Annotated in this window: 50 protein-coding genes, 1 rRNA gene and 1 pseudogene (2 of these 52 only partly in view); 27 read left to right on the plus strand and 25 right to left on the minus strand. The window is 41.9% G+C overall.

Annotation, left to right across the window (positions count from 1 at the left end):
- Window positions 1–150 carry the 5' portion of a hypothetical protein gene (locus A0128_RS21980; protein ID WP_156781745.1) on the minus strand. 27 nt of this gene lie to the left of the window's left edge, so the window shows 150 of its 177 coding nt (coding positions 1–150); it begins with the start codon at window positions 148–150; its stop codon lies off the left edge, out of view.
- Complete coding sequence (locus A0128_RS01425) at window positions 140–778, minus strand: DUF2889 domain-containing protein (RefSeq protein WP_069605896.1); 639 nt, start codon at window positions 776–778, stop codon at window positions 140–142. Before A0128_RS01425 ends, A0128_RS21980 begins: the two co-directional genes overlap by 11 nt.
- A gap of 159 nt (window positions 779–937) precedes the next feature.
- Between A0128_RS01425 and A0128_RS01430 the strand changes: the two genes are divergently transcribed.
- The gene (locus A0128_RS01430; RefSeq protein ID WP_069605897.1) at window positions 938–1735 is read left to right on the plus strand and encodes an SDR family NAD(P)-dependent oxidoreductase; all 798 of its coding nucleotides are present in this window, start codon (window positions 938–940) and stop codon (window positions 1733–1735) included.
- Window positions 1736–1737: 2 nt separating this feature from the next.
- Here A0128_RS01430 and A0128_RS01435 read toward each other — a convergent pair whose 3' ends face one another.
- Both A0128_RS01435 and A0128_RS01445 read right to left on the minus strand, forming a co-directional pair.
- On the minus strand, window positions 1738–2994 hold the full coding sequence (locus A0128_RS01435; protein WP_245667220.1) for a formylglycine-generating enzyme family protein: 1257 nt from the start codon (window positions 2992–2994) through the stop codon (window positions 1738–1740).
- Window positions 2995–3419: 425 nt separating this feature from the next.
- The gene (locus A0128_RS01445) at window positions 3420–4961 is read right to left on the minus strand and encodes a DEAD/DEAH box helicase (RefSeq protein WP_069605899.1); all 1542 of its coding nucleotides are present in this window, start codon (window positions 4959–4961) and stop codon (window positions 3420–3422) included.
- Between A0128_RS01445 and A0128_RS22305 the strand changes: the two are divergent.
- Window positions 4948–5137: pseudogene (locus A0128_RS22305) on the plus strand (hypothetical protein). The gene A0128_RS01445 and the pseudogene A0128_RS22305 sit on opposite strands and share 14 nt — an antisense overlap.
- A gap of 243 nt (window positions 5138–5380) precedes the next feature.
- Here the strand turns inward: A0128_RS22305 and A0128_RS01450 are convergent.
- Window positions 5381–7027, minus strand: a complete 1647-nt coding sequence (locus A0128_RS01450) for an alginate export family protein (protein ID WP_245667221.1) — start codon at window positions 7025–7027, stop codon at window positions 5381–5383.
- A gap of 153 nt (window positions 7028–7180) precedes the next feature.
- Window positions 7181–10711, minus strand: coding sequence for a nitrate reductase (locus A0128_RS01455; protein ID WP_069609036.1), 3531 nt, complete (start codon window positions 10709–10711; stop codon window positions 7181–7183).
- 426 nt (window positions 10712–11137) lie between these two features.
- Between A0128_RS01455 and A0128_RS01460 the strand changes: the two genes are divergently transcribed.
- Genes A0128_RS01460 through A0128_RS01505 form a run of 10 tightly spaced genes read left to right on the plus strand, consistent with a single transcriptional unit; the run spans window position 11138 to window position 20452 of the window.
- Complete coding sequence (locus A0128_RS01460; protein ID WP_069605901.1) at window positions 11138–12352, plus strand: nitrate/nitrite transporter; 1215 nt, start codon at window positions 11138–11140, stop codon at window positions 12350–12352.
- A 26-nt stretch (window positions 12353–12378) separates the two neighbouring features.
- Entirely contained in the window at window positions 12379–14901 is a 2523-nt protein-coding gene (gene nirB, locus A0128_RS01465) for a nitrite reductase large subunit NirB (protein WP_069605902.1), read from the plus strand.
- A 20-nt stretch (window positions 14902–14921) separates the two neighbouring features.
- Entirely contained in the window at window positions 14922–15290 is a 369-nt protein-coding gene (gene nirD, locus A0128_RS01470; RefSeq protein WP_069609037.1) for a nitrite reductase small subunit NirD, read from the plus strand.
- A gap of 17 nt (window positions 15291–15307) precedes the next feature.
- Complete coding sequence (locus A0128_RS01475; protein ID WP_069605903.1) at window positions 15308–16255, plus strand: GTP 3',8-cyclase MoaA; 948 nt, start codon at window positions 15308–15310, stop codon at window positions 16253–16255.
- A 2-nt stretch (window positions 16256–16257) separates the two neighbouring features.
- Window positions 16258–16500: a MoaD/ThiS family protein gene (locus tag A0128_RS01480; protein ID WP_069605904.1), complete on the plus strand. Its 243-nt coding sequence runs from the start codon at window positions 16258–16260 to the stop codon at window positions 16498–16500.
- Window position 16501: 1 nt separating this feature from the next.
- Window positions 16502–16972: a molybdenum cofactor biosynthesis protein MoaE gene (locus A0128_RS01485; protein WP_069605905.1), complete on the plus strand. Its 471-nt coding sequence runs from the start codon at window positions 16502–16504 to the stop codon at window positions 16970–16972.
- Window positions 16969–17571, plus strand: coding sequence for a molybdenum cofactor guanylyltransferase (locus tag A0128_RS01490; RefSeq protein WP_069605906.1), 603 nt, complete (start codon window positions 16969–16971; stop codon window positions 17569–17571). Before A0128_RS01485 ends, A0128_RS01490 begins: the two co-directional genes overlap by 4 nt.
- Window positions 17568–18344: a uroporphyrinogen-III C-methyltransferase gene (cobA, locus tag A0128_RS01495; RefSeq protein WP_069605907.1), complete on the plus strand. Its 777-nt coding sequence runs from the start codon at window positions 17568–17570 to the stop codon at window positions 18342–18344. Before A0128_RS01490 ends, cobA begins: the two co-directional genes overlap by 4 nt.
- Before the next feature lie 9 nt (window positions 18345–18353).
- Window positions 18354–19262: a bifunctional molybdenum cofactor biosynthesis protein MoaC/MoaB gene (gene moaCB, locus A0128_RS01500; RefSeq protein WP_069605908.1), complete on the plus strand. Its 909-nt coding sequence runs from the start codon at window positions 18354–18356 to the stop codon at window positions 19260–19262.
- Entirely contained in the window at window positions 19259–20452 is a 1194-nt protein-coding gene (locus tag A0128_RS01505) for a molybdopterin molybdotransferase MoeA (protein WP_069605909.1), read from the plus strand. Before moaCB ends, A0128_RS01505 begins: the two co-directional genes overlap by 4 nt.
- 22 nt (window positions 20453–20474) lie before the next feature.
- Here A0128_RS01505 and A0128_RS01510 read toward each other — a convergent pair whose 3' ends face one another.
- Entirely contained in the window at window positions 20475–21146 is a 672-nt protein-coding gene (locus A0128_RS01510; protein ID WP_069605910.1) for a YdeI/OmpD-associated family protein, read from the minus strand.
- A gap of 103 nt (window positions 21147–21249) precedes the next feature.
- The gene (locus tag A0128_RS01515; RefSeq protein WP_083244024.1) at window positions 21250–23082 is read right to left on the minus strand and encodes a hybrid sensor histidine kinase/response regulator; all 1833 of its coding nucleotides are present in this window, start codon (window positions 23080–23082) and stop codon (window positions 21250–21252) included.
- 317 nt (window positions 23083–23399) lie between these two features.
- On the opposite strand from A0128_RS01515, the gene A0128_RS01525 reads away from it, so the two are divergent.
- The gene (locus A0128_RS01525) at window positions 23400–24731 is read left to right on the plus strand and encodes an MFS transporter (RefSeq protein ID WP_069605913.1); all 1332 of its coding nucleotides are present in this window, start codon (window positions 23400–23402) and stop codon (window positions 24729–24731) included.
- A gap of 49 nt (window positions 24732–24780) precedes the next feature.
- Here the strand turns inward: A0128_RS01525 and A0128_RS01530 are convergent, their stop codons facing one another.
- Window positions 24781–26022, minus strand: coding sequence for a DUF1554 domain-containing protein (locus A0128_RS01530; RefSeq protein WP_162274084.1), 1242 nt, complete (start codon window positions 26020–26022; stop codon window positions 24781–24783).
- 344 nt (window positions 26023–26366) lie between these two features.
- Here A0128_RS01530 and A0128_RS01535 point away from each other — a divergent pair, with 344 nt between their 5' ends.
- Window positions 26367–26903 carry an inorganic diphosphatase gene (locus A0128_RS01535; RefSeq protein ID WP_069605915.1) on the plus strand — a complete coding sequence of 179 codons (537 nt, stop codon included), beginning with the start codon at window positions 26367–26369 and terminating at the stop codon, window positions 26901–26903.
- A gap of 3 nt (window positions 26904–26906) precedes the next feature.
- Here the strand turns inward: A0128_RS01535 and A0128_RS01540 are convergent, their stop codons facing one another.
- A complete protein-coding gene (locus A0128_RS01540) occupies window positions 26907–27809 on the minus strand; it encodes a lysophospholipid acyltransferase family protein (RefSeq protein WP_069605916.1) in 903 nt (300 codons plus the stop codon).
- 342 nt (window positions 27810–28151) lie between these two features.
- On the opposite strand from A0128_RS01540, the gene A0128_RS01545 reads away from it, so the two are divergent.
- The 4 genes from A0128_RS01545 to A0128_RS01560 all read left to right on the plus strand — a co-directional run bounded on the left by A0128_RS01545 (window position 28152) and on the right by A0128_RS01560 (window position 34765).
- Window positions 28152–28865 (plus strand): 7-carboxy-7-deazaguanine synthase QueE, encoded by a 714-nt coding sequence (locus tag A0128_RS01545; protein ID WP_069605917.1) that lies wholly within the window; start codon window positions 28152–28154, stop codon window positions 28863–28865.
- The gene (locus A0128_RS01550; RefSeq protein WP_069605918.1) at window positions 28866–31706 is read left to right on the plus strand and encodes a DEAD/DEAH box helicase; all 2841 of its coding nucleotides are present in this window, start codon (window positions 28866–28868) and stop codon (window positions 31704–31706) included.
- A 79-nt stretch (window positions 31707–31785) separates the two neighbouring features.
- The gene (gene pheT / locus A0128_RS01555) at window positions 31786–34194 is read left to right on the plus strand and encodes a phenylalanine--tRNA ligase subunit beta (protein WP_069609038.1); all 2409 of its coding nucleotides are present in this window, start codon (window positions 31786–31788) and stop codon (window positions 34192–34194) included.
- A 1-nt stretch (window position 34195) separates the two neighbouring features.
- Window positions 34196–34765, plus strand: coding sequence for a gamma carbonic anhydrase family protein (locus A0128_RS01560; protein ID WP_069605919.1), 570 nt, complete (start codon window positions 34196–34198; stop codon window positions 34763–34765).
- Window positions 34766–34816: 51 nt separating this feature from the next.
- Here A0128_RS01560 and A0128_RS01565 read toward each other — a convergent pair whose 3' ends face one another.
- From A0128_RS01565 to A0128_RS01575, 3 genes are all read right to left on the minus strand, one after another.
- The gene (locus A0128_RS01565) at window positions 34817–35461 is read right to left on the minus strand and encodes an LIC_13215 family putative lipoprotein (protein WP_069605920.1); all 645 of its coding nucleotides are present in this window, start codon (window positions 35459–35461) and stop codon (window positions 34817–34819) included.
- A 192-nt stretch (window positions 35462–35653) separates the two neighbouring features.
- Entirely contained in the window at window positions 35654–36238 is a 585-nt protein-coding gene (locus A0128_RS01570; protein WP_069605921.1) for a cytochrome C oxidase subunit IV family protein, read from the minus strand.
- Window positions 36239–36343: 105 nt separating this feature from the next.
- Window positions 36344–37576 carry a hypothetical protein gene (locus A0128_RS01575; protein WP_069605922.1) on the minus strand — a complete coding sequence of 411 codons (1233 nt, stop codon included), beginning with the start codon at window positions 37574–37576 and terminating at the stop codon, window positions 36344–36346.
- 77 nt (window positions 37577–37653) lie between these two features.
- Here A0128_RS01575 and A0128_RS01580 point away from each other — a divergent pair, with 77 nt between their 5' ends.
- Window positions 37654–38448, plus strand: coding sequence for an LIC13212 family protein (locus tag A0128_RS01580; protein WP_069605923.1), 795 nt, complete (start codon window positions 37654–37656; stop codon window positions 38446–38448).
- Window positions 38449–38722: 274 nt separating this feature from the next.
- Here A0128_RS01580 and A0128_RS01585 read toward each other — a convergent pair whose 3' ends face one another.
- Window positions 38723–38932, minus strand: a complete 210-nt coding sequence (locus tag A0128_RS01585) for a hypothetical protein (RefSeq protein ID WP_069605924.1) — start codon at window positions 38930–38932, stop codon at window positions 38723–38725.
- A gap of 74 nt (window positions 38933–39006) precedes the next feature.
- Window positions 39007–40344, minus strand: a complete 1338-nt coding sequence (locus A0128_RS01590) for an MFS transporter (protein ID WP_069605925.1) — start codon at window positions 40342–40344, stop codon at window positions 39007–39009.
- A gap of 157 nt (window positions 40345–40501) precedes the next feature.
- Between A0128_RS01590 and A0128_RS01595 the strand changes: the two genes are divergently transcribed.
- Genes A0128_RS01595 through A0128_RS01605 form a run of 3 tightly spaced genes read left to right on the plus strand, consistent with a single transcriptional unit; the run spans window position 40502 to window position 42038 of the window.
- Window positions 40502–40729 (plus strand): (2Fe-2S)-binding protein, encoded by a 228-nt coding sequence (locus tag A0128_RS01595; RefSeq protein ID WP_069605926.1) that lies wholly within the window; start codon window positions 40502–40504, stop codon window positions 40727–40729.
- The gene (locus A0128_RS01600) at window positions 40726–41382 is read left to right on the plus strand and encodes a RibD family protein (RefSeq protein WP_069605927.1); all 657 of its coding nucleotides are present in this window, start codon (window positions 40726–40728) and stop codon (window positions 41380–41382) included. Before A0128_RS01595 ends, A0128_RS01600 begins: the two co-directional genes overlap by 4 nt.
- A 23-nt stretch (window positions 41383–41405) precedes the next feature.
- On the plus strand, window positions 41406–42038 hold the full coding sequence (locus A0128_RS01605) for a biosynthetic peptidoglycan transglycosylase (protein ID WP_069605928.1): 633 nt from the start codon (window positions 41406–41408) through the stop codon (window positions 42036–42038).
- Window positions 42039–42210: 172 nt separating this feature from the next.
- Here A0128_RS01605 and A0128_RS01615 read toward each other — a convergent pair whose 3' ends face one another.
- The 4 genes from A0128_RS01615 to A0128_RS01630 all read right to left on the minus strand — a co-directional run bounded on the left by A0128_RS01615 (window position 42211) and on the right by A0128_RS01630 (window position 45139).
- Window positions 42211–42501 carry a c-type cytochrome gene (locus A0128_RS01615; protein WP_083244190.1) on the minus strand — a complete coding sequence of 97 codons (291 nt, stop codon included), beginning with the start codon at window positions 42499–42501 and terminating at the stop codon, window positions 42211–42213.
- Between the two features lie 127 nt (window positions 42502–42628).
- A complete protein-coding gene (locus tag A0128_RS01620; RefSeq protein ID WP_245667186.1) occupies window positions 42629–43471 on the minus strand; it encodes a lysophospholipid acyltransferase family protein in 843 nt (280 codons plus the stop codon).
- Window positions 43472–43689: 218 nt separating this feature from the next.
- A 5S ribosomal RNA gene (rrf, locus tag A0128_RS01625) occupies window positions 43690–43806 on the minus strand.
- Window positions 43807–43885: 79 nt separating this feature from the next.
- Entirely contained in the window at window positions 43886–45139 is a 1254-nt protein-coding gene (locus A0128_RS01630; protein ID WP_069605930.1) for a hypothetical protein, read from the minus strand.
- 339 nt (window positions 45140–45478) lie between these two features.
- Between A0128_RS01630 and ppnP the strand changes: the two genes are divergently transcribed.
- Window positions 45479–45793, plus strand: coding sequence for a pyrimidine/purine nucleoside phosphorylase (gene ppnP / locus A0128_RS01640; protein WP_069605932.1), 315 nt, complete (start codon window positions 45479–45481; stop codon window positions 45791–45793).
- A gap of 132 nt (window positions 45794–45925) precedes the next feature.
- Here ppnP and gcvP read toward each other — a convergent pair whose 3' ends face one another.
- From gcvP to gcvT, 3 genes are read right to left on the minus strand one after another with little or no spacing between them, the layout of a single operon-like run.
- Window positions 45926–48820, minus strand: coding sequence for an aminomethyl-transferring glycine dehydrogenase (gcvP, locus tag A0128_RS01645; protein ID WP_069605933.1), 2895 nt, complete (start codon window positions 48818–48820; stop codon window positions 45926–45928).
- Window positions 48821–48858: 38 nt separating this feature from the next.
- Complete coding sequence (gene gcvH / locus A0128_RS01650) at window positions 48859–49251, minus strand: glycine cleavage system protein GcvH (RefSeq protein ID WP_069605934.1); 393 nt, start codon at window positions 49249–49251, stop codon at window positions 48859–48861.
- A gap of 14 nt (window positions 49252–49265) precedes the next feature.
- Window positions 49266–50381, minus strand: coding sequence for a glycine cleavage system aminomethyltransferase GcvT (gene gcvT, locus A0128_RS01655; protein WP_069605935.1), 1116 nt, complete (start codon window positions 50379–50381; stop codon window positions 49266–49268).
- Window positions 50382–50994: 613 nt separating this feature from the next.
- Between gcvT and A0128_RS22240 the strand changes: the two genes are divergently transcribed.
- Entirely contained in the window at window positions 50995–51291 is a 297-nt protein-coding gene (locus tag A0128_RS22240) for an LA_0364 family Cys-rich lipoprotein (protein WP_083244025.1), read from the plus strand.
- 87 nt (window positions 51292–51378) lie between these two features.
- On the opposite strand, the gene A0128_RS01660 is transcribed toward A0128_RS22240, so the two are convergent.
- Entirely contained in the window at window positions 51379–53508 is a 2130-nt protein-coding gene (locus tag A0128_RS01660; protein WP_245667187.1) for a hybrid sensor histidine kinase/response regulator, read from the minus strand.
- A 568-nt stretch (window positions 53509–54076) separates the two neighbouring features.
- Entirely contained in the window at window positions 54077–54883 is an 807-nt protein-coding gene (locus A0128_RS22310) for a helix-turn-helix domain-containing protein (protein ID WP_069609041.1), read from the minus strand.
- A 262-nt stretch (window positions 54884–55145) separates the two neighbouring features.
- Here A0128_RS22310 and A0128_RS01675 point away from each other — a divergent pair, with 262 nt between their 5' ends.
- On the plus strand, window positions 55146–55553 hold the full coding sequence (locus tag A0128_RS01675; RefSeq protein ID WP_069605938.1) for a GFA family protein: 408 nt from the start codon (window positions 55146–55148) through the stop codon (window positions 55551–55553).
- 134 nt (window positions 55554–55687) lie between these two features.
- Here the strand turns inward: A0128_RS01675 and A0128_RS01680 are convergent, their stop codons facing one another.
- Window positions 55688–56185, minus strand: a complete 498-nt coding sequence (locus A0128_RS01680) for a GlcG/HbpS family heme-binding protein (protein ID WP_069605939.1) — start codon at window positions 56183–56185, stop codon at window positions 55688–55690.
- Window positions 56186–56527: 342 nt separating this feature from the next.
- On the opposite strand from A0128_RS01680, the gene A0128_RS01685 reads away from it, so the two are divergent.
- Together A0128_RS01685 and A0128_RS01690 are read left to right on the plus strand one after the other, a co-directional pair.
- Window positions 56528–57076 carry a DinB family protein gene (locus A0128_RS01685; RefSeq protein WP_245667188.1) on the plus strand — a complete coding sequence of 183 codons (549 nt, stop codon included), beginning with the start codon at window positions 56528–56530 and terminating at the stop codon, window positions 57074–57076.
- Window positions 57077–57155: 79 nt separating this feature from the next.
- A protein-coding gene (locus A0128_RS01690) for a glycerophosphodiester phosphodiesterase (RefSeq protein WP_069605941.1) crosses the window boundary here: on the plus strand, window positions 57156–57671 show its 5' portion. 477 nt of this gene lie beyond the right edge of the window; the window shows 516 of its 993 coding nt (coding positions 1–516); its start codon is at window positions 57156–57158; the stop codon falls past the right edge of the window.

Raw genomic sequence — 57671 nt, forward strand, 5'->3', positions numbered from 1 at the left:
ATTCCATTCGAGAAAAGAAAGATCTTCGCTACAATCTCCGGAACAACAGGGTTCGATGTTCGTTTTGCAAAAACCGCACTGACCGTGTCCGTGGACGTAAACTACTTCAGAAGATAGATGACAAACGGGACATTCTTTCTTAAGATCCATCTTTTCTCGACTTCTTGAATTCTTTTACCATCATTGCTGTGATGCTGTCAAGAGGTTTCACTTGTTCTTTGAGTTCCGGTTTTTCGTGACGGGAAGAAAACGAATAACAGGAATTCTTAACTCCTCTGTCTTTCATCCACCAGTGACGCCCGATTTCCCTTCTTTCTCGAGCGGGAAGATCGCCTTCATACATTTTATATTCGTCGAATTGTGCGGGAAAGTTTCTTTCTTTTAGATAGAAAGCGTAGGCTGAATGAAAATTCATCGCGGCATTTTGAATCAACTCGTTGATATGAAGACAGCCTAAGGTTTTATCCGCTGGAAAATGATTCATCAGTTTTGTATAAGACATTTCTTCGCCGACTAAGTAATCGTAATTTCGAATCGCGACCGGACAGGTTTCGTAAGGAACCCGTTTTTCTTCCACTCCGGACTTTACGATTTTCATCGTAGTCAAATCCACTTCGAGATAAAGAGTCATATCGTGGTAAGGATCGTATTGGTTTACTTCTATGATACAAAATGGAGGAGATTCTTCCGGAAACCAATAGTATCGACTTTCGTAGTTTCTTTGAAAATCCGTATTCCTAAAACGAATTCTATCTTTGATTTCCTGTAACATATTTATCCAAACCTTGCAATATTCGAAAGAATCCTTTCTAGAAAAAGTATGCTCTAAATTCTTATTGGTTCATCTTTTTAAAACACTCGATTCCCTAAAGAATTTTTTAGGCTTATTTTCAATTGCTTTTTTTACGTTTCCTATTATCTTCAGTCCGGCTTAGATATGACATCCTTCTTTTTAGAAAAATCGTTTATGGTAACCGGCGCCAGTTCGGGAATCGGAAAGGCGCTCGTTTTGGAACTTAACAGAAAGGGAGCCATTGTCGGCGCTCTCGCACGTAGAAAAGAACTTTTAAAAGAGTTAAAAAATGAAGCCGCTTATCCGGATAAAATCATTCCTCTTCCGGGCGACGTTTCCGATTCTTCTCAACTCAAAAAGATTACGGAAGATTTTAGAAAGAAAGTTCGACGCATCGACGGGATCATCCATAGCGCCGGAATCAGCATGAGGGCCCTCGCAAGAGAGACCGAGATGAAAGTTTATGAAAGTCTAATGGACGTAAACTTCTATCCTCTTGTACATCTTTTCAAACTCTGTGAAACGGAACTCAGACAAAATCAAGGTCATTTTGTTGCAGTCTCTTCGCTTCAAGGAAGATTCGCTACGCAATATCGCTCCGGTTATGCGGCGAGCAAACACGCGGTGCAGGCTTTTATGGACAGCGTTCGACTGGAAACTTTCGACAGTGGGATGCACGTTATGACAGTATCTCCGGGTTATGTTAAAACGGACATTTCAGTCAAGGCGTTGTCTTCAGACGGTTCTGCTTATGGAATTATGGATGAAGGAATTAAGAACGGACTTTCAACGGAAGTGGTTGCCGAAAGAATTTTAAAAGCGATCGAGTCCGGTAAAAGAGATTGTTATCCTTCTCAATTTAGAGAATTGTTCGCGTTTTGGGTCAGTAGATTTTCGCCTTCTCTTTTAGATAAACTTTTGAGAAGAGCGAGAGTAACTTAATCTTATCTTCCCGGAAGATCCCAGACAAGACGGATGCCGGCTCTTCGGTCCGTTTTTAAATTGGGAATTCCGCCGAAGGATCTGTGGTAGGACGTTGATTCTTCTTTGTTGGAAGAAAAAGAACCGCCGCGAATTACCTTGTGCATTTTTCCGAACGCGCTTCTTTTGAGAGAATGTCCTTTGTAAGGAAGATAATCCGAGCTCGTCCATTCCGCGACGTTTCCACACATTCCGATCACTCCGTAAGGGCTCGCCGATTTTTTTGCGAGTTCGTAAACTCCGATCGTATCCATACGTTTGCTTTCGATCGTATTACAAAGAACGGGGTCAAAATCGTTTCCAAAAGGATATTCGAGAGGATTGGGATAAAAAGAATACGACTCATCCCGATTGATCATCCAAGTAATTCCGGTTCCTCTTGCGGCCTTTTCCCATTCCATTTCAGTGGGAAGTCGTTTGCCGGACCAACGCGCGTACGATTCCGCCTCTCTGTAAGTAAGTCCGTTCACCGGATGATGCTCTTTTCCGGAGGGATAGATTCCGTTCGGCCAATGCGGAGGCGGCGGGTTATTCGTCTCTTTTAAGAATTTTGAATATTCTTGATTTGTAACTTCGTATTTATCTATGTAAAACGAGGAGACGTCCTGGAGATTTCCACGATCCGGTTTAAAATAGAACGGATTGTAAGTGTCTTCGGATGCGTCGTTACCTTGTCCGTGTAAGAAAAATCCCATAGACTCATAAAACAATTCTCCGTTTTGTTCGTAACCGCCGGAAACGAGAACCATTTCTTTTCCATCTTTCGGATGTCTGAGTTGTTTTATCGGCCTCGTCCTTCTTCTTTCATCCGTAAAAAACGCTCCGGGTTCCACATAGGCAACTTCTTGTTTGTAGTCTTGGATAAAGGTTCCTGCGGCAAGGAGACTTTCCGGAACGCCTGCGTTTGCGGTAAAAGATCCAAAGAGTTCTACTTCGTTTGCTTTTCTTCCGCGAGAAGTGGATTGATAAGCGACAGAGATTTGGCGGATCGAGAACAAGCCGATTTCCTTTTCGGGATTGGTTTGTAAAACGGGATACTCTTGTTTTCTCGCGAGAATGGCTTTGATTTCCTCTTCTTCCTTTCCGTAAAAAACCGATCCTCTGCGAATTCGAATTTTTACTTTTCCTTTTCCTCGGTAGACGGCTTCGACTTCACCTTTCCAGAAAGGCACCATTCTCAAATTGAGAGATTGGTCTTCTTGGTCTTGAGGGAAGAGCATTGCCGATTCCGTTCCGATCCAAAAAATAAAAAGAAGAATGAGCAATTTTGAAAATGTAAGAATGCGTTGTCGGATCATATTCTCGAATCGTTCCGGAAAGATTTGGATTCTTCTTAAATCTTCGGCAAAAATCGTACGCTTCAAAGGAGAATTTTAGGGGGAAAGTGGATTTTGAGAATTTCGTCTTTAGAGACGGATTTAGGATTGCAAGAGGATTTTTGGTCGATCCACTTGTTCCGACAAACTAATAGGCTTCTGAAAAACACTTGATTACGGACTTTAAGTCCGTTGCTCATAGGATTTCGAAGATTCTTATCTTGATTCAATCGGAAATCAAAGAATTTTTTTGTAGGAACTCCTAAAAAGAAAAACCCCGTCTTTGTAAGGACGAGGTTTTGAAAGTTTCTTTTTGGTTTAAGAAGTTCTTATTTCTTCTTTGCTTTGTAAGGAGGAGGACCTGATTTTTTATTTCGATCCCCGCCACCGGCTCCTCCGGCGCTTCTTCCGCTGCCGCCACTTCCCCCGAACTTGGAACGTGAACCTCCGCCCGCGCCACCTCCACTCGGTCTTCCGGAATAGCTTCGATCACGATTGTAACCGCCGGATTTACGTGAAGGTTTTCTATCGTCGAAACGTTGCTCGGCTTCGAACTTAACACTCGCGTCAAAGGTTCCGCTATCCTTGTGAATCGTAAGTTTGAAAAGGGCAGCTGCGATATCAAGAGCTGTGTATTCGGTTCCCATCAATCTTTCGATCTGATTTACGTATTCGCTTAAGTGACCGCCGTCTACGAGACCTCTGATCTTGGTTGTATAAGAATGGATTTTTGTTTCTTCAAGATCGTCTAACGTTGGAATTTTTCCAGGTTCGATTTTTACGCCGTTTGCACGTTCGATTTTCTTGAGATTGTAGATTTGTTTTCCAACGATAAAAGAGAATGCGATTCCTTTTTTACCGGCTCTTCCCGTTCTTCCGATTCTATGGACGTAGTCTTCTCCATCTCTTGGAAGGTCGTAATTAAAAACCGCTTCGACGTTGTTTACGTCGATTCCTCTTCCCGCCACGTCGGTTGCTACGAGGATCTCGACGGTTCCGTTTCGAAAACCGTTCATCACTTTGTCTCTTTGTTTTTGGTTGAGATCTCCATGGAGACCTTCCGCAAAGTAGCCGCGCGATTTTAATAATTCGACTAACGTGTCGACTTGCGCTTTTGTATTACAAAAAACGAGAGCGAGTTTGATGTTTCTGTGTTCGATCAATCTTGCGAGGGCTTCGCCTTTTGCGCTTTCTTGAATTTCAAAATAGATTTGTTCGATTTTTGGAGCGCTTAGTTTTTGATGAGTAACGTCGATGATCTGAGGACTTTTTTGAAAACGTTTCATCATATTCAAAATGTCGTCGGTCATAGTTGCGGAAAACATGATTGTCTGACGTTCCGCAGGAGTGTCTTTCAGGATGATTTCCATATCATCTCTAAACCCCATGTCCAACATTTCGTCAGCTTCGTCTAAAACTACAATTTTGATTTCGTCGAGACGTAGAGAACCGCGTCTCATGTGATCCATCATTCTTCCCGGCGTTGCGATTACGATCTGAGGATTCTTTCTTAGAGCTCTTAACTGTCTGTCGATTTCTTGACCGCCATAAATCGGAACGACTTCGAAGTTTCCTTTGTATTTCATCAGCTTTCTAAATTGTTCACTGACTTGAATTACAAGTTCTCTAGTCGGACAGAGGATCAATGCTTGGAGGCTTTTAGAATTTACTTCCAACATTTCGATCGTTGGAATTGCAAATGCGGCCGTTTTACCGGTACCAGTTTGCGCGTGTCCGATGATGTCTTTTCCTTTTAGGATGACCGGGATTGCATCCGATTGAATCGGAGAGGCTTCTTCAAAACCCATTTCTGCAATTGCATTTTGGATTTCGGTGGATAAGTTTAGTTCGCTAAACTTGAGTTTCTTCATAGATGTTCCTTTCAAAGTATTGAATCATCCCATATTCCGGGAACCTCTAATACTTTGAATTTTCAAGATGAACTATCCGGAAGATCAAAAAGCCAATTAAAACGAGAGGAAGGCTGGAATCAGGAGATATTTTGTGTCTCTGCGTAGATAAGACACGCTGTATTACTACAGTTTAAAAATGGCCTATTTTTACAAGGACAAAAGAACGGATAGAATTTCGTTTTGATTCCATTTTTCGAATTCATCAAACAAAACAATATTGGAGAAAAGAAGATTTTTCCTGAATGGATCAAAGAAGCGTAATTACTTACACAGGTAACTTCAAAAATTCTTATATAATTGAAAGAGATCGGAAGAATCATCTCTATTCGGGAAGAGTTTAGAGATGATTCTTAGAGATTGTTTATTTCAGAATCGATTTAGAATTGAGCCGTCATCGAAAGATATGCGAATTGAGCCTGAGGTAGAAAACTTGTTTTTCTAAATTCGGGAGAAATCGAATCGTCGTTTACTTTTCCTCGAATCGCATCGCCCGCAAAAATCCAACTGTAACCCAACGCCCAAATGATGTCTTTGTATTTGAGAGTATAGACCATATCGATTTCTCTGAATAAGTTTTTTCCTAACGTTCCTACTCCTCTTTGTGATTCGGCGCCTTTCTCACTTTGTAGATACGGATTCTTAAAACGATCGTTTGTATAAGATTCCGTGCTCGCGCCTTCTTTGAGAGTTCCAGTGATATCATACCAACCGTCTTGAAGTTTTTGTTTATCCACGACCCAATAGGCGAGTCTTAACTTTCCTTTTTCGGCCCCATCCCAGGTGAGATTTACGGACTTGCCGATCATGTTGACCCAACTTACTTGGTCCGCTTCTCCATAAAAGATATGGTTGGAATGAAATAAATTGGAGAAGGTCGCAACTTTACCATCTTTGCGATTCGGATCTCCGCTGGCAACGTCATACTCTGCACCAAGTCGAAATGAGCCGATGGTATAACCCATATCCAATGCGTAAGCATAGGCGTCGTAAGCTTGTCTTTCTTTATATAAACTTTTAGTAATGGTCTGTCCTGTGAGAGGATCCACGGTGGAAACGTTTGTGTTTAACGAGTCCCAACCCGGAGTCACGTTCCAACCGGTTTTTCCTGTTTGAGCCGAATACTCAAAAGAGAAATCAAGCGGAGTTTCCGATTTTTTATCCTTCGTTGTTTTATTAGAAATTCTGAATCCGAATGTATGAAGTTGATCGTATCTGGAATCGCGAGGAACCGTTTCCGGATTTGCAAGTAAAAGGATTGTAGAATTATTCTGCGGTAGCCATTTCTTATAGAGACCGATGTAATACGCATCCAAGTGAAGATGTTTTGAGAATTTAATCGTGTTATAAAATCCGGTGAAAGTAGAATCGCCTTGTTGTTGTTTCGGAATATCGGCCGAAAGTTTACAAGGAGTGTTCGTATTAGCAGGACAATTGTACTGAGTCGGGAATGAATTTTTTTTACCGAGTGAAGTACTGTTACCGACGATATCGGAATCTTGTTCTCCTACGATCATAACCCATGCATGTGAGGAAAAAAATTCTTGATCCAATTTAAAACGAAATCCGTTAAAACTCCTTCCGACGTTCGTCCAATCCAGCGCACCAACAAGTCTTTCGTCTCCGTATTTTAGGATTTGTCTTCCCGCCTGTAACGTGACCGGACCCAATAATTCCTTAGATTCGATCCAGGCTTCTCTTATGCCGACGGATTGTCTTGTGTTATCGTTTGCAGTATCCAAACCCGAATAGGAACCTTTTTCTCCTCCCCAGAGCGCGGAATCCTGCAAAGTGATTCTTACTTTTGTTTTTTCTGAAATGTCTTTTTCCAACCAGATCTGAGCTTTTGCGCCGACAAAAGAAGTATTATCATTTTTGAATCTATCAAAATCATAATTGTACTTCGCTTCCGGGCGAATTCGTATCATACCGCCGAATTTGATCGTTTCAAACCAAGGTAATTCTTTTTTCGGTTCTTTGGGAAGAATCGGTTCCTGTTTTTCAGGAGTTGCAGGTTGGCTCGTAATCGTGTTGTTTGGAACGTTAGATGGTGTTGCTTCCGTTTTTTCCTGAGCTTGAATTGCGATAGAAAAGGAAACAAACGAGAGAAATAAAAGAGCTACGGCTCTTGTTTTGTGAGATTTCAATTTCGGACCCTTTAAAATTTATTTTTTTGAAATTCATTTTTCGCTTATACTCGTCACTAAATTGGATTTTAGAATCTTGGAAACTTCCGGTCTACAGCTTCCGCATCCGGTTCCCGCTCCGGTTGCCTTTCCAAGTTCTTCTATTGTTTTGATTCCGTTTTTGATTTCTTCGCAGAGATTTCCTTCTCCGACCCCGTTGCAGGCGCAGACTAATTTTCCAATCACCGGTTTTCTGGGAGTCGAAGTTCCGGAGAGAAGTTGTTCTCTTCTTTCTCCGAGTTCTATACCGCTTGAAATCAATTCTCTAAATTCTTGAAGATTGGATTTGTCGCCGATCAAAATGGCTCCGACCAGCTTATCCGCCTTTATAATGCATTTCTTATATTTTCTTTTTTTACGATCTAAGAATACGATCTCTTCGTATTCTCCGGAGGGATCCTCTGAAATATCCATCGGAGTTTCCGCTAAACGAAGGGAAACCAAATCCAATTCCGGAATCTTAAGAAGATTGGAATGAACCGATCCTTTGTAAAAATCGAACGCGTAACCGTAGATATGATGAGCCGCGATTTTGGACTGATCTTCGGTCGCCGCTACGGTTCCATAAAGTCCGGAGGCGTGTTCAGCGACTTCACCGATTGCATAGATGTCCGGATCGGAAGTTCTAAGATACGGATCTACGAGAATTCCATGTTTGCAATCAAGGCCGGCGGCCATTCCCAATTGAAGATTCGGGGAAGTTCCCGTAGCGAAAACGATTCCATCCGGTTCGATGATTTGACCGTTGCTAAGTTTTACGTTTTGAACCTTAGAAGTTCCTTTGATCTTTGCGATTTCGGTTTCAAAAATGATTTCGATTCCTCTGGATTCGATTTCTTCTTTTAGAATTTGAGAAGCGGTCGGATCCAGTTGTTTCGACATGAGCCGATCCGTACGAACTAAAACGGTAACTCGTACATGCAGAGATTTTAATGCGGCCGCGACTTCTAAACCGAGTAATCCGCCGCCTACGATCAAAACGTGAGAATCTCTTACAAAAAATCCTTTGATTCTTTCTGCGTCCTCTTTGGCACGAAGACAAAAGATTCCTTCCATTTCTTTTTTGATCGTGCTTGGAACGTTAGGCGAGCTTCCAGTAGCAAAAATCAACTTGTTGTAGGAATATACGTTCCCCTCGAGGTCTTTGACAACTTTTCCTTCCGGATGAATTTGAGAGACTTCGGTATCGGGAAGGATTTTAAAATTCCAAGATTGAATTTCTTCTTCCGTGATCCCCATGAGATCGCCGAATTCTTTTTCACCGCTGATCAAATCGGGAAGAAGGATTCGATTGTAGAACGGATTTTTTTCCTTACAAAGAACCGTGATTTCGCTTTCGCTGTCCAAGGCGCGATAGTGTTTTAGAAACGCGAGGGTTCCATTCCCTCCGCCTATGATGAGGATTTTTTCTTTTTCTTTTCGATAAATACGAACGTTGACCGCTGAAATTTTAAATCCGGGTTGTTTTGAAAAAGGATCAAAGGCTCCGCTCGTCAAATTGTTAGCGCGGGAATCGTCTCTTCCCAGTTTTTTTCCCCAGTGCATCGGAAGAAAAACTACACCTTCCTTGATGTCTTCCGTGATCGCCGCTCTTACGCGAACCCTTCCCCTTGCATTTGCAACTTCAACGATCGATCCTTCTAAGATCTTTCTTGCCTTTGCATCCTTAGGATGAATTTCCAAAAAAGGCTCTCGTCTGTGTTCGTTGAGTTTACGCACTTTTCCGGTGCGGGTCATCGTATGCCACTGATCTCGGATTCTTCCGGTAGTTAAGATCAAAGGAAATTCTGAGTTTGCTTTTTCAGAAGAATCTTCCGGATCCACCGCGTGAATCTTCGCCTTGCCATTAGGTCGGTAAAATTTATGATCCGTGAATAAACGTTCGGTGCCTCCGTGATCCTTTGTCGGAAACGGCCACTGAACGGATCTTCTTTCCTTTAAAATATTATAATCTAGTCCTGCGATATCGATGTTAGTTCCTTTTGTTAAGCGACAATGCTCGTCAAAAACTTCTCCTTCGTCTTGAAACGCAAAGGAAGAATGAAATCCCATCTTGATCGCGAACTGATTGAGGATCCAAGTGTCCGGTTTTGCTTCACCCGGAGGATTTATGATCTGCGGGAGATAAGTAATTCTTCTATCCGAGTTTGTCATCGTTCCTTGTTTTTCCGCCCAACCCGCAGCAGGAAGAATCACGTCCGCAAAAGGGATCGCGGAAGAATCTTTGGAAATATCTTGAACGACGACTAATTCCGCTAAACGAAGTCCCGATTCTACAAGACGAGCGTCGGGAAGACTTACGGTTGGATTGGTACAGATAATCCAAATCGCTTTCATCTTTCCGCTACGAAGGTGTTCGAACATTTCCGTCGCGCTATATCCCGGTTTTTCTTGGATGGAATTTACTCCCCAGAATTGCGCTACTTCGGCTCTGTGTTGCGGATCGGCTAAGTTTCTATGTGCAGGAAGAAGATTACAAAGGCCGCCTACTTCACGACCGCCCATTGCATTCGGTTGTCCGGTAAGTGAAAATGGACCTGCACCCGGTTTTCCAATTTGACCCGTGAGAAGAGATAGATTGAGGAGTGCGAGATTCTTATTGACTCCGATCACGCTTTGATTGAGTCCCATAGCCCAAAGAGAAAGAAATCCCTTGGAGTTTCCGATGATCTCGGCGGCTGTGTAAATTTGTTCGGAGGGAATATTGCAAAACTTCGCACATTCCTCAACGCTTACCGAAAAAACTTTTTGCTTTAATTCTTCAAAGCCTTCTGTATGATTTTTTAGAAATTCGGAATCGATTCTGTTTTGTTCGATAAGAATTCTCGCTATCGCGTGAAAGAGATGGATATCGCTTCCAGGAAGAATCTGAAGATGAAGATCCGCGTCTTCGCAGCTCTCAGTTCTTCTCGGATCGACAACGATTAACTTTACGTTTGGATCGGATTGTTTTCTTGCTTCGATTCTGCGAAACAAAATCGGGTGACACCAAGCGGGATTCGCACCGGCGACTAAAAAACAATCAGCTAATTCTATGTCTTCGTAACTGATAGGAACGCTATCTTCACCGAGGGCCATCTTATAACCTACAACGGCTGAACTCATACAAAGTCTTGAGTTTGTATCTATATTATTGGTTCCTAAAAAACCTTTTGCGAGCTTGTTGACTACGTAATATTCTTCGGTTAACAATTGCCCTGAAACGTAAAAGCCCACCGAATCGGGCCCGTGTTCTTGAATGATTCTTTTGAAATCTTGTGAAACTCGATTGAGAGCCGAGTCCCAATCCGTTCTGATCTGCGGAGAAAAACGATCGCTTCGCATCATCGGATACAATAAACGATCGGAACGATCCAATACGGAATAGTTTAAGTTCATTCCTTTGGAGCAAAGCATTCCACGATTCGCGGGATGACTTGGATCTCCTTCTACTTTCAATTCATAATCGGAATGTTTGTGTACAAGTACTCCACATCCAACACCACAATAAGAACAGGTCGTAGAATACGTCTCTGAATGATTCACTTCCAAACTTATGCAAGAATGATACCAAAGATCAAACTGAGTTCATTTATAAAAAAGAAGTACCGAATGTAGATCCTTCTCAATGCTAAGGGAGCAGTTCCGAGCAATTTTTTATTTTTTCAATCCTTGTAACGCGAATGAAACAAAGCCTTCTTATCGTCTCGATTGATAAACGAAATGGAAAAAATACTCAAGTATGTACCGAATGCCCAATTTATAAACAGCGAATAACGTGTATTCAAATTTGCGAACTGAGGGAATTCAAATGCGAACAAGTCGAGTACATTTCTTCCAATCCGCGTTTTAACACCCATAAGCTGAGGGTAAATGGCGATTCTAAATAAAACTTAGATCTGGTACGGTTTTTGCTCTATATAAACTGGGAACTTCTCTTTAAAGTTCGCACACTTAGAAGGAAAATTGTAAATGAAAAAGTTTAAAGAATTTTTATCTGCCGGTCACTTTCCAACCTTACTTAGCTCTTTTCTTTATTTCGATTTTAGCTTTATGGTTTGGATGCTCTTAGCCGCTCTCGGCGTTTTTCTTGCCGAGGAATTCAAATTGAGCCCGGCTCAAAAAGGATTGATGGTCTCCATACCGCTGTTAGGCGGAACCTTGCTTAGAATCCCGATGGGTTTATTGTCCGATCGTTTTGGATCTCGTAAGGTTGCGTTGATTGGAATGCTCGTTACGATGGTCCCACTGGTCTTAGGATGGCAGTTTGGAAATTCTATGACTGAAGTTTATGCAATCGGATTATTGCTCGGAGTTGCCGGTTCCAGTTTTGCGGTCGCACTTCCTCTCGCAAGTAGAAGTTATCCCGCCAAATATCAAGGTTTGGTAATGGGAATTGCGGGCGCGGGAAATAGCGGCTCCGTCTTTGCTACCTTGTTTGCTCCCGATATCGCGCGTTCTTTCGGTTGGCACGCCGCTTTCGGACTCGCGTTGATTCCGATGAGTTTAGTGTTTATATTCTTTTTCTTTTTTGCAAAAGAAGACGAAATCAAACCTTCCGGAAAGACGATTTTGGAATATCTTGCTCCTATCAAATCCGGAGACGCCCTGGTTTTCAGTTTTCTATACAGTATCACATTCGGTGGGTTTGTAGGACTCGCGAGTTTTCTTCCGATGTTCTACTACGACCAATATGGAGCGGATAAAGTTACCACGGGACTCTACACGACCTATTGTATTATTGGTGCGAGTATGGTCCGTCCGTTTGGCGGTTATCTTTCCGATCGATTTGGAGGAGCTTCTGTTTTGATCGTAGTTTTGATCGCGGCTTCTCTCATTCTTTTTGGAATTTCGACACTTCCCGCGTTAGGCGTCATTTTACCTCTTTTTGTTCTTCTGATGCTTTGTTTGGGTTTGGGGAACGGTTCTGTTTTTCAATTGGTTCCTTCCCGTTTTAAAAAGGACATCGGTATCATCACCGGCTTTGTCGGAGCTTTCGGTGGATTCGGAGGTTTTCTCGTTCCGAATCTATTGGGTTCTTTGAAGTCTGCTTGGGGAACTTATGCCGCCGGATTTACCGCGCTTGCGTTTATCGTGCTCGTTGCGGCGGCCGTCTTATACGGAACGAACTTCTACGTGTGGAGTAAATCTCCGGACGAAGCGGACTTGGGAATGGAATCCGCTTAACTGAAAATTTTTCCGGAGAAATAAAAATGTCGAAACAAAAATTAGTTATTATTGGAAATGGGATGGTGGGACATCGTCTTGCCGAAAAGATTATCGAGTTTGGCGGAAATGAAAAGTATGAAATTCTAATATTCGGAGAGGAGCCTAGACGTGCTTACGATCGAGTACATCTCTCCGAATATTTTACCAATCGTTCCGTTGACCCGCTCTATCTTTCTAAAGAGAATTGGTATTCCGAAAATAAAATCGACTTACACCTGAAAGAAAAGGTGATATCGATCGATACAACTTCTAAAAAAATCGAAACGTCCTTCGGAGATTTTTATCATTTCGATAAACTCGTTTTAGCGACCGGTTCGGCTCCTTTTGTCCCTACCTTTGAAGGGATTGATAAAAAGGGGGTATTTGTTTATCGTACGATCGAGGATTTGGAACAAATCTTAGAATACGGTAAGTCTGTTCAAAAGGCAACCGTGCTTGGCGGCGGTCTCCTCGGTTTGGAAGCTGCAAAGGCTCTTGTCGATATGAATTTGAAAACTGACGTCGTCGAATTTGCTTCTCGTTTGATGCCGCGTCAGTTGGATGAGGCGGCTTCTTCGATTCTTAAATCTAAAATCGAAGAGCTGGGTGTTTTGATTCATCTGGAAAAAAATACAAAACGGGCATTTGGAGATTCTTCCATTGCGGGTTTGGAATTTGTAGACGGATCCGTTTTAGAAACGGAAATGCTCGTTGTTTCCGCGGGTATCAGACCGAGAGATGAGTTGGCGAAGTCTTCCGGAATTTCAGTGGGCGAGAGAGGCGGAATTCTCGTGAACGATTCTTTGGAAACGAATGTTTCAGGAATCTATTCTATTGGAGAATGCGCGCTTCACAAAGGTATGATCTACGGTCTTGTCGCTCCCGGATACGAGATGGCCGAGATCGTAGCGCATAATCTTTGTTATACGGCAGATTCTTCTAAACAATATGCAGGTTCCGATCTTTCTACAAAATTAAAACTGATCGGAGTGGACGTCGCTTCTTTTGGAGACGCGCTGGGCCAATCCAAACATATACCAATCGCATTCAAAAATCCTCTTACGGGTATTTATAAAAAGTTAGTAGTCTCGGAAGACGGAAAAACTCTTCTGGGGGGAATTCTCGTGGGAGACGCGAGCGCTTACGGCAATCTTCTTGCGCTCTATCTGAATAAGATCGAACTTCCGGCTGAACCCGAAAGTCTTATCGTCGGATCCGTTTCCGCCGAATCGTCGTTTGGCGCCGGATCTTTACCGGATGAAGCGAAGATCTGTTCTTGCAACAACGTTTCCAAAGGAGACATCTTAAGCGCGATTCGAAATCAAGACTGCCTGGAAATGGGTTCCTTGAAAGAATGTACGAAAGCGGGAACCGGTTGTGGCGGTTGTACTCCGCAAGTAAACTCTCTTCTCAAAGGAGAATTGAAAGCGCTTGGAAAAGTAGTAACCGAACATCTTTGCGAACACTTTGCTTATTCCAGACAAGAACTCTTTCAAGTGATCAAAGTCAAAAAATTGAAAACGTTCGAAGAGGTTCTGACCAGCAGTGGAAAAGGATTGGGTTGCGAAACGTGTAAACCTGCGGTTGCTTCCATTCTCGCGAGTTTATGGAACGAAACGATCGTACATAAAAAACACAGAGAGATCCAAGATACGAATGATAAGTATTTAGCAAACATTCAGAGAGGTGGGACGTATTCCGTTGTTCCGAGAATTCCCGGCGGAGAAATCACTCCTGAGAAACTCATCGTCATCGGAGCCGTTGCAAAAAAATTCAATCTCTATTGCAAGATTACCGGCGGTCAAAGAATCGATCTTCTCGGTGCAAGGATGGAAGACCTTCCCGATATCTGGGGCGATCTCGTGGACGCAGGTTTTGAAAGTGGACACGCTTACGGAAAAGCAATGAGAACCGTAAAGAGTTGCGTAGGTTCTACTTGGTGTAGATACGGAGTACAAGACAGCACGTCCTTTGCAATTCGTATCGAAGAACGTTATCGTGGGATTCGTTCTCCTCATAAATTGAAGGCGGCAGTTTCCGGTTGTATTCGTGAATGTGCAGAAGCGCAGAGTAAGGACTTTGGAATCATCGCTACTGAAAAAGGATGGAATCTTTATGTCGGCGGGAACGGCGGAGTTACTCCGCAGCACGCGCTCTTGTTGGCCGCCGATATCGACGAAGACACCTGTATCAAATACATCGATCGTTTTTTAATGTTCTACATTAGAACCGCGGACAAGTTGACTCGCACCGCAGCTTGGCTCAAACAACTGGAAGGCGGAATCGATTATCTCAAAGACGTGATCATCAACGATCGTCTCGGAATCAACGAACAACTCGAAGCCGAAATGCAAACGCTCGTCGACAGTTACCACTGCGAGTGGAAAGCCGTTGTGGATGATCCTGAAAAACAAAAGAAATTCAAACACTTTGTAAACAGCGATCAGCCGGATGCAAACGTTCAGTTCATCGAAGAACGCGGTCAAATCCGTCCTGTGGATTGGGTAAAAGAAGAAATTTCAGTTTAATAGAGGAGGAAGGAGTTTTCATGGAAACAGCGTTTGTAGAAAAAATTTGGATCGAAATCGCTCCGGTCTCCGAATTCTCCCAAGATGGGGGAACGTGCGCCAAGGTTGGAGACGAACAAATCGCAATTTTTCATTTCCAACAAGGAGATGAGTGGTATGCTTGTGAGAATCGCTGCCCGCATACGGGAGACATGGTCTTATCCAGAGGACTTACCGGAGACTCGAAAGGGGAACCGAAGGTTGCCTGTCCATTGCACAAAAGATCGTTCTCTTTAAAAACGGGAGAATGTATCTCTGGAGATTCTTATACGGTTCGTACCTTCCCTGTGAAAGTGGAAGATGGAATGGTTTATCTCGCAGTCGACTCTTCCTTGGTAGCGAAAGAATGAGTTAAGAGGTATGGTGTATGATACGCGACGGTTTTGGAAGGAGTTTTCAAACTCTAAGAATCAGTCTTCTGGATCGTTGCAATTTTGCCTGTACCTACTGCGTGGATGAAGACGTCCGTTTGTCCCGGAAGAATTCTTTTTTGGAAGTGGATGAATGGATTCGTATCGTTCACGAACTTCATTCTTTGTTACATTTAAAAAAGGTAAGACTTACCGGAGGAGAACCGACTCTTTATCCGCACTTGAAAATTCTCGTTCGGGAATTGAAGAATTTAGGAATCCCGCAAATTTCTCTGACCACGAACGGTTCGATTCTTTCGAAACAAGCATCGGATCTAAAAAACGCGGGATTGGATTCGATCAACGTTTCTCTGGATGCGATGACGTCGGAATCCTTTCAAACGATGAGTCGACGTTCTGCTTTTAAGCAGACTTTGAAGGGGATTGATGCAGCGGTGGATTCCGGACTAAAGGTTAGAATCAATTGCACTTTGGTAAGAGGAAAAAACGAAGATCAGATCATTCCAATTCTTGAATATTCATGGAATAAAGGAATTCTTCCTCGATTTTTGGAGCTGATGAAGATGGGTTATTTACAAAATTCGGATACAATCCCCATCTTTTCTCAAAAGGAAATTTTAGATCGTGTGGAAGAGCACTACGGAACTTTGACTCCTCAAACGAGAAAGTTATCTTCCACCGCAAATTATTGGAATACTGAAAACGGAAATTCTTTCGGTATCATTGCAAACGAGTCCGCTCCTTTTTGCAGCGATTGTGATCGTCTTCGTTTGGACAGTAAGGGAAGTCTTTACGGTTGTCTGAGTTCCTCCACTGGGTTTCCGTTACCGAAGCTCAGGGAACAGGGAATCGATATGGAACAGATTCTTATCTTGGCGTTACGTCAGAAACAAGACGTTCGTTTTAAGGGAAGCGATCTTACGATGATGGCAATCGGAGGTTGAAGATGGAAGTGGCGGTAAAAACATTCGGAATCTTAAAAGATCACTTTCAATCCGACTTCGTATTAAATTTAGAATCTCCGGTTCGCGTTTTGGACGTGGTGGACGAGATGAGAAAGAAAAAGCCGGAAACGAGTCAGATCCTGGAAGTATCTCTTTGGGCGGTTCAGGACAAGATGGTCGGAGCCGATCGAATCGTAGTTGAGGGAGAAACCGTTTTGATTCTTCCTCCTTTGAGCGGAGGTTGATATGTATCTTCAAGAAGAACCGATCGATCTAAACAAAATACTTTCTCAAGGACACGATCCTTCCTGTGGAGCGGTTGTGTTATTCAGCGGGGAACCCAGAGATACCGCGAACTCGAACAAACAAGTGACACATTTATTTTACGAAGCTTACGCGCCGATGGCGGAGCCGATGATCGCGAAAATATTAGAAGACGCGATCGAAGTCTTTCATCTAAAAAAAGCGATCTGTGTTCATAGAACCGGAACGGTCTATCCGGAAGAATCTTCCGTTTGTGTAATTACCGCTTCTTCTCATCGTAAAGAAGCTTACGAAGCCAATCGATATATCATAGATCGTGTCAAACACGAAGTTCCGATTTGGAAAAAGGAATTTTATTCCGATCAAACTTCCGAATGGACTCTCAATTGTGCGGGCTGTGCGGCCGGGGCAACAGGACATGAACGTTATACGCCATTGAAGGTGAATCGATGACGGAACGAAAACCGAAAGGACTCGTTCTATGCGGAGGAAACTCCAGCAGAATGGGAAGGGACAAGGGATTACTCTCGACGGAAGGAAATCTTTGGGTCGATGAGAGAGTTGAAACCTTGTCTCCGTTTACCGACGGTTGTCTGATTTCGATTCGGGCTGAACAAAGGACCGAATACACTAAACTAATTTTAGATAGAGAATTTGTGGAAGATTTCTACGAAAACATCGGGCCGATGTCCGGCATTCTTTCGGCCCACGATCTCTACCCAAATGAGGATTTTCTGGTCCTTGCCTGCGACATGCCTTCTCGCGATCCTTGGATATTTTCCGAGTTATTAAACTTATACAATTCAAACCCCGGAAAGAAGAGTTATTTTTTTACACTGGAAGGAAAAGTCGAACCCTTTCCCGCTATCTACACTTCCGAATTGTTAAACGAAGTCGGTTTAAAAATAAAAAAATCCGATTTCAATCCGTCTCCGAAAAATATTCTCGAAAGATCGAACGGAATCGGATCGGACGTTCCGAAGGAACATTTTAGAGCATTCTTAAATTATAATACTCTTACGGATTTGACCGTAGCCGGAAATTCAAAATGAATCCGAACTATGGAAAAGTTTATCTCGTCGGCGCGGGACCGGGAGATCCTGAATTGCTGACAAGAAAGGCGGTTAAAGTTCTTCGCCAAGCGGACGTCGTTTTATATGACGATCTCGTTGCTTCTCGAATTCTGAGAATGTGCCGTAAGAAAACCGAGTTGATCTATGTCGGCAAACGACTGGGACAACACAGTTGCCAACAGACAGAGATCAATCAAAAGCTCGCCGATATGGCCCTTCAATACAAGGTCGTAGTACGTCTGAAAGGCGGAGACCCTTCCGTTTTTGGAAGAGTGGGCGAGGAAGTAGAATCTCTTTTGTCGCTCGGAATCGAATGTGAGATCGTAGCCGGTATTACTACGGCTTCCGGCGCCGCCGCTCATCTCGGATTTCCTCTGACACATCGAGAGTATTCTAAAGAAATTTTATATTTATCCGGGCACGGAAAGAATGGAAAAAATTCCGAGAGTTTTAAAAATCTTTCCTGTGAAGGAAAAACTCTCGTAGTTTACATGGGTTTGAATTCTTTAGAAGAGATTGTGGATGATTTGATCTCTTGCGGAAACTCGGAGACGGTTCCGGTTGCGATCATAGAAAATGCAACCTTAGAATCGCAAAGAATGATCACCGGTACTTTGGGTAGTATTCAATGGATCGCGAAAGAAAAAGAAGTGCGATCTCCGGCTTTATTGATCATTGGAAGTATAGTTCATTTTTATTTGGAAATGGATTCTCTTCGATCGCTTATCCACCGTCCGTATTCTCTCAGTTAGGACAAAAGAATGATCGACATCACCGAAAAAAAAATCAGCCTCCGATCCGCGGTGGCTGAGGGGTTTGTATATTGTAATCCTGAAACGTTAAAAAGAATTCGCGAGAATACCCTCCCCAAGGGAGATCTTTTCGGAATTGCAAAAGCAAGCGGACTTCTTGCTTCTAAAAAAACATCCGATCTCATTCCTCATTGTCATCCGGTAAACATCGATTTTTTTGATCTTTCATTCGAACTTGTAGAAAAGGGAGTTAAGATTACCGCGACCGCAAAGTCGATCGGAAAGACCGGAATCGAAATGGAAGTTTTAACCGGACTCAGTTTGGCGGCGTTGACGATCTATGATCTTCTCAAACCGATTGATAAACAATTAGAAATATCCTCCATACGGTTGCTCGAAAAAAAAGGCGGTAAGAGCGAAGTCCAATTTTCAAAGTTTGCGGAAGGTTCGAAAGCAGCGATTTTAGTTTGTTCGGATTCCACCTTTGCAGGTAAACGAGAGGATAGCTCAGGTAAGGTCATTGAAAGTATATTAAAAGATGCGAATGTTTTAATTCACGAATATACGATTGTTCCGGACGAACCGAACGAGATTCGTAAAAAAATCGAGGACTGGGTAGCCTCCGGCGTAGATCTAATCGTCACGACCGGAGGAACCGGATTGGGTCCGAGGGACAATACTACGGATACGGTAAAAAATCTTTTAGATCAGGAAATTCCCGGAATCGCCGAGGCGATGCGTTCCTTTGGACAAGACAGAACTCCTTATGCGATGCTTTCCCGTTCTCTCGCAGGGAGAATCAAAAAGACTCTGATCGTTTGTGTGCCCGGCAGTTCGAACGGAGCAAGAGAAAGTCTTAAGGCGATCTTTCCTGCGATCTTTCACGCGAAGAAGATGATGAGAGGAGAAGGTCATTGATCTCGATCGAGGAAGCTCTTTCTAAAATTCTCGAGGAAGTTTCAAAAGCAGAATCGGAATCGGTAGCTCTAAGAGAAAGTTTAGGAAGAACTCTTTCCAAAGACATATACGCGGATCGAGACTATCCGCCTTTTCACCGTTCTACGATGGACGGTTATGCGATCAAAAGCGCCGATTATGATTCTTCAAAAATCTATCATTGTAAAAAAGAAATCTTTGCTGGAATGGAATCCAACTTGGATCCGGGCGAAGAAATCGTGAAGATCATGACGGGAGCTCCCGTTCCGGAAGGTTTGGACGCGGTGATCAAGATCGAGGACAGTCAAGAGTTATCTCTTGAGAATTCGATTTCAAAAGTCAAATTGAATTCGGACAAAATATTCCATTTTATGAATGTAGCGGTTCGAGGAGAAGATCTAAAAAAGGGGGAATTCGTCCTCGGTTCCGGAACCAAAATAGGAATGCCTGAAATTTCTCTATTAGCTTGTTTGGGTGTGGATCTTGTTTCCGTAAATTCCTTGCCGACGGTTTCCATTGTCTCTACTGGAAACGAAGTCGTTCCGGTTGGGTCGACACCACTTCCGTTTCAGATCAGAGATTCTAATTCTTATTCTTTGATCGCCATTTTGAATCGATACAATATCCAACCGAAATCAATCGTTTTAGTTCCGGATGAAGAAACAAAAATCACCGAGGCTCTCGATAAGGGTTTGGAGTCGGATATACTTTTATTATCGGGCGGAGTTTCCATGGGAAGTATGGATTTGATTCCTCCCATTTTGGAAAAACTCGGAGTAAAAAAAATCTTTCATAAGGTTTCGTTAAAACCCGGTAAGCCGATTTGGTTTGGAAAAAAAGGAAAGACGGTCGTGTTCGGACTTCCGGGAAATCCATTCAGCGTTCAGGTTTGCGCGAGAATTTTTTTAGATCCTTATATTCGTTCTTATTTAGGAATGGAAATTTCCAAACCGCAGAGATATTCCTTCTATGGAAAAAGAAAAAAGAAGAACTCTTTACCGGAATACTTTCCCGTGTTTTTGGAAACGAAAGAGAAAACGGGGATCAGCGCAAAGTCGTTTAACGGAAGCGGCGATATTCGCGCGGGTTTGTTTTCGGACGGGATCGCGTTGCATCCCGCGGAACAAGGAGAGGTTTTAGAAGGAGACGTTTTGGATTATTACCCTTGGTAAGAATTAGGTTTAAATTTTAAGTTTACTTTTTCTTCTTTGAACTTGGTTTCTTTGGTTTTTTAGAATTCAGGTGATCCATCAATTTTAAAATTCTTTTGGTTCTTGTTTCCGAAGTTTTGGCCTCTAAGATGGATTCGACGTATTCTCTTTGATGAGACCAGGAGAGCGTTTCAAAGGATTCTTTTGAAGACTTCGATTTTGAAAACGTTTTGAGAACGTCTTCGGGAAGTCGAACGGTCTTTTTTTCGTAATTGATATATTTTGATAATCCCGGCTTTTTTTGTTTTTCCTCTTTCGAACCTCCCTTTTTTACTTTGTCTTTCTTTTTAAACCTCATGGCTGACCAAGTTTCGTTTAACGACACTAAGGCGACCCCGTCGTAGTTTTCTTCAGAAAGAGGTTCCCAGCCGTGATCTCTTTCCAAATCTGTCTGAATACCCGAAGACTTTTTCGGATAAGCGACCCAGAAAAGAACATTCTCTTTTAAGTTTTTTTTAATCTTTGAGAAAGACGATTTGAGCGAGGATGAAGAATCTACAAAAAGAAGAATTCCATTCGCTTCGGAACTTTGATCGATGAATTTCACTCCTTCTATCGGTTCTGAAGAATAGATTTCGTTTTTAGAAAACACGAAGACCTTGTCTCCGTTCTTGAACTTCATCTTCTTGATTGTAGGCGAATTGAATTCGATCATGATCGAAATAAGAAATTTCAATCCGAATAAATTGCAAATCAAAAAGAATCAGTCGATAAAATCGAATTGTGGAAAAAAACAAAACGTTTCTCTTTGAGAAAAATCAGAATGTATAGTGAGTTTTACCGCTGAGAAGTTTTTCTAAAAGTTCTGCGAGGTCGCCTTTGCGAAACGGCTTACGAAGACTCGCTGAAAAACCGTATTCTTTCGGCGAAGAAATGACAGGGTCTTCGGAATAACCGCTCGACGCGATCGCAATCACATTCGGATCCAATTTTCGAATTTCAGAAATCGCCTTTTCTCCGCCCATTCCGCCGGGGATCGTGAGATCAAAAATTAAAATATCAAAAGGTTTGAAAGAATTTTTGGCTTCTTTGAAGAGTTGAATTGCGTCGGATCCGTTTTTTGCACTGACCGTATGGTATCCCATCTTTTCCAACATCTCCGAGAAAATCTCGATAATAAAGTCCTCATCATCCATTATAAGAACCCTTCCGAGTCCTTTGTGATAATTTATTTCCTTGTGAGGATTGGATTTGATTTCGTTTTGTGAAACTGGTAAATAAATATTGAATGTACTTCCGACTCCTAATTCGGATTTGACTTCGATTCCTCCGTCGTGTTTCTGAACGATTGAATAGGAAGTCGCCAATCCTAAACCGGTTCCTTTTTGTTTGGTCGTAAAGAAAGGTTCAAAAATACGCGGGAGTAGATCTTTGGGAATTCCGGTTCCGCTGTCTTGAACTGAAATTTGTATGTAGTCTCCTTCCTTCAAACGAACAGAATTGTATTTACCGAGATACATATTCTTTGCCGAAACCAAAATTGTTCCGCCAAGAGGCATCGATTGAATCGAGTTTATAATGATATTTTCCAGGACTTGATGGATTTGATTCTCGTCGAAATCGCAAAGCCCCATAGTTTCTTCAATTTCAAAATGACAGGATACGTTTGAACCGCTTAAAGAAAACAATACGCAGTCGTTTATGATAGGAGCCAGTGATCCCGTTTTGCGAATTGGTTTTCCCCCTTTGGCGAACGTTAACAGTTGTTGCGTTAGATCCTTTGCTCGATTGAAAACCGTAATAGCCTTATCTAGATATCGCGTGTTTGATTCTCCGGCTTCCGCTTTTTCACGAGCAAGATCGATGTAACCGAAAATTCCTCCGAGAAGATTATTAAAATCGTGAGCGATTCCTCCGGCTAAAACTCCAAGGCTTTCCAATTTTTGCGCGTGTAACAAACGTCTTTCCAATTCGAGGCGATCGGATTCTGCACGTTTGCGATCGGTGATATCGGTTCCGATACTGATCGTTCCGATGATGCGGTTGTTCCTATCTTGAAGAATCGTATTGTCCCACTGGATTAATTTTTTTTCTCCGCTTCTTGTTCGCAGATAATTTTCATAGTGAAGCGGGAGGGCCTTGGTCCGAATCGCTTCTTTGAAAATCGACAACACTTGTTCTCTTTCTTCCGGAAGTAAAAAGTAATCGAACCAATTGTTTCCGATGAGCTCTTCTCTTTTCCAGCCGGTTAGATTCAAAAGATAATCGTTACAAAAGGTTATATTTCCTTCCGAGTCCAAGCCCAAACCGATCAAATTTATATTTTCTAAAGTTACACGAAATCTTCGTTCCGATTCTATGAGCGCGGTCTCGGCTAACTTTTGTTCATCGGATTCTTTTTTAAGAAGAATAAAATAGCGATTGAGAATAATAAACAGAAGCAAGGTCGTGATTCCGACAAAGCTCCAGCCCTTGTATGTTTGCAAGGTAGTAAGAAAGAGCGGGTCCAAAGAAAGTAGGCTAATGAATTGATCCGAGAGAAAAATCCAGGCGGAAGCGAATATGAGATATAAAAAAGAAACTTTGGCCGGGGCAGATATCAAAGGATACTTGAGCATAAGTGGTAAGTTATAAAACGATACAGATTCCATTTGGAAACGGGAATCTTAATTTTATTTCTACGATTTTATTTTTGCCATTTCGGGAGAGCCTTTTCCCTTTATAGAAAATTCTAAAGTGAAAAGCTTATTTGATTGAATAGCCCTTTGTACGTAGTTGAACGCTTGAAAGGATTGCAAGAACAAGCAAGGACGAATCAATTCAGGCGTCATTTTGCGCTTTTTTAAGAATTCATTTCTAAAACTGGAAAGAAGTAAGAATTTATTTTTCCTCTTTTCGTCACGAGGCGTCATTTTTTGATCGAAAATGATCTTGTAAAGCGACCTCAGTTTTTTAAGATCGTGGCCTAATGATTTCCTTATTTCGCTGGATTCTGCCCGCAAAACCAAAACCCCTTTTACCTCCGGAAGAAATCGAAAAAAAATATCCTCGTTTTCGTTGGAGGATCTTAGAAGCGACCTTTATCGGTTACGCCGTGTTCTATTTGGTTCGGAATAATTTTCCCGTCGTTTCCAAGGAAATGGGAGAAGCGCTTCATTACAGTCAGGAAGAGATTACGAATATTCTCGCGGTAACTGCGATCACATACGGGATCGGTAAATTTATCATGGGAGCGTTATCGGATCGAAGTAATCCCAGATTCTTTATGCCCCTCGGTTTGTTTTTAACCGCAGTTTGTAATTTGTTTTTTGGCGCATCGAGCGATTATGAAACTCATTTTTATCTCTGGGCTTTGAACGGATTCGTTCAAGGAATGGGCTGGCCTCCTTGCGGAAGATCTTTGGGACACTGGTTCGGTGTTGCGGAAAGAGGTTCTACATTTGCGATTTGGAATATCGCGCATAACGTGGGCGGCGGTATCGTCGGCGTGGTTGCGGCCTATAGCGCCTCTTGGTGGGGATGGAGAAACGCATTCTACATTCCAGCTTCAATTGCAATCGTGACCGCAGTATATCTTCTTTTTCGATTGTTGGACACTCCGCAGTCTGTTGGTCTTCCATCAATCGAAGAACATCAGGAAGATCCGGAAAAAGAATTAAGAATTCCCGTTGCCGATCAGGAAAGGGAGCTGAGTTTTAAAGAAATCATCGTTCAAGCTGTATTCAAAAATTATTATATATGGACCTTTGCATTTGCTAACTTTTTTGTCTACGTGGTTCGTTACAGTCTTACAGATATCGGACCGACCTATTTGAAGTTTGCAAAAGGAGCGACTTTGGAAAAAGGAGGTGTGAGCACCTTGATCTATGAATTTGCCGGAATCGGTTCCACATTGCTCGTGGGTTGGGGCTCCGACAAACTCGGAGGAAAGAGGGGAATGGTGAGTTTTCTATGTATGGTCCCGATTCTATTCGCTTTGACCGGATTGCTCTTTACTCCTCCCGGTTATCTCTGGCTGGATCTCACACTGTTCGGAGTCGTCGGTTTTTTTATCTATCCGCCGGTCATGCTTTTAGGAGTGGCGGGATTGGATTTTACTTCGAAAAAGGCGGTCGGAACTGCGGCGGGATTTATCGGTTTATTCGGTTATCTCGGTAGAACGAGTCTTTCAAAAGCCGTTGGATGGATGAGCAAGCAAGAAGGATTCCATTGGGAGCAATCCTTATATTTGATCATCGGAGCTACTTTGATAGCGCTCGCTTTATTGGCCGTAACGTGGAGCTGGAAACCTAAGGCTTAAAGAGGTTTTCTTTTGCCTTAGGTCTTCGATCTAAAGTTTTTCCTTTTGACTATTGCTCAACACAAATCACGTTCGCTGAGGAACCTAAAGCATCGCAGGTGGAAGCAAAATAGGCGATCGCTGCGGAGGTGATGCTTCCCGCCCAACCAGTCATTCCATCCACGGAACTGCTGGTGCTCGTCCAGTTGGAACAGTTCTGGCTCGAGAGAAGAGCCCAAGTATTATCGAATCCCGTTACATAACCGCAGGCGTTGCTTCCCATTGGACAAGCAAACGCAGCCGTAACTCCCGCGTTGGAACTTACCTTATTCGTCCATGAAAATGGAAGAATGGAAGCGCTGTTAGACGAAGCTATGATTGTAGTATTGTCAGTTCTATAGTAAGTGTAAAGAGGTTTGAGAGGCCAGTCGCTGGTAGGTGTTGGAAGCGGTTTTCTCGTAGAGGTTCCCAACAACGCGATAACCGTCCCGGAAACTCCGCCCGGTTTATTGGAAGAACAAAGGGTATCTGCGCCGGCCTTTCCTCCTAAGTTCCCAGTCCCACCGTTTCCGGCGTTCACCATATAAATTCTTTTATCATTATCGTTGATAGTTACGCTTGAAGTCGTAGACACGTTAGTCGCACTTCCAATTGACTGAGAGACTCTTGCTGTAATGACTTCGCTTTCGTCTGCAAAATCCGGGGTCCCTGTTTCATTCGTTCCGCTAATGATACGATTTACGGCGGTAGTTCCTAGGGTAGTAGGAAGAGCGGAATTGACGCTGAGATTTGCCGGAAAATTCGGATAAGAAATGCTAACAGTACTCGATGGAGTCGGGCTCGGCGGGTGAGAGAGATTCAGGGTAAAATTGGTGGAGGCATTGGTCGTACCTTCGACAACGGTAAGACTTGAAGTAATAACGACCGAGAAACAATAGACATCGATGTTAGTTACGTTCGCCGAAGCCGTACCGGTATTATTGTATATATTGCAGGAAAGATTGGTCGGAAATCCGGTGATAGAAACGTTATAAGTCCCTCCGCTACTGAGCGAAGTAGAGAATTGATAGGTCCCCGCTCCACCGGTGATTCCCGGCGACGTAGGAAGAATGGTAACGTTACTGCTTCCGTTTGTTAACGTAAGACTTCCACTGACGAGACCGGAAACGTTTCCTCCGAAATTAAATGTCGAAGTACCGGTTCCTCCGGAAGTTGCGGTCGAATTTTGCTGATTGCTTACGGGAGTATTTACCACTTCCGTTGCGACAACTTGTAGGACGGTTCCTAAACCTTTCGAGGCATCCAGTTGCATTTTGTCCGCTTGAGCGCATTGAACCAAGAAAATCAAAATGGATGAAATAAGGGTTAGTTTTAGCATAAAATTGTCCTCATTCAAGATAACTCATGGAAGAAAATTTATTTACCAAAATTTCCTTTTTTATAAGAAAAACGGGCATTTTATTTTTTAGGAATCCCGGAGTTCCGACCCATCCTCTTTTGTTTTTTATGTCCAAATCAGAAAAATGAAGAATTTTCCGATTTATGAGGAGTTCATGGGCTATTTCCCGTCCTTGAGGCTTTTATTTTGGAAAATCGAATCAACGGATTGGGCGTTTTACACTTGCCTTCCCGAAAACCGTTCAATAGCTTTCTGTTATGGTACACCCTTGGCATGATATTTCTCCGGGAGAAGAGATTCCGGAATTTGTGAACGGAATTATTGAAATCAAACGCGGCAGCAGAGCGAAGTATGAAGTAGATAAGGAATACGGGATTCTAAAATTAGATCGGGTTTTGTATTCTTCTTTTTATTATCCTGCGAATTACGGATTTATTCCCCAATCGTATTGTGGAGATCACGACCCTTTGGACATTCTGGTCCTTTCTCAAGTGGAGCTCGAACCGCTTTGTCTGGTAAAATCGAAAGTAATCGGAGTGATGAGAATGTTGGATTCCGGCGAGGAAGACGATAAAATCATCGCGGTCGCCGCCAACGATATGTCCGTAAATCACATCAATGATATCTCGGAACTTCCTCCGCATTTCACTCTGGAGTTAAAACATTTCTTTGAAGATTATAAGAAACTAGAAAATAAAACCGTGGTCATCGAAGATTTTCAAAACGCAAAACTTGCTAGACAAATCGTTTTAGATTCTTTAGAATTTTATAAGAAGAATTTTCCTAAGAAGTAAAAATCAAACTTGGCCGGGAAAATCTCCCGGCTTGGTTCTCCAGCGCCTATGAACCCAAAAATACTGTTCCGGAAACAGTTTCACTTCTTCCTCTAAGGCTTTTGTCCAAACTTCGGTATAATGGCGGATTGCAGTTTCACGATCGTCGAAAGCTTTTTTATCCACAAATCCCAAGTCTTTGATTCGAACGATAACTTTGCCCTTTTCTCCGCAAAGAACTGAATAGAGCAACATCTTCGCACCTGTCAGATATGCCATCAACGCAGGGCCTTGATAAGTGGAAGCCGGACGATTGAAGAAATTTACAAAAATCCCGACCTTTCCCGCATTCTGATCGGAACCGAATCCCATCCAATAACCTTGTTTGATCAACTTTGCTACTTGGCTGGATTCATCCGTAGATACAAGTTTGATTCCATTCTTCGTTCTAAGTTTATAAATCAATCTATCAACATAAGGATTTCTTACTTTCTTATAAATCCCTGCGCCTTTCATTCGAATTCCCATAAACTGAACTAGAATTTCCCAGGTTCCAAAATGCCCGGAGATAAGAACGACTCCGATTCCTTCTTCGTTTGTCTTTCTTTCGATCTCTAAAGATTCTTTATCATAGACGAGATACTTATCCATCCATTTCTGATTGAGTCTTGGAGCATAAAGAGTTCCCGCGACTAAGTTTCCAATATGGAGAATGCTCTTCCATACGAGTTCTTTTTTCTGGGCTTCGGTATACTCAGGAAATGCATAAGAAATATTTTCATAAGCGATTCTTCTGTGCTTTCTGGCTAAGGGATAAAGAAGAATGACCAAACATTTTCCGAAGAATAAACAAAGACGATACGGTAAAATGCGAAAGGGAAGTTGGAATAGATAAACAAAGAGGAATGACGGAATGTAACGAATCAAGGGAGCCCCGTAATTGTTTTATATTACAAAGGGAATGATTTTGGCTCGGATTGACAAGCAAAAGAACTGCCCTTTTTTTCGACTTCATTGAGAATTCAAACTAAGAAGAATGAAGACAATGTTTTCTTCTGAATCTCAAATAAGAATCTTGCTTCTTTTTTCATTTTGAAATATTCTTTTTGTCAATACCAAGTTTTGAACTCGAAAAAAATCCGCTTTGTCTAAATGGAAGCTCCGAGAGTTGACCGCAAAGGGTAGGTTGGAAATTCTGGAATTAGCCTTTTTAATTTTTTTGTAAACGCGACGCTTGCAAAAAGAAAAATCTTGTACTCATAAGAACCCATGAACAATCTGAAAACCTCCGTACACGAAATCTATCTTTCTCTTTCGGGAGAAGGAATTTCAACAGGATTGCCGACCGTCTTTGTTCGGATGGCGGGATGCTCCTTACGATGCGGAATGACGACTGGAAGAAAGTTGTGGTGCGATACTCCTTATGCGCTTTCTCCAAACGCAGGGGAAGAATTGGATCTTGAACAAGTTTTGAAACAAGTTCGAGAACTGAGTCCGGTGGATACGCAGATTCTCCTTACCGGAGGCGAGCCTTTAGAAGGTAGAAACCGCGATTTCAGCGTAGCATTCGGAAATGAAATCTTTAGAACTCGAAATCAATCGGGTTCTTATCCTCGACCAAGAGTGGAAACAAACGGAGCCGAGTCCATCGAAGGATTGGATTCGTTTGTCTTTACTTTGGATTATAAGCTTCCGGGTTCCGGGATGGAAGATCGGATGCTTTTGAAAAATTTAGAAATCTATAAAGATAGAAAGAACGATTTGGATGAAATTAAGTTTGTGATTCGAGATAGAATGGATTTTGACAGATGTGTCGAAGTGATTCAAGAGTTTCGGTTATTCGGAAATCTTTTGGCTTCTCCGGTGCAGGGCGAATTGTCTCCGGAGCTTCTTTCGGAATGGATCAAGTCTTCGCTTGGTTCCGGGCTTCGTCTTTCTCTGCAAACCCATAAGTATATATGGGGCGATCAAAGGGGAGTTTAGTTGGAAGAAACCTTACAACTCAGCCTCGATTTCGAATCCAAGCAGCGTTCCGGATACAGAGGAGATTTCTGTTTTCTTACCAACTCACCCGAGTTAGGAATCGGAAAGATCGTATCTTCGGAAGAAGGTAAGCTTACGATTGAATTTGCTTCCGCTTCTTCAAAAAAAACGGTCTCTGAAAATTCTCCTCATTTAAGAATTCTTCCCGGTTATCCGTCTCCGCTGAGAAATATCGGGGAACAGCCGAGCCTGATGGATCTTTCGCTGACCGCGTACGAACTCAAGCTTACTCACGCGTTTGATAAACTTTCGGCGCTTTCCAATTCCAGAACTAGGCTTTTACCTCACCAGATCGAATCTACTTATATCGTAGTCAATAGTCTCCGTCCTCGTTTTATTTTGGCGGACGAAGTCGGTTTGGGCAAAACGATCGAAGCCGCTCTTGTTATGAAGGAGTTGATCTTTCGAAGAGGTTACAAAAAAGTTCTGGTCGTCGCTCCTTCTCCACTTTTGGTGCAGTGGCAACAAGAGCTGAAGAATAAGTTTAACGAAGACTTCGAAATCGTGAAGAGAAAGAATTTTCACACCGAAGGCGAGAAGAATTGGAAGAACTTTCAACACGTCATAACTTCCGTTGACTTTATCAAAAATCCGAAATACGCGGAAGAAATTTTAAAAACAAAATGGGACATCGTCATCTTTGACGAAGCGCACAGACTTCGCAGAGACTATCATAAAATCACAAGAGCCTATTTATTTGCGGAAAAAATCTCCAAAAAGTGCGAATGTCTTCTTCTATTAACGGCGACTCCGTTTCGCGGAAAATTAGAAGAACTCTATTATTTGATGCATCTGATTGATCCGAATATTTTAGGACCATATCATACATTCGTAAATGATTATATACTCGGGAATAAAACCGATCTCAAAGAAAAAATTTCCAAAGTTCTTTTGAGAAGAAGAAAGGTCGAAGTCGGCGGTTTTACAAAACGATTTGCAAAAACTGTAAGAATCGAACTGTCTCCAGTGGAAAGGGAATTTTACGAAGAAACAACCAACTACGTTCGTAGGGAATACAATCTCGCGATGAGAACACAAAACCGAGCGATCGGATTTGTTATGATTGTTTTTCAGAAACTTTTGGATTCTTCCGTATTTGCGCTTTTGTCAGCGCTCACAAAACGAAGATTTCTTTTGGAAAATCGATTTCATCATATTAAACAAATGGAATCTAAGTTGGAAGAATGGGACTTGGATGAAACCGAAGACGTGGAAGAATTTGTCTCCGGTTTGGACGAATCGGTGCAACTCGACCTTCAGAGTTTAAGAAGAGAACTTCTTTCTCTCAATCGATTGATTCTTCTCGGAAAAAAAATCAAAGAAGATAAGAAGTCGATCAAACTCAAAGAAACCATTCTAAAATTACAGAAGGAAGGACATCCTAAGTTTATCATCTTTACTCAGTTTAGAACGACTCAGGATTTTCTGGCGTCCGTCTTGGCTGAATTTCAAGTGACTCTGTTTCACGGTTCTTTGAGCGCGGATGCGAAAGAAAGGGCGATCGTAGAATTTAAAACGAAAACAGAAATTCTTATTTGTACCGAAGCCGGAGGAGAAGGAAGAAATCTTCAGTTTGCGAACGTACTTTTTAATTACGATCTTCCTTGGAGTCCTCTAAAGATAGAACAAAGAATCGGAAGAATCCATAGATTTGGACAAAAGGACAACGTCTTTATTTTTAATTTTGCGAGCAAGGACACCGTGGCGGAACGAATCCTCGAAGTGCTCACAAATAAAATTCGTCTTTTTGAAGAATCGATCGGCTCATCGGACGAACTCTTAGGCGCGATCGAAGACGAATTGGATTTTAATTCTTCCTTTATGAAATTTGTTACGGGCAATAAATCCAAAGTCGAAATGGAAGATGAAATCGATAACAGAATCAAAATCGCTAAAAAAGGTTTTGAAAAGTTAAGCGATCTCGTGACTCCAAAGATGATCGACTTTAATCTTTTGGATTATTACAGTCATACCCTCGAAGAACGTTCGTTTAACAATACTCACCTGGAAGAATTCGTATCCCGGTTTACGCGGACGTTTCCGGAAGAGGCGGGTTTTAAACTCGTCAAAAAGAAACCTCAGGTTTACGAAATCGAATCGGCGCTTTATAAAGGAAAGTTCGGAACTTTCGATTCGGAACTTGCGCTTCAAAACGATAGCTTGGAATTTTTAGCGTTCGGACATCCTCTGGTTGACAAAGCCGTTTCTCATTTGATTCAGAATCAAAAAGGTTGGGGGACTTCCTTTCATTCTATTTCTAAAAAAGAATATTACGTTTTCTTGGTGGACTTTCAATTTACCCTCAACCGAACCGAGTTGTTTTACTTTGAATGTAGTCGACAGAGCGGAAGTATCAAACAAATACAAGAACTTCCCGAAGAACTGAGAGACTTCGATTCTGATTCTAAAATGAAAACAACTGACATGGAACTCCCGGCTCGGTTTGAGGAAAATTTAATCCGAACTTATTTGGCTTTGGATGAAATCGTAGAATCGCGTAAAAAGCAGCTGGGAGATCAAACCCTGGATCTTTTTCAAAAAGAAGAATTTAAGATTCGCACGAGCAATCAAAACACCCTAAGACAACTCGAAGAAAAACTGATGCGTCAGGAAGCAGCTTTCAAATGGGAAGGAAAACCCGAAAAAAAATCCGCGATGAATCGAACTCGAAACGAGATTCAGAAGGTAAAAGAAGACTTTGATCGAGAGCTTCGGAAAGTCAGAAACGGAAAAACCATTCAACACCGTTTTCAACTTTTCCAAGTATATTTGCCGGACTAAACCCGGCTCCTTTTCCTGCTCGACATCCGATTTTGGTCGAGGTTTCTGGACCTTAGCAATTGGAACGGAGCCTGACGACGTGAAACTTTCCTTAGACTGGATGAATGACTTTGCACCTTTGAAAGAGGTCGGTCTCGATGCGATCTTAAAAAAAATTGCGATTTCGGTTTGTGAAATCGACGGCGCCGATCCCTTTCGTCCCGAGTTGGATTTTGTAAAAATTGTAAAGATAGAATCTCTTGAAAAACATCCTTCCGCAGATAAACTCCAAATCGCGCAGGTCACGAACGGTTCCGCAAAATCCCAAATTGTCACCGGCGCCACCAATGTAAAAGTTGGGGACTTGGTTCCGCTCGCAATTCCCGGCGCAAAACTGGGAGATAAGGAAATCTTAGAATCGGAACTGAGAGGAGTGAAAAGTTCCGGAATGCTCTGTTCCGAAAAAGAATTGTCCCTTGCAGAAGAAAGTTCCGGTGTTTGGATTTTAAACGACGTGGAAGGAGCCGAGATCGGAAAATCGATCCGAGCTCTATTACATTACGATGATATCATATTCGACGTGGATAATAAGTCGATCACTCATAGACCGGATCTTTGGAATCATTTCGGTTTTGCGAGAGAACTTGCGTCGCAGCTGAAACTTCCGGTTCAATTTAATCCTTTTGAGTCTCTTTGGAATTTTGATCTCAACATTCCTCTTCCAAAAGTATTAGAAAATCAGAATGCACATTCTTACTACGCTTCTTCGATTCAGGGAGTTTCGATTCTTCCTTCCAAAAGAAAGTTTCGGGCGAGATTACAAAAATGCGGAATTCGAGTGATCAATAACGTCGTTGATATTTCCAATTACGTAATGCTCGAGATGGGACAACCCACTCATTTTTTTGATAAGAAATTCTTGGAAACTCAAGGTGGGATTTCTCTCGAAGTATCGTTTGCGAAGAAGGGAGAAAGTTTTGCTTTGTTGGATGAAAGTTCTCCCGCTCTGGAAGAAGAAATTCTTCTCATACGAAATCAAGGAAAGCCGGTCGCGATCGCCGGTGTGATGGGTGGAAAAGAATCCGCGGTTCAGAACGGCTCCACCGAAATCGTAATGGAATCCGCCGTCTTCGCGAGAGAACGAGTTCGTAAATCAATCCGCCTAACAGGGATTCGGTCCGATTCTTCCGTACGTTACGAGAAAGGTTTGGAGGCGACTACAACTCTTCCTGTGATTCGAAGAGCACTCAATCTCTTAAAAGAAAACGGATGTACGGAACTCAAGGCTTCCGAGCCGGTTGGATTTTTACATACTCCTCATAAAGAAGTTCACATTCATACGGATATTCATTTTATCAATACAAAGCTCGGAGTAGAATTATCAAAGGGCGACGTTACCGATATTTTAGAAAGACTTCACTTCGGCGTTTCTTGGAAAGGAGAACACCTGGAAGTTTTGGTTCCTAAATTCCGTCACAACTACGACGTGACGATTCCGGAAGACCTCGTGGAAGAGATCGGAAGGACCCGAGGTTACGATACGATTCAAGTCGCTCCGGTTTTGGCTGAAGTAAAAACTCCGATTCGAAATCTGGGTCGTGAATTGGAAAGAAAACTCAAAACATTTTTTTCGGGAAGTCTTAGCTTTCACGAAGTTTATAATTATTCCTTTCAATCTTTAAAAGAAAATACGGTCGACGGAGATCCAAAACTTTCAGTTAAAATTAAGAATGAGATGCCGGAAGAACAAGCGGTTCTCAGAAATTCTTTGCTCCCTTCTCTTCTGAAGAATGTGAGAACCAACCAGGATCGTTTTTCGGAAATCAAATTGTTCGAGTTTGGAAGAACTTATTTCAATCTGCCGGAACCGAATAACGAAAAGAAATTCTTAGCCTATGCGGTCGCTTTTGAAAGAAAAAATTCAGAATCCGATTTAAAACTTTTAGAAGAAGATTTTCTAAATGTAAGAAAACAAATCGAATCTCTTCTTGAGTCCATTCGTCTTTTTGATTATTCCTGGGAGATCAAACAAGAATCCTTTTATCATCCCGCGGCGAGTTTGTCTTTGGTAGTCGATTCGCGACAAGTCGGAGTTTTAGGCTACGTCCATCCTGCGGTGTTGGATTCTTTTGAACTGAAAAAAAGGGTGATCTACGGATCATTTGATTTCTCCGCGATCGTTGAAATCTGGAATGCGAATCGTAAAATTTCAAGATTCGTTCCCCCTTCTCAATTTCCCGAAGCCGAGATCGATCTTTCGATTCTCATTGGAGAAAAGGAAAACACAAATCGTTTTACGGAACTTGTCAAAGAGGAGAAGATTCCCGAACTCAAAGACGGTTGGGTTTATTCTCAATTCTCCGGAGGAAACGTTCCCGAAGGAAAAAGATCGGTCAGTTATCGTTTCAAATTGGTGAACTACGAAAAAACATTTACGCAAGAAAGAATCAAAGAAATCTCCGATCAACTTGTAACTCTGGCCGGCAAAAACGGTTTTGCGCTGAGATAAAATGAAAATTCACGAGACCGCGTTTATTCATCCGCAGGCGTCAGCGATCGGTTTGGTCGAGATGGGAGCTTATTCTTCTCTTTGGCCGGGGGCCGTCGCGAGAGCCGATATGAATCAGATCGTTCTCGGAGAAGGCGTGAACATTCAAGACAATACTACCTTGCACACGGATTCAAGTAGAGGAATCCTGATCGGAGATTATACGTTAGTCGGTCATAACGCGATGCTTCACGGCTGCAAGATCGGAAGAGGTTGTCTTATCGGGATCGGAAGTATCGTGTTAGACGATGCGGAGATCGGAGACGGTTCTATGGTCATGGCGGGTTGTATGGTTCGAGGTGGAAAAAAAATTCCTCCCGGAGCGATGGTCATTCAGAAAGACGGTGAGTTAAAAATCTTCGAAGGAAAGGCAAAACCGATTTATACGGTGGCCGGTTGTTTGGAATATATCGCTCTTTCGAAACGTTTCAAAGAGGGAATTTTCGGTCCGTTTTCAAAGGAAGAGGAAATTGAATTTCAAAATCAGGCGAAGCTGATTTTAGAGAGAATGGGAATTCCTTTTAAAGGATAATCTATTTTGTTTCCCGGAAATCGAACGACTTCCGGAAAATCGTGAAAGAACTTAAATCTTAATAAACTTGCCCAAAAGTTCCGCGACTTTTTGCCCTTTGCTTTTTGCATCCTTATCGAGAAAGGTTCCCGTAAAGACGTGAGCTTTCTTATCTACGATAAATACCAACTGATAGTTGTGAACCTTATAACTTTTTCCCGCAATCGATTGTTCAAATCTGCTTTCAAGAAGCGCCGATTCTAATCCTTGAATCTTGGATTTTTTCGGAGGATTGATCATTTCGTATTTCTGAAAGACGGTTGGATAAAGACCGGTTACTGCAGAAATATAATCGTCGAGTGTTATTTCTCTCGGTTGTTTGGAAAGATCTTCTATCGTATAATTTACGTTTGTGTTGAAAGTCTGAGCCTCTGGGCTTCCCTGAGGATATTCGAAAAGGAAGAAGTTGATGCCCGCGACTTCCAGAGCTTTTTTAATCGCTCCTGAATTGTCAGAACTTGCCGCTATTTCCTGTGCTTGGTTGATGAGGTTTGGATTGTCATTAAAATACCAGCCTTCGTAGTTGAGCCCAAGCCCGAGGGACGGAAGTTGGATCACTTTAGAGTTCGGATCTAGGCTGTGTTCTTTTTTACAGTTAATAAGAAAAGAAACAATGAGAATCAAGAGTAAAGAATTTCGAATCGAATTGTATTTCATAAAATGCCCCTTAAGAAATGGAAAAGATAACTTTTCATGAAAAAAAGCCAATCAAATTACGCTTAGATCGGGAAATACTGGAAGGAATTCAGATAGAGAAATCTTATCTTTTGTTTTGAAATCTTCGATTCAAAACAAAAAAGCCGATCTACAAAGACCGGCTTTTCCGAATTCTAAGATTTTAAATTCGAATTAGAAAGCGAAAGAAAGTAAAACCTTGAATCGAGTGAAGATATCCGCCGCAGAAAATCCGAAGAGGAGTAAAAGAAAGAGTAAACCGGATCCAAAGATCACTCTGTTCATCACTGTATCGTATTTTAAGTGCATGAAGTAAGCAAGGACGAGAGACGCTTTCATCGTTGCCACTGCCATAGCGATGATCACGTTCATAGCTCCGAAGTCGATTCCCGCTACCCAAACGGTAATGAAGGTAAAGAAAATCAGAGTAGCGAAGATGAGAGAGTAGGTTTTAACGGGAATGATGTGGTGAGATCCGTGACCTTCTTCCGCGTGTTCCGCTTTTGCAGGAGCGCCATTCATCTTGCTCTGAGCTTTTGTAATGGCGTCTTGAAGCGCTTTTCCAAGTTTGTTATCTTTATTTCTGGAGATAAAGTCTTGGAGTTTATTTTCTTCCAAAATCTGAGAAAGAAAGTTAACGGTAAATCCCGCAAGCGTTGCGTTTACAATGGCACCAGCGCCGACCACGAAGCCGGTAAAGGGGATCAGAAATCCGATGCTAACGATTACATAAAGAGCGTAGTTTAAAAACAGTTCCATTTTATATCCTGAATTTGGACCGCAGAGTTTGCGGATGGTTTTCCGGGCGGTAAACCGCAACCTATGGGACATCCTGGCAAGGTCTAAAAAAGCCTCAAGTACATTTCAAAGGAGAATCTTTTTCCTCCATTCTAAGTAGAATTTTTGAATTCTTTCATACATAGATTGTGCCGAGTTCCCTTGAAATCCCAAAAGGATCCAGGCAGTTCCGTATGTTTTTCCATTTGAAAATCGATCCGGAGTGAGAGGAAGAATTTCTATTCCTTGAGAAATTCCCCACTCGAAAATCCATTCTGAAAATTCAGGAATCGGACGTTTTAAAGGAAGAGGAAGGATAGCGAGATTCGGATTCGTTATCAATTTTGCTTCGAGAAGAATTTCGGATCGGGAGAGTTCAAAGAGAATTCTTCCCATGGACCAACGAAAATTTCCTTCACTCAGCCTTCTCATTTTTGTTTTATTTTGAGAATGGAACTCAAAACCGTCCAGGGAAACAGGGCCGCTGTAATCCGGAGAAAAACTTTTAGATAGGGCTTCGACAATCGGTTGAAGATGAGATTGAATCCGTTCGGATTCTTTTTCCGAGGGAAGAAAGGCTCCGTTGTATTTTCCTTTTTCATCGCAGATTTGAATCGTGGAACCTTTTGAGGTCGGAACCCCGGCGTTCCAATCATAGAGGCAGGAAAAATCCGAGGTTCTTTTCACCCAAGGCTCGACTACGCAGGGAAACCAGGAGCGATCTTTCTCCGATTCGATTCCTTCCGAGTTTTCGGAGCCGAAAGAATTGAATTTAAGAATTTTATGTCTTCCCGAAAAACTAAATTCCGGTTTGAGAACGATCCTTTCCGGCGGGAATTCCGACCATTCTCCCGAGAGCGCGGAAAGATGAGAGATTCTTTCGAGAACCTTGGCATCGATATCCTGGAAACCCATTTCCGATTTCCAAAGAGTCAAAAGAATTTTAGAATTCAGTCTTTTAGAAAGATCCGCCTTCACGGAGGAATAAAGAATTTCACCGGAAGAATTTAGATCCGAAATCGATCCCCATTCTTCCCAGATGAAATCTTTTTCCACTGGAGAAGTTAGCAGATTCTTCTTTGAATTTCTTTTTAAGAATTGAATCGGACTAAGTTGAATTCCTCTCGATTCCCAAAATCGAACCCATCCCGGGTCCGGCGCTTCGCTGAGAAGAGAAACGGTTTGGCGATCTCGAAGCGATTGAAAAAGATAAAATAGATTTTCTAAGGTCCTATTTTTAAAATCCAGTTTTTCAGGCGCAATCTCTCCGGTTTTGAGTTCTTCTTCAAAAAAGCCGTTAAACCTGGAATAACGAGTCATAATATTCTGCATTTTTTTCGTTTGTAAGATAAAGATCGGGGGATAAGAATTTCGATAATCTGAATAAGGGTAAATCTATGAACATCCGTATTTTATCAATTCTGACAATTCTTTCGCTCACTGGGATCGGTGCGGCGCCTAACAAGGTGTTAACCTTAGAAGAGAAGGAAGAACAGAGACAGATAGAAGCCGTTCGTAAAGGCGGATTTACGGATATCGAAGTCGATAACCTTCACGCTTCGATTGCGGCCAACATTCTTAAGATCAATAACCTCTTAAAAGATGAGACTTATAAAAAGGCCCTTCGTTATATCGAGGACGAACCGAGAGAAGCCGCCAAATTTCTTTTTCAAGACAAAGAAAACAAACAATACTTAGAATTGGATCTCGGTCTTGGTCAATCCTTTGCCGATTATCCGAAAACCTATCTCTATCAATCTAAAATTTATATTTATCCTGGAACCGACGGTCAATCTCTGGATAAGATCATTCTCCAGTTCAAAAGAACAAACGCAAGGGGAGAAGTTTTTATCAGAGAGATGAGACGTCTGATTAACAATTCTCCGAAAGGTCCCACCTTTTTGGGAGATGGAAAGAGAACTCCAAACAATAACAGCGAAATCCTTTTAGAATTTTTTTCCAGTCATGATACCGATTTTCTCTGGCCGGACAATCCGATCCAACCCGTTCCTGCGAGTGTTACTTCGAAGTTGCACGATCCGACCAATCCGCTTCCTTACAACAAACAGAGACAGATCATTCTACAGTACAAAAGATATATGAGAAAAGTGGATAAGATGGTCGCTCTAAAACTTCATACGATGGAATTGGATCAAAAGAGAATGGTCTCTAAGATGTTAGAATTCCGTTAGAAGTTATATTAGAATTTTTTAAAATATCAAGAATGGCCGCTTACAAAGCGGCTTTTTTGTTTGAACATTAATTCTCGCGGCGAATCTAAAAATCCAAATTTGAATATCTGAGTTTGCAAATCGGATCCTAAGGCTTTCGTCTCTACAAAATTCTTCCCTCAACCACGTTTGAAAACGGCTTTAAATTCCTTTCTCGTAGATTTATAGAATTAGAGAGAGGGTTTTTCAAAAAGAAATAAAGTTCAAAAAAATTTAGGCTTTCGGAGAAAAGATTCTATTTCTTAATCAGGAAATCACTGATGACTTTTTCTTCAGTCAGATACTTTTTATTTAGATAGGAAATGGCGTGATTGATAAATCTTGGAATCTCTTTTCCAGCGTCCAACAGATCCAATTTTGTCTGAGTCAATTCGTCAATGGTGGCGAGAGCCAGTTTTCTTTGGCTCTGATGCGATTCGAACTCGTCTTCTGATTCAAGTGCCATTCTAAGGTTTATCCGTTTAGAGGATAACAGGAATCACAAGAAAGGGCAAGTCTTTCTTGTGATTCTTTCATAACTCAGGATTCTTTATAATCGACCGCTGTTTGAATTCCTCTTTCTTCATCCACGAATGCATTGATCAGAAGCGAAATGACGAAGAAAACGGCGACCACTAAGAATGAATTTCGAAGATCGAATAAAATCTGAAGTCCGCCGACTGCGACGAGTCCGAACGCCGCCGCGACTTTTCCGGACAAACCCCAGAGCCCGAAAAATTCTCCGGATTTGGATTCGGGAGCAAAGAGCCCGACAATAGCGCGGCTTGCGGATTGTGTCGCACCTAAGCCCGCGCCGGCAAAAACCGTGGTTCCTACAAAGACCCATTGTTGTGTGGTCGGAACTCCGATTCCGATCAGTAATGCGGTCAGATCCTTTACCCAGTAGATCATCAGCAGACACGCAATCCATAAGAAAAGCGTAATATTAAAAGTCTTTTTGGCCCCGATCTTATCCTGAATGAACCCGAAAAGGATCGCGCCGACGGCCGCAAAAAGTTGAATCAAGAGAAACATCGCGATCTCGTGTTTTTCTTCCGTTTTGATTTCCTGAGCTCCATAAATAAATGCAAAACTGATTACGATTCCAAGAGCGGCCATTGCAAAGAAAAGAGAGACGAGATAGATTGCCATATCTCTGAATTTATGAATTTCTTTCATGGTCGCGACCACTCTTTCCATTCCAATTTTGAGATAGGAAAGTCCTTCCGGTTTGTCCTTTCCATCGGTATATTCTCTTAAAAGAAGAAAGGTCGGAATTCCGGCGAATAAAAAGAAGAAGGCCGTGTATGGTCCAACCATTCTTAGATTGTCAAAATTCTCGAGCGTTTTAGGTCCTAGGGTGTTGACTAACGCGACCGCGGCAATTCCGCCAAAGTAACCGATTCCCCATGCATAGCCTGAAATTTTTCCGAGGTCTTCTTTGGGACCGAGATAGGGAAGAAAGCTGGAAGCAAAGTTTTCTCCCGAAGCAAAGAAGAAGTTAGAAAGAATAATCAGTATAAAGGCGAGGACGTATTGTCCCGGTGCGATTACGAACCACAAAGCTCCCGTTGAAATGATGCAGAAGACATAACTATAAAATAGAAACTGTTTCTTTCTCGCGGAATAGTCCGTGATGGCTCCGAAGATCGGCCCGGTCAATACGACGAGCAAATAAGAAATTGCGAGCGCGATGGACCAGAGAAGATTCCCGTATTCGTACGGATTTTCCTGATTGGAGGAGGCAGGGACGACTAATTGGCTAAAAACGATTCCGTATGTTACACTGATAATGACCGTTGTATAAGAGGAGTTCGCAAAATCGAACATGCACCAGCCGAGGATCTCTCGGAGAGGGGCTCTTTTTGTATCTTGCATGGGTTTCCTTTGTTTTTAATCAGAAATTTCAAAAAAGGCTATTTTTCGGAAACTGGATGTCAAATGAAAACCGTAAAAAATTTCTCTTGCAGAAGAATTTCAGAGTCTCTAATCTGATTGGAAACCCGGTTTCTAACTGTCCAATTATATAGAAGATATGGATTCCTCATTTTTCAGCCAAGTCGACCTCTGTCAATTGATGCGTCCTAGAAAGGTCTGCGTTTGTAATCAGGTCTCGGAAGAAGAGATCCTAACGTCGATTCGAAACGGTCATGATACATTAGAGAAACTCATGGACGATACGGGCGCCTCGACCGGTTGCGGGACCTGTATGGGTTCGGTTCGAAAACTTTTAGCTCAGGAACTCAAAGTTCCGAGAGCATGACTTCACTCCCAAACGTAACAATCAACATGGCGATGACTCTGGATGGAAAGGTCTCCCGTCCGGACGGAAGATGGTACGGACTTTCTTCCAGAAATGATAAGAAGAGAATGGATGAAATCCGCTCCAAAGCGGAGGTCTTGATTCTCGGAAAGAATTCGATTCTCAACGACGATCCTGTTATTCATCTAAGGTATGTGGAAGACGGGAAAGATCCTAGACCTGTGATTCTTCTTCGCTCCGGAACTCTTCCGGAGGACAAAAAAGTATTCCGTTTTTCTAAAGAACCTCCGTTAATCTTTTGTCTGAATGAAAACTATTCTCTTGTTCGGGACAACCTTTGCTCGGTGGCGGAGATCATTTTGATTCCCGGTTCCGATTTGAGTCCTTTGGAAGTACTTAAGGTTTTATCGGAGAGGGGATATCGTGAAGTTCTTCTCGAAGGCGGACCTTCTCTGAACGATTCCTTCTTTCGCTTGGATCTCATATCAAGAATCTATATTACCATCGTTCCATTCCTGATCGGAAAAACCGATCTTCCGTCGATCACCGGCGGTCGGAAAGAATATCCCGATTTCGATCAAAATAGATGGAAGCTTGTTACATCGGAAATATTAGAAAATGAAGTTTTTCTAATGTACGAAAAACAAGAGTAAAGCTTAATTTTCGGAAGCGAACTTTGAAACAAAAAGAACTTTTCTACACGTTTTTCTTACGAGCCCTTCCCATATTTTTTGTCGCGGTTCTGGTTTATGAGCAATTCTTCCCTGAAAGAAAAATTTTGGTCCAACAAGATCGTCTGGTTTATTTACCCGATCAAAAAGAATCGGTGCCTTTGGAATTAGAATGGGTTCGACTGAATGAACTTCCTGAAGAATGGATTTCCTACGTGGTTCAAGTGGAGGATAGAAGATTCTATTCGCATCGGGGATATTCCCTTTCCGATATTCATTCTACTCTTCTTTCTTCCGTGTTCTTCTTTAGAAAGATCAGGGGCGCGAGTACGATCACTCAACAGCTCGCGAGAACACTTTTTCTTTCTCGGGAAAAGTCCCTATCTCGCAAATGGAAGGAAATTCAGATTGCCTCAGCCTTGGAAGAAGACCTCGGGAAAAACGAAATTTTAGAATACTATATCAACAGCGTTTATTGGGGAAGAGGAATGAACGGTTTGAGTCAGGCTTCGCGCTATTACTTTAAAAAGAAGTCGATCGAGCTCGACAAAAATCAATTCAAAGCCCTGGTTCAAATTTTGAAAAAACCGGATTGGTACACTAGGGAAGAGGTCGTTGAACTCTCGAAAACCTTCTAACTTTTCGGGAGTTTTCCCCGATCGAATAGGACGTTTGAATTCAATAATTTTTTTGTTCGGACAGTTTGTCGGAACGATTGTACATTCGGAACCTGTTTTAGAACATCCGATTGGATCGAAATGGTCGGAAGACCGGCCTCGTTTTGAGTTTTGGAACGAACTCTGAGTCGGATCAGAATCTTTCGATTCGTTTAACAAGAGCGCGAATTTCTTCTTCCGACAATTCATTTTTAAAAGAAGGCATGGTCAGATTTTTTCCGTCTCGAATTGTTTTAAAAATTCCTTCCCTCATCTTATCTCCTCCAAAGAAAAAACCCATTTTGATTCCAAAACCGCGGAGCTTTTTTGGTTTTGGGAGAATCGAATCTTTCGGAGTTCCGTCCACTCCGTGACAGACGGCACATTTTTGTTCCCAGAGAAGGTTGGCTTGGTTTTCGTCGATCGAAAGCGTGGAGGAATCCATTTTGGAATTCGGAGAGGATTGGCACGACAAACAAAAAAAATAAACAATGAGAATGGAATATACTTTTTTCTTGTTTAGATTCAATTTGAATTTCGCGGTTTGAAACCTGGAAATAAAATTTCGATCCTCATTCATTCACTTTTGTGCCCCAGTTTTTCAAATGAGAAACCACAAAATTCAATAAGGATTCTTGATTCTTTCTGGAATCCGTGGTTGGAAGAAGAGGATCGCCGAATGTAATAAAAATCTTGCGATCTCTAAAAATGCGGGCCAGATCTTTCACGACTCTTCCGTTTTCCCAGAAATCGGTTCTGAGCGCGATCGGAATCACGGGCACTCCGGCGCGGGCCGCGAGTTTGATTGCGATTGAATTGAATTCTGCAGGAGTAAAATCCGTGGTTCGCGTGCTCTGTGGAAATACGATAATCGACATTCCTTTTTTGAGCAAAGCCGTTCCTTGTTCGAGAACCGCAACCAAGTCTTCTCTTGGATTGCTTCTTCCGACCGAGATCGGGTCTCTCGATCTCATGATGGGACCAAAAAGTTTTCCTGTTGTTAGGCTTTCTTTGACTACGAATGTTACGGGCTTATATTGAGTTACAAAGGTCGGAAGAATGAAGGTCTCACAAGTGCTCATGTGATTTCCTGCGATGACAACGGGCCCGTCTACGGAGAGAATTTTTTCGATTCCTTCTACCTTGACCTTGCCGCCGCAGTTTTCTACTAAGTCGAGAATCTTAGCTGAAGATTCGCACCAAGTCGGATTATCGTAGAATCCCTTGAGGGCTAAACCTCTGCTTCTAAATATTTCTTTGAAATAACCGTAGTGAAACGCTAAGTCCGTATCTCCGAAGATGCGGTCTGCCAGAGATCTTTTTTTGTCGGGAGCCGTTTCGTAAGAAATGGAAAGGCCTTCTTTATAGCTCAGCGGTTTGCAGAGATCTTTTCTTTGCAAAATTTGATGACTCATCTTGGATTTCCTTTTTACGCACTCGGGGTCGCGAGCGCAATTCTACATCTCTTCAGTTTTATTAAACTAAAAATCTTTACTTGGTAGAAAAGAATATAGGACTCTTTCTATTCGTTTTAGATTATTTTATTGGAAGTAGATTCGATTCTAAAGTTGCAAAAAGTGAAAGGAAGAATCGAATTTGAATTTTTTTCGAAAGGAGGGCTTAAAATAAGAAAACCCGGCAACGTCCTACTCTCCCATGCAGCGAACCACACAGTACCATCAGCGATGAGAGGCTTAACTTCCGTGTTCGGGATGGGAACGGGTGTGGCCCTCTCTCTATAGTCACCAGGAATCTTGATGACAGTATTTTTCAAGGGACAACTTTGTCATTCTTAAATTAAAAAGTAAGAGCGTTTTTTCTTTTTTATTTTAGAGATTTTCAAAAAGAATTTTGTCCTCTTCCAATTGAAGTCTTTCTTCTATCGCCGACTCGGCCGCGATTAAATCGACAAAACCGGGAGAATCCGGAAGCCAAGGCATAAGGTGCCAAATTCCTAAAAGCTCCTTGTCGCCCGGAAGAATATAATCTGTCAGAGAGAACGTCTGAAGATTGAATAAAAAGGAAAGTTTCCCTTGAGGGATGTTTTTAATTTCTTTTAAAGCGATCGTAAGAACGCTCTGGTTTTCGGGAAAACGATTGGCTCTGCAATGACGCACAACGTGCTTTGGAAAAAAACGTTCCAGAAAAAGAAAACTAGATAAAATCGGAAGTGTTGTCCGGTATCGAATTCTCAAACCCGAAGAATCTACGGTAAGTTCCAAGGTTTTGGTCATTATAAAAATCAAAGAAAGAGTAAAAATTCCGAGAAATAAGATCGAGAACGGAATAAAAAAGAACAGGAAAACCATTTCGAATTCCTTCATCGAGAGAAAGATGATTCCCCAGACGCCGTAAAAAAATCCCATCACGGAAAGAATGGTAATCTTATCCTTGATCGTTTTCTTTTTTGTAAATTCTACCTTTGTTCCTTTCTCCGTCGGAGATAACTTTAGATATTTTGAATCTACTTTGACCTTTTCAACCGAGGGAAGAACCGAGGCCTCTCCATTGGTTTCTAAATTCTCCTTTGTATCATTCGAGACGGGGAGGGGAAGAAGGGATCTGAATTGAGAAAGTTCCTTTGTTAGGGATTCCATTCCAGAATAAGAATGTAGAAGATAAAAGGCTCCATCCGATTTAAGAAAGAATAAATCCCAGACCGTTCTAAAACCCGAACCGCTGGAACTCGCGCTTCCGTTTCTGGAAACAACTCGTTTCTTTATCTTGTAACAGACGATCGCTGAAAGATCGATCTTCAGGTCCGATCGATTCGTTTCTTTGATTAGAAGAATTCCTTCCTTTGGAAGAATTTTCTCTTCTTGAATCGCATCTTTTGTTTTGCGATAAGTTCTTACGGAAGAAAAAAGAAGAAACAAAAACGAAAAAGTCAAAAATAGAATTAATCCCGGATAAAAAGTTTCTCCTTCGGTAAAAAGTTGGATCGCATATACGAATAGTCCGAACCCGAAAATGGAAACAAAAAAAAGAATCAAACTAAGAAAACATCCGATCAATCCTTGGAAGTGATACGGATTTTTAGAAATTCTAACGGCGTAATCGGATTCAAAACTCCAAGTAGACATTGGAACCTCTTATCAAAGTTTTTTGTTCAGAAAATATCTTTCTGTCGTTCATTCTGTTTTCGATTTTTTTCGCCTTATTCTTGAAAGCCGAATTTCATTCTCAGCGCCTTTCAAAAAATAAGAACAATCAATTATTATCTTTTTTGAGTTCGGTCAAGTAGTAAAAAAGAGAAATTCTCTTTGTCATTTTTCTCGAATTTCGAATGCCTTAGAATCTTAAAATTGTTTCCCTGATCTTTTCCTTTGGAAGTCTTGCAGATAAGGCTTTCCCGAAGCCGTTTGTGATTCTTCTTTTTGAAACCGAAGCGGGGAAAGTGAAAGACATTGGATGGAGGCCGCATGGCTCAGTTTGAAAACGTTACAGTTATAAAAAAAGCGAATATCTATTACGAAGGAAAGGTTACGAGCAGAACCGTTTTATTTTCAGACGGAAGCAAAAAGACTCTGGGAATTTTAATGCCCGGCGAATATGATTTTGGAACCGACGAAAAAGAAATTATGGAAATTTTAGAAGGGGACTTGCTCGTAAAACTTCCGGGCGAAACGTCTTGGAAAGAAATCAAAGGCGGACAATCCTTTGAAGTTCCTGCGAATTCCAGATTTCAATTGAACGTAAAGAAGATCAGCGACTACTGTTGTTCTTATATCGCTTAAATTAAACCTTTCCTAAAGAAGGGAATCGTTCCGAATTACAGCCGTTAGGCGGTTGATTTCGAATTCTCCAATTAAAAAGCCGAGGTGGAATTCCTCGGCTTTTGCGCTTTTATCGGATTTCGTTTAACAAAATCACTGATAACTTTCGATCGGAAGACAGGAACAAACTAAGTTTCTATCTCCGTAGACGTTATCCACTCTTCCCACATATGGCCAGAACTTATGTTCTTTTGTCCAGGACGCAGGATAACCCGCTCGTTCTCTCGGATACAAATGATCCCAACGATCCGACGTCACCATCGCAGCGGTGTGTGGAGAATTTTTTAAAGGATTGTCCGTTTTGTCTAAAACTCCGTTCTGAACATCCAAAATTTCTTGATGAATGAGAAGCATCGCTTCACAGAAACGATCCAATTCTTCCAAGGATTCGGATTCGGTCGGTTCGATCATCAGAGTTCCCGGAACAGGAAAGGACATTGTGGGCGCGTGGAAACCGTAGTCGATCAATCGTTTTGCAACGTCTTCTACTTCGATTCCTGCTGTTTTTTTGAACGGTCTTACGTCGAGAATACACTCGTGAGCGACAAAGCCATTCTTCCCTTTATAAAGAACCGGGAAGGCTTTTTCCAAACGTTTTGCAATGTAGTTCGCGTTTAGGATGGAAGTTTTGGTAGCATTAGCAAGTCCCTCAGCTCCCATAAGAATGATGTAAGTCCAAGAGATCAGAACGATGCTCGCGCTTCCCCAAGGAGCCGCGGATACGGCGCCGTGTTCGTTACCGGTCGTGTTATCCACTAAAACGTGTCCCGGTAAAAATGGAACGAGATGTTTTGCGACTCCGATCGGACCAACACCCGGACCGCCTCCTCCGTGAGGTATGCAAAAAGTCTTATGTAAGTTGAGATGGCAAACGTCGGCGCCGATTTCACCGGGACTTGTTAAACCGACTTGAGCGTTCATGTTCGCTCCGTCCATGTAAACTTGTCCGCCGTGTGTGTGAACGATTGCACAAATTTCTTTTACGGATTCTTCAAAGACCCCGTGTGTGGAAGGATAGGTAATCATCAAGGCGGCGAGGTCGTCTTTGTGTTCTTCCGCTTTTGATTTGAGATCTTCTAAGTCGATGTTTCCGTTTGGATCGCAAGAAACGACGACCACTTTAAAACCGGCCATCGCCGCGCTCGCTGGATTGGTTCCGTGAGCCGAGATCGGGATCAGACAAACGTTTCTATGTGATTCTTTTCTGCTTTCGTGATATCTTCGGATCGCGAGAAGTCCCGCGTATTCTCCTTGGGAACCTGCGTTTGGTTGTAAGGAAACTCCGGCAAAACCGGTGATTTCACAGAGCCATTTTTCCAGTTGTTCAAATATGACTTTGTAACCTTTGGCTTGATCCGCCGGTGCGAACGGATGGATCGCTCCGAACTCCGGCCAAGTCACAGGATACATTTCCGTGGTCGCGTTGAGTTTCATCGTACAAGAACCAAGAGGAATCATCGAAGTCGTTAGAGAAAGATCTCTTGATTCCAATTTTCGAATATAACGAAGCATTTTGGTTTCGGTGTGATGCGACTGAAATATCGGATGTGTGAGATAAGAGGAGGTTCTTTTTAAAGAATCAGGAATCGTATCTGCGTTCGAAAAGTTCTTTTCGATCTCTGCGTTTTTAACTCCGAAAATTTCGAAAAGGTCCTGAAGGTCTTCTGTGTTTACGGTTTCGTCTAACGCGATTCCGATTCTTCCGTCGTTGTATTGTCTCAGGTTGATTTTTTTGGAAAGCGCTTTTTGGAGAATCTCTTTCACTTTGTTTCCGGCCTGAACCGTGATCGTATCAAAAGAAGAATGTTCCGAGATCGCAAATCCGGCGGATTTCAAACCGTTAGAAAGAATCGAAGTGAATCTATGAATTCTTGTGGCGATGTTTTTCAGTCCTTCCGGTCCGTGATAAATCGCATACATGGAAGAGATCACCGCGAGCAAAACTTGAGCCGTACAGATATTGCTCGTCGCCTTATCTCTTCGGATATGTTGTTCTCTCGTTTGCAGAGAAAGTCTGAGTCCGGGATTCCCTTGTGAATCTTTGGAAACTCCGATCAATCTTCCGGGCATGCTCCGTTTGAATTCGTCTTTCGTTGCGAAAAAGCCCGCGTGTGGTCCGCCGTAACCAAGAGGAAGTCCGAATCTCTGAGAAGAACCGATCGCGATGTCCGCTCCCATTTCTCCCGGAGATTTGAGAATCGTAAGTGCAAGAAGGTCGGCTGCGACGGTCGCGATCGAACCTACGTTATGCGCCTTTTGAATGAACGAAGTATAATCGATGATCTTTCCGTCTGTCGCGGGATACTGAAGAAGAACTCCGAAAAAATCTTCGTTGAGTTCCACACTTTCGTGGTTTCCGATTTGAACTTCGATTCCGAGTGGATTGGCTCTCGTAACGACTACGTCTATCGTTTGCGGATGACAGAGTTCGGAGACGAAGAATTTTTTTGCAGTTTCATTCTTACGAACCGAATACGCAAGGAACATCGCTTCCGCGGCGGCGGTTCCTTCGTCCAAAAGAGAGGCGTTGGAAATTTCAAGTCCGGTAAGATCGATGATCATCGTTTGAAAATTGAGGAGGGCTTCGAGACGGCCTTGAGAAATCTCAGCTTGATACGGAGTGTAAGCCGTGTACCAACCCGGATTCTCTAGAATGTTTCTTTGAATGACTCCGGGAATCACACAGGAGTTGTATCCGGCTCCGATATAAGAACGAAAGACTTGGTTCTGAGACGCGATCGTTTTCAGATCTTGAAGAATCTTATGCTCGGTGGAAGCCTTGGGAAGATCCAAAGGTTTTTTTAGACGAATCCCGGCGGGAACCGCTTTTTCAATCAATTCCTCGAGAGAAGAAAGTCCGAGTTCTTTTAACATAACTCCGATCTGTTCCGGATCCGGGCCGATATGTCTTCTTGGAAAGGAATCCAGAGGATCGATACCGACCTTTGTAAGATTTTGTTTGGATTGGTTCTGGAGAGTGGAGTTCATGTTCACCTGCTTTGAATTCTCAAGATTAGACTTTGCTGTTATTCGAGTCCTGCTACGAACGTTTTGTATTTTTCGGAACTGAGTAGTTTTTCGAGTTCGGAAGGAGAAAAACCTTTTACCTTAATCATCCAAGAATCGAAAGGTTTTGCGTTTACTTCCCCCGGGCTTTTGGAAAGAGCCGGATTGGATTCGATGACTTCTCCGCTGATAGGAGCGTATAAATCTTCGGCTGCTTTTACCGATTCGATGGTTCCAAAGGTTTCAAATTGTTTGATCGCCTTTCCGGCTTTCGGAAGATCAACGAAGACGATGTCGCCTAACGCGGACTGTGCGAAGTCTGAAATTCCAATGAGAGCAACGTCTCCTTCTATTTTGACCCATTCGTGTTTTTCCGAGAAGAGATATCCTGCGGGCGCTTGCGTTTCTGCCATGATCCGTTTCCTAATTAATTTTTTCTGATACTGCCTGGGATAAAAGGCTTTGTTGTAATGATAGCTTGTTTCGGTTGTTCTCGGATTTCAATCTGAATCGGTTCTCCGTCTTTGATTTTTTCCGCAGAGATCAGCGCGAGGCCGATTCCCTTTTTCAAAGAAGGGGAAAATGTTCCCGAAGTTGTTTTACCGATTTCATTTCCTTGAGAATCCAATACGCGGAAATTTTCTCTTGGAACTCCCGCTTCCGTAAGAGAAAATGCGACGATTTTCGAAGGAACCCCATTCTTCTTTTGAGAAAGAATTTTTTCGGATGAAAAGTAAGGAATTTCTTTTTCTTTTACGATCCATCCGATTCCGGATTCGATCGGAGTCCACGAGTCGTTGAGTTCGTGACCGTAGAGCGGATACTTTGCTTCGATACGAAGAGTATCTCTCGCGCCGAGTCCGCAAGGAATGAGACCGAAGTCCTTTCCTACTTCTAAAAGTTCTTTCCAAATCTTGAGTCCGAGAGGAATGGAAGAATAGATTTCAAATCCGTCTTCTCCCGTGTAACCGGTTCTAGAGACGATGATCTCTTCTCCTTGAAAAGGAAGGATTGCAAAATGGTAATATTTGATCGAATCCAATTCTTTTCCTAAGTATTTGGAAAAGATCTCGTTCGCCTTCGGACCTTGGAGCGCGATCTGATGCCACTGAAGACTTTGGTCTTCGACTTGAACACCTTGAGCGGGAAGATACTTGAGTAAGTGTGCGGTAACTGCTTCGTAGTTGGAAGCGTTGGAGCAGATCATATATTTCTCGGGAGAGAATTTATAGATCGTAACGTCGTCAACTAAGCCGCCATTTTCATTCAGAACCGCATTGTACTGAACTTGAAAATCGGAAAGGGACGCGACAGAATTACAGGTGACGGATTCTAAAAAATCAAGGATAGCTTTGGGCTCTCCCGTTACGAAAATTTCTCCCATGTGAGAAACGTCGAAAAGACCGGCTGCTTCTCTGGTAGCGTTGTGTTCAGCGATGATCCCCGAATATTGCACAGGCATATCCCAGCCTCCAAATGGAATCATTTTTGCACCGAGTGCGCGATGGGATTCATAAAGAGGTGTTTTTTTATCTTGGGACATAAGCTTTCCGAGTACCAGTTTTTACTAGTTCCGTCCTAGGACAAATGGATTTTCAGGAAAATAAGTTCAAATCTTTAGGAAATTTTTACCGGGGATCGGATTTAGAATACTTCCAATTTTGGGTTCTTGGATTTGGAACCTTGTTTTTTGCTTTTTCGGAAAGCGTTAGGAGCTTATGAATTTCGTGTGTTCTTCGGAATTTTGGAACGATAGAATGATTCCCCGGCGTTTTATGAATCGTCTCATTTTGTTTTATTAGAATATTTGAATTTACTATTGAATCGATCGGTATTTTTACTTTTGTTTTTATCGAAACAATCGAATCGCAAATGAAGCTTAGGTTTTTGGTTTCAAGAAGGAAACTCTTTTCGTCAGAAAGTTCTGATAAAGAATTTAGTGTTTATCGAAATCTTGGGAGAATGGGAGAGATTGAATCCAAGGAAAGTTTATCCCCGTTATCGCTTTCTACAGACAGAGAAAAATAAAAAAACGTAAATAGAAAACGATTCCCTGATTTTTTATATTAGAGACGTTTTAATAAAATATAATGTTCTTTTCTATGAAGTGAAATAATTTGTTGAAAAGATATTGCACTTTTGGCCAAGTTGAGTACATGAAAAAATATCTATCGATGACATTGGTCATCCTGTTCGTTGCGGTCTCGTTCCAGTGTTCGGAAATTTCACCTCGTCAAAAATGTTATGAAGATAACTATTGTAAGTCGGCGGACTCCGACTGTGTGGCGGCTTCTTTGTTGATAACAGCGCTCTTGCAAAGTGGGAGTTCGAGTGGGTCTTCCTCTTCAAGTTCATCTAACAATTCCTTCCTGAGTTTATACTTTAGCCCGCTTGCTTGTATCGGTGCGAAAGCTTCCTGCGAGGCGGATTGCGATAAGAAACATCCATTCTGAAAATCGAATATTCGATCTTTCCGTAGGGAAATGGGGAAGATCGATACGATCGAAAGAAGAAAATTTTAGAATCAGGGCCGATTTCTGTTACGCAGATTGCAAAATCTTTTGAATTACGGTCTGTACTTCTTCGATCTTATACGGTTTGTCTAAGATTCCTTGAACACCTTGTAAAAGAAGTTTGTCTTTCTTTTCTCTTTCGATATGCCCGGAAGTGATGATGACTTTTATCTCGGGTTTAATTTCTTTCAATTTGAAAAAAAGAGAATCTCCGCTCATTTCCGGCATTCCTAAATCGGTGATCACCAAGTCGATGTGATGATCCGGATTTTGAAATACTTCAAGAGCGTGTTTTCCGGAGCTCGTTGTAAAAACCTTACAACCGGATAATTCAAGAATATCTTTCAATACTTCCAAAACCATAATCTCGTCGTCGACGATAAGAATGGTTGCTTGAATGTTAGCTCGTTGTCTTCCGTTTTCTTTAATCGGAGATTCCGAAGCCGCGATTGCCGGAAAGTAGAGTTTAAAAGTTGTTCCTTGATTGGCGACTGAATCCACGTCGATAAAACCGAAATGATTTTTAGTGATCGTATCTACGATGGAAAGACCCAAGCCCGTTCCTTTTCCTCTTTCTTTCGTAGTAAAAAAAGGTTCGAAGATTTTTTGTTTAGTCTCCGGACTCATTCCTTTTCCGGTATCGCTTACATGAATGCAAACATACTCCTTAACATTTCCTCCGGAAGGAAATTTCTTTCGAACCTCGTCTCCTTTTACCGTAGTCTCGCGGATCGTGATCTTGCCTCCGTCGGGCATTGCGTCTCTCGCGTTCAACGCTAAGTTAAGAATGACTTGATGAAGATGGCTGCTGTCGCCTCGAATGATTCCATTTTCGAGATCGATTTTAGTTTCGATAGAAATATTTTTTGGAAGCGAAAATGAAAGTATATCGGTGACTTCTCGAATGATATGCGAAATTGAAATCGGTTTGAGTTCGGAAGACCCCGGTCTTGAAAATAAAAGAAGTTGTTTTGTGATCGATCCGCCCCTTTTTGCGGCTTCGATAATTCTATGGACGTGTTTGTTTAGATCGGAATCATTTTCGATTCGTAATTTCATCACTTCCGCGCTTCCCATAATCATCGTTAAAAGGTTATTAAAATCGTGAGCGATTCCACCGGCAAGTAAGCCGATACTTTCCATTTTTTGAGCCTGACGAACGATTTCTTCGGCGGTCTTTCTTTCGGAGATATTTCGAACGATCCCTTGCAACAAACCGTTTCTCAAAATTTTTGCATTGATTTCGACCGGTACGATACTTCCGTCTTTACGAACCAATTTTCTCTCGCTCAAAACGGCTTTCCCGTTACGAAGATCTTCCACACGAAGCGGATTCTTCATAAGATCTTCGGGTTCGATGACGTCCCAAATTGTAAGATTTAAAAATTCTTCTTTCGTATAACCTAACAGTGCGCAGCCGCTCGGATTGATTTCAACGTATTTGCCGTCTTTATCAATTAGAAAGATGGTATCCGAAGCTTGTTCGACTAAAGAACGATAGCGCGTTTCACTTTCCGATTTGAGATCTTCGATTCTTTTTCTTTCGATCGCGATTCCAGCAATATGAGCCAAGGAGTGAATCAATCTCAAATCCAGATCGGAAGGTTTTTTAGGTTCGTTGTAATAAAGTGCGAATGTCCCCAAAACCTGATTGGAAGGAGAAATGATCGGCTGAGACCAACAGGACTTTAAATTAAATTTTTCCGCGAGGTCCTTATAATTTTCCCAGAGAGGATCTTTTTGAATGTTTTGTACAATGATGAGTTTTTTTAAATAAGCCGCGGTTCCGCAAGAGCCTACTTTTGGACCGATCTTTACACCGTCGATACTATCATTGTATTCTTTAGGTAGGCTTGGGGCCGCGCCGTGTCTCAGAGTTACTCCGTCTTTATCTAATAAAAGAATGCTCGCGTGAATATCGGAACGATATTCTTCGATCGAGGACGCAAGAGTAAAAAGAATGTCTTTGAGAGATCGACCGGAGGAAAGTTCCTCAAAGACTTGAAACATGTGATTTAATAAGAGTTCGATTTTTCTTTGCTCTTCCGCGTCGGAGAGCGCCAGCCAACTTTTTGATTGGTCTTGATTTCTGAATAATGTTTTGAATAAAGCGACCGGAATATGTAAGAATCTATAGAATGATTCTAAAATAGACATGTTAGGTTCTTTTTTTGCAAACACAGTTGTATTCATAAAATGATGAAACATAAGGTACTGAGTTTAACGAAAGAATCCGGATCTTCTTTCAAGAGACGTGATAAACTTTTAAATTCGAAGATTGCGGTGTAACAAAATGAATTCATATCCGATTTCCCTCTTTTATTTTCAAATAAAGTTTTGATTTCGATATTTGATTCACAAACCCAGGTAAAATTGAATCCATGTTCCCATTGATTTGAAAGGAAGATGGAAGAAGAAAACGATAACACAAATCTTAAAAAAACAAATCGGAAAGAAGGTTTACTTCCGTTTTTTGTACATAATTTTCTTATCGAAAAGAAGTTCTCATTCTTTCAAATTCTCGCTAAAAACGAAGGAAACCTATGAAATTGGGGATCTATTTGATATGTAAGGTTTTTGTATGAAAAATATCAATTCATGTCTTGATCTTGTTTTTTAGATACCGATGTGATGGAAAAAATTCTTTGGAAAGATCGATTCGAGATATAGAAAACGATTTCCTTGTTTATAGAAATTCTTTTATTCCATTTGCTGCGGCTCGGTCTTATTTTAGTCTGAGCAATTTAGAATATTGTTCGGGGGATTTTCCGACTATGTTTTTGAAATCTTTAATAAAGTGAGCCTGATCAAAGTAGCCTAAATCTAAAGCGAGTTGGATTCCATCTACGTTCTCGCCTTTTTCCAATCTTTCGGCTGCCTCGTGCAATCTATATCTTTGAATAACCCATTTCGGAGTCACTCCTACATAACGACTGAATTGGCGCTGTAGAGTTCTTTTGTTAATACGAAGACGGTTTGCTAAATCTTCGACTTTGCGAATGTTCGGATTTTTAAAGATAGAATCGATTACTTCCTGAATCCATAAAACATTTTCATCCTTCTCCGGAAGACGTTGCAAAAGAATTTGTTCTATGGTTTCTAATCTTTCTTCATCGTTCTTTGCGGAAAGAATTGAGTTTTCCAAACGTAAAACGTCCACGCTAAAAACGGAATCAATAGGGATGGATCGATTTTGAAGGGAACGAATCGCCTTTCGATAGAAAGGATAAAAAGCTCCGGGTTTGAATTTTACTCCCCAGACTTTTCCTAAATCTTTTAGGAGATACGAAAATTTCCCCTCGATGATTCCTTGAATCCTCGATTTATCTTTATCGATCACAAGATGAACGCTCGGATGTGGAAGCGTTTCCGCGAGTTGAGGTTCCTTGCCACGGAGATCCCATTCTACCGTCCAATGATGTTCTATAAAAAATTCCAAACTAGGACTCGGCAAATAACGAGCATGTTTGAAATCGATTTTTGTTTTCTCTGATTTCAGAACACCCCTTGGTTTATCTTTTTTGGATTCCATCTTTGAATCTATTAAATCCAAAATCGAATCGCGGCTCAATGAGTTTTTAAATTGGATCGAAGTAAAAAAGAAAATGAATCGAAGAAAGAAAATCTTCGTCTAAAATTTCTTTCGAGAAAATATATGACAGTTTTTGGCAACATTCAAAAAGGAATGTATATTCGATTTAAAAAATTCTTCGTTTAAAAAACTTAAAATGTTGAATCTTAGATGGATTGAAACTTATATTTAATTTAGAAAAATAACGGAATAGGTATTGGACATGAGCATTAAAAAATACAACGGTAGCTGTCACTGCGGAAAGGTAAAATATGAAGTCGATCTCGATCTTTCCTTAGGAACCTCGAAGTGTAATTGTTCGTTCTGCAGTAAGGTAAGAAATTGGAGCGCGATGATAAAACCGGCGGCCTTTCATCTTCTTTCCGGAAAAGAAGAATTGGGAAGTTATCAATTCGGAACGATGAGCGCAACGCATAAGTTTTGTAAGAACTGCGGAGTTCGAACTTATACGGAAGGTTATATCGAAGAAATCGGGGGAGACTTTATAAGCGTAAGTTTGTCCACTCTGGACAATCTCGAACCTAGCGAACTCGTGGAAGCACCGCTTTGGTATGCGGACGGACGTCACAACAATTGGAGATCGCAGCCGGCAGAGATTCGTCATCTTTGAAAATAAAAAACCTGCATATTCCCAGGACCATTTTATCCCGAGCAAAACAATTCGATTGAGTTGCTCGGGAAGCATTTTTTACGCCAAGGATCGTTTGTTCATAAAACGCGTGTTTGGCGAAAAAGAAAAATCGATCAGTCTTTTAGACCTTCCAAACCTGCTCTTGCAACTTGACCGTCTTGCGCCGAAGTTCCCCCGGAAACGCCGATCGCACCGATGATTTTCCCATCCAGAAGAATCAATTCTCCACCTTCCAACGGATAAACTCCCGGTAAACCGATCAATCGAAGTCCCATTCCGCCGGCTACAACGGAGTCTTCCATCGCCTTTGTTGGTCTTCTAAAATTGACAGCGCATTTTGCTTTTCCTTGAGAGATATCGATGGAACCGAATTGAGTTCCATCGATTCTTTCCAGATAAACCAAGTTTCCGCCGGAATCCACAATGGAGATTACCATCTTCCATCCGTTTTTCTTGGCTTCTGCCTCCGCTTTCAGAATGATTTTTTTCGCTACTTCGAGACGAATCGGATTTCCGTAATCCGGAAAGTTAGGTTGGTTTTGACTCATAACACTCCGTGAGTTTGTAAGAAGAATAGAAACCACAATCAATGTGAGAATTTTCGGGTACATAGATTTCCTCTGCTGAATTTGAAATGGGATTTTGTTAACCGAAGAGCCCTTTTCATCGACCAAACTGAATCGATAGAAATAGAATTTTCGGGTTTTAGTTTAACCTTTTGGGATTTGAAACTGAGGTCGATCGAAGACGAATCGTTCGTCAGGATCGAGGTGGGCTTTTCTAAAAGCGGGAGAGAAGAATTCTAAAAATTTAATTTAGAATCGACTTTAATTAAATATTGGATTTTTGTTCTGTCAAGTTTTTTATAAGATCGAATTTAAGAATTTCGGATATGGATTTCGTATTGCAATTTTGTCTCTGAAATCGATCTTATTATTACAAAGGAGCGTAACGTGTTACATCGGAATTTTCAAAACTTAGCCGGCTACAATCGATGGATGAACGAAAGGATTTATAACGTAGTAGCCGAATTGCCGGAGTCGATTCGAATTCAGGATCAAAAAGCCTTTTTCGGATCGATTCACGCGACGCTCAATCATATTCTTTGGGCCGATAAGATTTGGCTGAGTCGTTTCCTAAAGGGAGGTTATTCCTTCGATATTTTGACCGAAGATACCGTAGCGGGTGTGGAAGGGCAGGCGGCCAATCATCGACATGAAATAGAAAGTAACTTTGATCGACTCGAAAAAGAAAGAATGAAAGTGGATCAAGATATGGTAAGGTGGATCGGCGAAGGATTCTCAGAGTCCGATTTTGTGAAGAATTTAGAATATCAAAATACAAAAGGAAGTCTGCATTCGACTCCGATCTTTTCCGTTCTGACCCATCTTTTCAATCATCAGACGCATCATCGTGGTCAGGTGACCGCGTTGTTGTTTCAAAATGGAATCGATCCAGGCGTTACCGATCTGATCTATTATCTTCGATTGAATTCTAATTGAAGCGTCGAAATTGTAATTTTGTTTTTTAGAATTTAGGAACTGACAAAAAAAAGACTTTCCTCCTTTGGGAAAGAGGATCATGGTTCCCGTTATGTTCTTACAATACAAAACAAAAGTTAGATTCCTTCCGTTTACGATTCTTCCTGCGATTTTCTTTTTCTTTTTTATAAGCGCTTGTTCGAGCGCACCCATTGTCAACAAACCTCTGGATGGAAACTTGGATCTGCAAGGTCATCGAGGCGCTCGCGGATTAAAACCGGAAAACACTTGGCCGGCCTTTGAAGAAGCGATTCGACAAGGTATGACGACGTTAGAACTGGATACGGTTCTTACAAAAGATAAAAAAATAATCATCCATCACGATTCTGAGACAAATCCCGTGATCTGTCAGAAAAAGGATGGAACCGAAATTCTTTCTCAATCCTTATATGAATTGACTTTAGCCGAATTGAAACAACTCGATTGTGGAACCAAAAAAAATCCTAAGTATCCGGAACAAACGCCCGTTCCCGGTACGGAGTTGATTACAATCGAAGAATTTTTCTCGCTCGTTGCCAAATCGGAAAAACAATTTCCGCAAAAAGCAAAACTCAAA

Source organism: Leptospira tipperaryensis (genome assembly GCF_001729245.1).
In the GTDB taxonomy this organism is placed as follows: Bacteria; Spirochaetota; Leptospiria; order Leptospirales; family Leptospiraceae; genus Leptospira; species Leptospira tipperaryensis.

Bases quoted from the DNA above. Each gene is read 5' to 3' on its own strand.
- A0128_RS01430 (WP_069605897.1), top strand. From the start codon at position 938: ATGACATCCTTCTTTTTAGAAAAATCGTTTATGGTAACCGGCGCCAGT.
- A0128_RS01435 (WP_245667220.1), bottom strand. From the start codon at position 2,994: ATGCTCTTCCCTCAAGACCAAGAAGACCAATCTCTCAATTTGAGAATG.
- A0128_RS01445 (WP_069605899.1), bottom strand. From the start codon at position 4,961: ATGAAGAAACTCAAGTTTAGCGAACTAAACTTATCCACCGAAATCCAA.
- A0128_RS01460 (WP_069605901.1), top strand. From the start codon at position 11,138: ATGAAAAAGTTTAAAGAATTTTTATCTGCCGGTCACTTTCCAACCTTA.
- nirB (WP_069605902.1), top strand. From the start codon at position 12,379: ATGTCGAAACAAAAATTAGTTATTATTGGAAATGGGATGGTGGGACAT.
- nirD (WP_069609037.1), top strand. From the start codon at position 14,922: ATGGAAACAGCGTTTGTAGAAAAAATTTGGATCGAAATCGCTCCGGTC.
- A0128_RS01475 (WP_069605903.1), top strand. From the start codon at position 15,308: ATGATACGCGACGGTTTTGGAAGGAGTTTTCAAACTCTAAGAATCAGT.
- A0128_RS01480 (WP_069605904.1), top strand. From the start codon at position 16,258: ATGGAAGTGGCGGTAAAAACATTCGGAATCTTAAAAGATCACTTTCAA.
- A0128_RS01485 (WP_069605905.1), top strand. From the start codon at position 16,502: ATGTATCTTCAAGAAGAACCGATCGATCTAAACAAAATACTTTCTCAA.
- A0128_RS01490 (WP_069605906.1), top strand. From the start codon at position 16,969: ATGACGGAACGAAAACCGAAAGGACTCGTTCTATGCGGAGGAAACTCC.
- cobA (WP_069605907.1), top strand. From the start codon at position 17,568: ATGAATCCGAACTATGGAAAAGTTTATCTCGTCGGCGCGGGACCGGGA.
- moaCB (WP_069605908.1), top strand. From the start codon at position 18,354: ATGATCGACATCACCGAAAAAAAAATCAGCCTCCGATCCGCGGTGGCT.
- A0128_RS01510 (WP_069605910.1), bottom strand. From the start codon at position 21,146: ATGATCGAATTCAATTCGCCTACAATCAAGAAGATGAAGTTCAAGAAC.
- A0128_RS01515 (WP_083244024.1), bottom strand. From the start codon at position 23,082: ATGGAATCTGTATCGTTTTATAACTTACCACTTATGCTCAAGTATCCT.
- A0128_RS01525 (WP_069605913.1), top strand. From the start codon at position 23,400: ATGATTTCCTTATTTCGCTGGATTCTGCCCGCAAAACCAAAACCCCTT.
- A0128_RS01530 (WP_162274084.1), bottom strand. From the start codon at position 26,022: ATGCAACTGGATGCCTCGAAAGGTTTAGGAACCGTCCTACAAGTTGTC.
- A0128_RS01535 (WP_069605915.1), top strand. From the start codon at position 26,367: ATGGTACACCCTTGGCATGATATTTCTCCGGGAGAAGAGATTCCGGAA.
- A0128_RS01545 (WP_069605917.1), top strand. From the start codon at position 28,152: ATGAACAATCTGAAAACCTCCGTACACGAAATCTATCTTTCTCTTTCG.
- A0128_RS01560 (WP_069605919.1), top strand. From the start codon at position 34,196: ATGAAAATTCACGAGACCGCGTTTATTCATCCGCAGGCGTCAGCGATC.
- A0128_RS01565 (WP_069605920.1), bottom strand. From the start codon at position 35,461: ATGAAATACAATTCGATTCGAAATTCTTTACTCTTGATTCTCATTGTT.
- A0128_RS01570 (WP_069605921.1), bottom strand. From the start codon at position 36,238: ATGGAACTGTTTTTAAACTACGCTCTTTATGTAATCGTTAGCATCGGA.
- A0128_RS01575 (WP_069605922.1), bottom strand. From the start codon at position 37,576: ATGACTCGTTATTCCAGGTTTAACGGCTTTTTTGAAGAAGAACTCAAA.
- A0128_RS01580 (WP_069605923.1), top strand. From the start codon at position 37,654: ATGAACATCCGTATTTTATCAATTCTGACAATTCTTTCGCTCACTGGG.
- A0128_RS01585 (WP_069605924.1), bottom strand. From the start codon at position 38,932: ATGGCACTTGAATCAGAAGACGAGTTCGAATCGCATCAGAGCCAAAGA.
- A0128_RS01590 (WP_069605925.1), bottom strand. From the start codon at position 40,344: ATGCAAGATACAAAAAGAGCCCCTCTCCGAGAGATCCTCGGCTGGTGC.
- A0128_RS01595 (WP_069605926.1), top strand. From the start codon at position 40,502: ATGGATTCCTCATTTTTCAGCCAAGTCGACCTCTGTCAATTGATGCGT.
- A0128_RS01600 (WP_069605927.1), top strand. From the start codon at position 40,726: ATGACTTCACTCCCAAACGTAACAATCAACATGGCGATGACTCTGGAT.
- A0128_RS01615 (WP_083244190.1), bottom strand. From the start codon at position 42,501: ATGGATTCCTCCACGCTTTCGATCGACGAAAACCAAGCCAACCTTCTC.
- A0128_RS01620 (WP_245667186.1), bottom strand. From the start codon at position 43,471: ATGAGTCATCAAATTTTGCAAAGAAAAGATCTCTGCAAACCGCTGAGC.
- A0128_RS01630 (WP_069605930.1), bottom strand. From the start codon at position 45,139: ATGTCTACTTGGAGTTTTGAATCCGATTACGCCGTTAGAATTTCTAAA.
- ppnP (WP_069605932.1), top strand. From the start codon at position 45,479: ATGGCTCAGTTTGAAAACGTTACAGTTATAAAAAAAGCGAATATCTAT.
- gcvP (WP_069605933.1), bottom strand. From the start codon at position 48,820: ATGAACTCCACTCTCCAGAACCAATCCAAACAAAATCTTACAAAGGTC.
- gcvH (WP_069605934.1), bottom strand. From the start codon at position 49,251: ATGGCAGAAACGCAAGCGCCCGCAGGATATCTCTTCTCGGAAAAACAC.
- gcvT (WP_069605935.1), bottom strand. From the start codon at position 50,381: ATGTCCCAAGATAAAAAAACACCTCTTTATGAATCCCATCGCGCACTC.
- A0128_RS22240 (WP_083244025.1), top strand. From the start codon at position 50,995: ATGAAAAAATATCTATCGATGACATTGGTCATCCTGTTCGTTGCGGTC.
- A0128_RS01660 (WP_245667187.1), bottom strand. From the start codon at position 53,508: ATGTCTATTTTAGAATCATTCTATAGATTCTTACATATTCCGGTCGCT.
- A0128_RS22310 (WP_069609041.1), bottom strand. From the start codon at position 54,883: ATGGAATCCAAAAAAGATAAACCAAGGGGTGTTCTGAAATCAGAGAAA.
- A0128_RS01675 (WP_069605938.1), top strand. From the start codon at position 55,146: ATGAGCATTAAAAAATACAACGGTAGCTGTCACTGCGGAAAGGTAAAA.
- A0128_RS01680 (WP_069605939.1), bottom strand. From the start codon at position 56,185: ATGTACCCGAAAATTCTCACATTGATTGTGGTTTCTATTCTTCTTACA.